At 70.3% G+C, this 54570-nt stretch carries 58 protein-coding genes and 1 riboswitch (2 of these 59 cut by a window edge); of the genes, 43 read left to right on the forward strand and 15 right to left on the reverse strand.

Annotated elements, in window-relative coordinates; all coding sequences use genetic code 11:
• The 3 genes in view from merT to merA are tightly spaced (at most 48 nt apart) and all read right to left on the reverse strand, a layout consistent with a single transcriptional unit that may run on beyond the window.
• A protein-coding gene (gene merT / locus AB0310_RS17055; RefSeq protein WP_522727344.1) for a mercuric ion transporter MerT crosses the window boundary here: on the reverse strand, positions 1–264 show its 5' portion. The gene continues 57 nt to the left of window position 1, outside the view; the window shows 264 of its 321 coding nt (coding positions 1–264); the start codon lies at positions 262–264; its stop codon lies off the left edge, out of view.
• A 28-nt stretch (positions 265–292) separates the two neighbouring features.
• A complete protein-coding gene (gene merB, locus AB0310_RS16725) occupies positions 293–955 on the reverse strand; it encodes an organomercurial lyase MerB (RefSeq protein ID WP_230114037.1) in 663 nt (220 codons plus the stop codon).
• 48 nt (positions 956–1003) lie between these two features.
• Positions 1004–2428 (reverse strand): mercury(II) reductase, encoded by a 1425-nt coding sequence (merA, locus tag AB0310_RS16730; RefSeq protein ID WP_230114038.1) that lies wholly within the window; start codon positions 2426–2428, stop codon positions 1004–1006.
• A 115-nt stretch (positions 2429–2543) separates the two neighbouring features.
• Between merA and AB0310_RS16735 the strand changes: the two genes are divergently transcribed.
• Positions 2544–2933, forward strand: a complete 390-nt coding sequence (locus AB0310_RS16735) for a heavy metal-responsive transcriptional regulator (RefSeq protein WP_230114039.1) — start codon at positions 2544–2546, stop codon at positions 2931–2933.
• Positions 2934–3007: 74 nt separating this feature from the next.
• Here AB0310_RS16735 and AB0310_RS16740 read toward each other — a convergent pair whose 3' ends face one another.
• The 3 genes from AB0310_RS16740 to AB0310_RS16750 form a co-directional block, all read right to left on the reverse strand.
• Positions 3008–4237 carry a hypothetical protein gene (locus tag AB0310_RS16740; RefSeq protein WP_257022287.1) on the reverse strand — a complete coding sequence of 410 codons (1230 nt, stop codon included), beginning with the start codon at positions 4235–4237 and terminating at the stop codon, positions 3008–3010.
• 732 nt (positions 4238–4969) lie between these two features.
• Complete coding sequence (locus AB0310_RS16745) at positions 4970–5305, reverse strand: helix-turn-helix domain-containing protein (protein WP_017828522.1); 336 nt, start codon at positions 5303–5305, stop codon at positions 4970–4972.
• Positions 5295–6350 (reverse strand): tyrosine-type recombinase/integrase, encoded by a 1056-nt coding sequence (locus AB0310_RS16750; protein ID WP_017828523.1) that lies wholly within the window; start codon positions 6348–6350, stop codon positions 5295–5297. Before AB0310_RS16750 ends, AB0310_RS16745 begins: the two co-directional genes overlap by 11 nt.
• 241 nt (positions 6351–6591) lie before the next feature.
• Here AB0310_RS16750 and AB0310_RS16755 point away from each other — a divergent pair, with 241 nt between their 5' ends.
• The 4 genes from AB0310_RS16755 to AB0310_RS16770 are packed head-to-tail and all read left to right on the forward strand — an operon-like array spanning position 6592 to position 9443.
• Entirely contained in the window at positions 6592–7302 is a 711-nt protein-coding gene (locus AB0310_RS16755) for an ATPase, T2SS/T4P/T4SS family (RefSeq protein WP_366237667.1), read from the forward strand.
• Positions 7299–8156 (forward strand): type II secretion system F family protein, encoded by an 858-nt coding sequence (locus AB0310_RS16760; RefSeq protein ID WP_366237668.1) that lies wholly within the window; start codon positions 7299–7301, stop codon positions 8154–8156. The genes AB0310_RS16755 and AB0310_RS16760 overlap by 4 nt, the downstream gene beginning before the upstream one ends.
• A complete protein-coding gene (locus tag AB0310_RS16765) occupies positions 8153–9091 on the forward strand; it encodes a type II secretion system F family protein (RefSeq protein ID WP_366237669.1) in 939 nt (312 codons plus the stop codon). The genes AB0310_RS16760 and AB0310_RS16765 overlap by 4 nt, the downstream gene beginning before the upstream one ends.
• 55 nt (positions 9092–9146) lie before the next feature.
• Positions 9147–9443 (forward strand): DUF7882 family protein, encoded by a 297-nt coding sequence (locus AB0310_RS16770; RefSeq protein ID WP_187661902.1) that lies wholly within the window; start codon positions 9147–9149, stop codon positions 9441–9443.
• 24 nt (positions 9444–9467) lie between these two features.
• On the opposite strand, the gene AB0310_RS16775 is transcribed toward AB0310_RS16770, so the two are convergent.
• From AB0310_RS16775 to AB0310_RS16790, 4 genes are all read right to left on the reverse strand, one after another.
• Positions 9468–9740 (reverse strand): hypothetical protein, encoded by a 273-nt coding sequence (locus AB0310_RS16775; RefSeq protein ID WP_187661901.1) that lies wholly within the window; start codon positions 9738–9740, stop codon positions 9468–9470.
• Between the two features lie 10 nt (positions 9741–9750).
• On the reverse strand, positions 9751–9930 hold the full coding sequence (locus tag AB0310_RS16780; RefSeq protein WP_187661900.1) for a hypothetical protein: 180 nt from the start codon (positions 9928–9930) through the stop codon (positions 9751–9753).
• Between the two features lie 82 nt (positions 9931–10012).
• A complete protein-coding gene (locus AB0310_RS16785; RefSeq protein ID WP_187661899.1) occupies positions 10013–10357 on the reverse strand; it encodes a hypothetical protein in 345 nt (114 codons plus the stop codon).
• A 15-nt stretch (positions 10358–10372) separates the two neighbouring features.
• Positions 10373–11017, reverse strand: coding sequence for a hypothetical protein (locus tag AB0310_RS16790; protein WP_366237670.1), 645 nt, complete (start codon positions 11015–11017; stop codon positions 10373–10375).
• A gap of 418 nt (positions 11018–11435) precedes the next feature.
• On the opposite strand from AB0310_RS16790, the gene AB0310_RS16795 reads away from it, so the two are divergent.
• The 4 genes from AB0310_RS16795 to AB0310_RS16810 are packed head-to-tail and all read left to right on the forward strand — an operon-like array spanning position 11436 to position 12879.
• A complete protein-coding gene (locus tag AB0310_RS16795; RefSeq protein WP_075245484.1) occupies positions 11436–11615 on the forward strand; it encodes a hypothetical protein in 180 nt (59 codons plus the stop codon).
• Positions 11616–11634: 19 nt separating this feature from the next.
• The gene (locus AB0310_RS16800) at positions 11635–12018 is read left to right on the forward strand and encodes a TadE/TadG family type IV pilus assembly protein (protein ID WP_366237671.1); all 384 of its coding nucleotides are present in this window, start codon (positions 11635–11637) and stop codon (positions 12016–12018) included.
• The gene (locus AB0310_RS16805) at positions 12008–12442 is read left to right on the forward strand and encodes a TadE family protein (RefSeq protein WP_292795634.1); all 435 of its coding nucleotides are present in this window, start codon (positions 12008–12010) and stop codon (positions 12440–12442) included. Before AB0310_RS16800 ends, AB0310_RS16805 begins: the two co-directional genes overlap by 11 nt.
• A complete protein-coding gene (locus tag AB0310_RS16810; protein WP_292795631.1) occupies positions 12439–12879 on the forward strand; it encodes a pilus assembly protein TadG-related protein in 441 nt (146 codons plus the stop codon). Before AB0310_RS16805 ends, AB0310_RS16810 begins: the two co-directional genes overlap by 4 nt.
• Before the next feature lie 11 nt (positions 12880–12890).
• Here the strand turns inward: AB0310_RS16810 and AB0310_RS16815 are convergent, their stop codons facing one another.
• Positions 12891–14132, reverse strand: coding sequence for an MFS transporter (locus AB0310_RS16815; RefSeq protein ID WP_268776887.1), 1242 nt, complete (start codon positions 14130–14132; stop codon positions 12891–12893).
• A 122-nt stretch (positions 14133–14254) separates the two neighbouring features.
• Here AB0310_RS16815 and prfB point away from each other — a divergent pair, with 122 nt between their 5' ends.
• Positions 14255–15364 (forward strand): peptide chain release factor 2, encoded by a 1110-nt coding sequence (gene prfB, locus AB0310_RS16820; protein WP_187661893.1) that lies wholly within the window; start codon positions 14255–14257, stop codon positions 15362–15364.
• A gap of 57 nt (positions 15365–15421) precedes the next feature.
• Here prfB and AB0310_RS16825 read toward each other — a convergent pair whose 3' ends face one another.
• Positions 15422–16765, reverse strand: coding sequence for a DUF2510 domain-containing protein (locus AB0310_RS16825; RefSeq protein ID WP_232089051.1), 1344 nt, complete (start codon positions 16763–16765; stop codon positions 15422–15424).
• 174 nt (positions 16766–16939) lie between these two features.
• Between AB0310_RS16825 and ftsE the strand changes: the two genes are divergently transcribed.
• From ftsE to smpB, 3 genes are all read left to right on the forward strand, one after another.
• Entirely contained in the window at positions 16940–18046 is a 1107-nt protein-coding gene (ftsE, locus tag AB0310_RS16830) for a cell division ATP-binding protein FtsE (RefSeq protein WP_280571718.1), read from the forward strand.
• Complete coding sequence (ftsX, locus tag AB0310_RS16835) at positions 18043–18957, forward strand: permease-like cell division protein FtsX (RefSeq protein WP_187661891.1); 915 nt, start codon at positions 18043–18045, stop codon at positions 18955–18957. Before ftsE ends, ftsX begins: the two co-directional genes overlap by 4 nt.
• Positions 18958–19025: 68 nt before the next feature.
• Complete coding sequence (smpB, locus tag AB0310_RS16840; RefSeq protein WP_050722832.1) at positions 19026–19502, forward strand: SsrA-binding protein SmpB; 477 nt, start codon at positions 19026–19028, stop codon at positions 19500–19502.
• A gap of 11 nt (positions 19503–19513) precedes the next feature.
• Here smpB and AB0310_RS16845 read toward each other — a convergent pair whose 3' ends face one another.
• Complete coding sequence (locus AB0310_RS16845; protein ID WP_366237672.1) at positions 19514–21376, reverse strand: S9 family peptidase; 1863 nt, start codon at positions 21374–21376, stop codon at positions 19514–19516.
• 184 nt (positions 21377–21560) lie between these two features.
• Here AB0310_RS16845 and AB0310_RS16850 point away from each other — a divergent pair, with 184 nt between their 5' ends.
• Positions 21561–22508, forward strand: a complete 948-nt coding sequence (locus AB0310_RS16850) for a methylenetetrahydrofolate reductase (RefSeq protein ID WP_259954189.1) — start codon at positions 21561–21563, stop codon at positions 22506–22508.
• A gap of 21 nt (positions 22509–22529) precedes the next feature.
• Positions 22530–24839 (forward strand): 5-methyltetrahydropteroyltriglutamate--homocysteine S-methyltransferase, encoded by a 2310-nt coding sequence (gene metE, locus AB0310_RS16855; RefSeq protein ID WP_366237673.1) that lies wholly within the window; start codon positions 22530–22532, stop codon positions 24837–24839.
• 64 nt (positions 24840–24903) lie between these two features.
• On the opposite strand, the gene lexA is transcribed toward metE, so the two are convergent.
• Positions 24904–25590 (reverse strand): transcriptional repressor LexA, encoded by a 687-nt coding sequence (lexA, locus tag AB0310_RS16860; RefSeq protein WP_259954186.1) that lies wholly within the window; start codon positions 25588–25590, stop codon positions 24904–24906.
• 283 nt (positions 25591–25873) lie between these two features.
• Here lexA and AB0310_RS16865 point away from each other — a divergent pair, with 283 nt between their 5' ends.
• The 6 genes from AB0310_RS16865 to AB0310_RS16890 all read left to right on the forward strand — a co-directional run bounded on the left by AB0310_RS16865 (position 25874) and on the right by AB0310_RS16890 (position 30287).
• Positions 25874–26242 carry a LysM peptidoglycan-binding domain-containing protein gene (locus AB0310_RS16865; RefSeq protein WP_366237674.1) on the forward strand — a complete coding sequence of 123 codons (369 nt, stop codon included), beginning with the start codon at positions 25874–25876 and terminating at the stop codon, positions 26240–26242.
• A 64-nt stretch (positions 26243–26306) separates the two neighbouring features.
• Positions 26307–27401 carry a histidinol-phosphate transaminase gene (locus AB0310_RS16870; protein ID WP_370428498.1) on the forward strand — a complete coding sequence of 365 codons (1095 nt, stop codon included), beginning with the start codon at positions 26307–26309 and terminating at the stop codon, positions 27399–27401.
• Positions 27398–28015, forward strand: a complete 618-nt coding sequence (gene hisB / locus AB0310_RS16875) for an imidazoleglycerol-phosphate dehydratase HisB (RefSeq protein WP_060922523.1) — start codon at positions 27398–27400, stop codon at positions 28013–28015. Before AB0310_RS16870 ends, hisB begins: the two co-directional genes overlap by 4 nt.
• On the forward strand, positions 28012–28647 hold the full coding sequence (gene hisH, locus AB0310_RS16880) for an imidazole glycerol phosphate synthase subunit HisH (RefSeq protein ID WP_259954184.1): 636 nt from the start codon (positions 28012–28014) through the stop codon (positions 28645–28647). The genes hisB and hisH overlap by 4 nt, the downstream gene beginning before the upstream one ends.
• Before the next feature lie 112 nt (positions 28648–28759).
• Positions 28760–29506, forward strand: a complete 747-nt coding sequence (gene priA / locus AB0310_RS16885) for a bifunctional 1-(5-phosphoribosyl)-5-((5-phosphoribosylamino)methylideneamino)imidazole-4-carboxamide isomerase/phosphoribosylanthranilate isomerase PriA (protein ID WP_025105284.1) — start codon at positions 28760–28762, stop codon at positions 29504–29506.
• Positions 29490–30287, forward strand: a complete 798-nt coding sequence (locus tag AB0310_RS16890; RefSeq protein WP_292795600.1) for an SseB family protein — start codon at positions 29490–29492, stop codon at positions 30285–30287. Before priA ends, AB0310_RS16890 begins: the two co-directional genes overlap by 17 nt.
• Before the next feature lie 18 nt (positions 30288–30305).
• Here AB0310_RS16890 and AB0310_RS16895 read toward each other — a convergent pair whose 3' ends face one another.
• Positions 30306–30704, reverse strand: a complete 399-nt coding sequence (locus tag AB0310_RS16895; protein WP_060922526.1) for a DUF1844 domain-containing protein — start codon at positions 30702–30704, stop codon at positions 30306–30308.
• Between the two features lie 233 nt (positions 30705–30937).
• On the opposite strand from AB0310_RS16895, the gene infC reads away from it, so the two are divergent.
• From infC to argH, 22 genes are all read left to right on the forward strand, one after another.
• A complete protein-coding gene (gene infC / locus AB0310_RS16900; RefSeq protein WP_370428515.1) occupies positions 30938–31576 on the forward strand; it encodes a translation initiation factor IF-3 in 639 nt (212 codons plus the stop codon).
• 72 nt (positions 31577–31648) lie between these two features.
• On the forward strand, positions 31649–31843 hold the full coding sequence (rpmI, locus tag AB0310_RS16905; RefSeq protein ID WP_025105280.1) for a 50S ribosomal protein L35: 195 nt from the start codon (positions 31649–31651) through the stop codon (positions 31841–31843).
• Between the two features lie 31 nt (positions 31844–31874).
• A complete protein-coding gene (rplT, locus tag AB0310_RS16910) occupies positions 31875–32261 on the forward strand; it encodes a 50S ribosomal protein L20 (protein ID WP_366237675.1) in 387 nt (128 codons plus the stop codon).
• 88 nt (positions 32262–32349) lie between these two features.
• Positions 32350–33162 carry a TrmH family RNA methyltransferase gene (locus tag AB0310_RS16915; RefSeq protein ID WP_363590127.1) on the forward strand — a complete coding sequence of 271 codons (813 nt, stop codon included), beginning with the start codon at positions 32350–32352 and terminating at the stop codon, positions 33160–33162.
• A gap of 22 nt (positions 33163–33184) precedes the next feature.
• On the forward strand, positions 33185–33856 hold the full coding sequence (locus AB0310_RS16920) for a response regulator transcription factor (protein WP_366237676.1): 672 nt from the start codon (positions 33185–33187) through the stop codon (positions 33854–33856).
• 3 nt (positions 33857–33859) lie between these two features.
• The gene (locus AB0310_RS16925) at positions 33860–35233 is read left to right on the forward strand and encodes an ATP-binding protein (protein WP_259954180.1); all 1374 of its coding nucleotides are present in this window, start codon (positions 33860–33862) and stop codon (positions 35231–35233) included.
• Positions 35230–36192 carry a TAXI family TRAP transporter solute-binding subunit gene (locus tag AB0310_RS16930; RefSeq protein WP_366237677.1) on the forward strand — a complete coding sequence of 321 codons (963 nt, stop codon included), beginning with the start codon at positions 35230–35232 and terminating at the stop codon, positions 36190–36192. The genes AB0310_RS16925 and AB0310_RS16930 overlap by 4 nt, the downstream gene beginning before the upstream one ends.
• A 262-nt stretch (positions 36193–36454) precedes the next feature.
• Positions 36455–37201 carry an amino acid ABC transporter ATP-binding protein gene (locus tag AB0310_RS16935; RefSeq protein ID WP_060922536.1) on the forward strand — a complete coding sequence of 249 codons (747 nt, stop codon included), beginning with the start codon at positions 36455–36457 and terminating at the stop codon, positions 37199–37201.
• A gap of 46 nt (positions 37202–37247) precedes the next feature.
• Positions 37248–38162 carry a glutamate ABC transporter substrate-binding protein gene (locus AB0310_RS16940; RefSeq protein WP_187661877.1) on the forward strand — a complete coding sequence of 305 codons (915 nt, stop codon included), beginning with the start codon at positions 37248–37250 and terminating at the stop codon, positions 38160–38162.
• Between the two features lie 84 nt (positions 38163–38246).
• Positions 38247–38894 (forward strand): amino acid ABC transporter permease, encoded by a 648-nt coding sequence (locus AB0310_RS16945; RefSeq protein ID WP_062636670.1) that lies wholly within the window; start codon positions 38247–38249, stop codon positions 38892–38894.
• Positions 38891–39817, forward strand: coding sequence for an amino acid ABC transporter permease (locus tag AB0310_RS16950; RefSeq protein WP_366237678.1), 927 nt, complete (start codon positions 38891–38893; stop codon positions 39815–39817). The genes AB0310_RS16945 and AB0310_RS16950 overlap by 4 nt, the downstream gene beginning before the upstream one ends.
• Before the next feature lie 49 nt (positions 39818–39866).
• Entirely contained in the window at positions 39867–40907 is a 1041-nt protein-coding gene (gene pheS / locus AB0310_RS16955) for a phenylalanine--tRNA ligase subunit alpha (RefSeq protein ID WP_259955181.1), read from the forward strand.
• Positions 40907–43453: a phenylalanine--tRNA ligase subunit beta gene (gene pheT / locus AB0310_RS16960; protein WP_366237679.1), complete on the forward strand. Its 2547-nt coding sequence runs from the start codon at positions 40907–40909 to the stop codon at positions 43451–43453. The genes pheS and pheT overlap by 1 nt, the downstream gene beginning before the upstream one ends.
• A 219-nt stretch (positions 43454–43672) precedes the next feature.
• A complete protein-coding gene (locus tag AB0310_RS16965; protein WP_366237680.1) occupies positions 43673–44644 on the forward strand; it encodes an NAD-dependent epimerase/dehydratase family protein in 972 nt (323 codons plus the stop codon).
• 7 nt (positions 44645–44651) lie between these two features.
• Positions 44652–44745: riboswitch (TPP riboswitch) on the forward strand.
• Entirely contained in the window at positions 44737–45585 is an 849-nt protein-coding gene (gene thiM / locus AB0310_RS16970; RefSeq protein ID WP_366237681.1) for a hydroxyethylthiazole kinase, read from the forward strand. It overlaps the preceding riboswitch by 9 nt.
• The gene (locus AB0310_RS16975; RefSeq protein ID WP_366237682.1) at positions 45582–47729 is read left to right on the forward strand and encodes a bifunctional hydroxymethylpyrimidine kinase/phosphomethylpyrimidine kinase; all 2148 of its coding nucleotides are present in this window, start codon (positions 45582–45584) and stop codon (positions 47727–47729) included. Before thiM ends, AB0310_RS16975 begins: the two co-directional genes overlap by 4 nt.
• A 239-nt stretch (positions 47730–47968) precedes the next feature.
• Positions 47969–49048, forward strand: coding sequence for an N-acetyl-gamma-glutamyl-phosphate reductase (gene argC, locus AB0310_RS16980; protein WP_366237683.1), 1080 nt, complete (start codon positions 47969–47971; stop codon positions 49046–49048).
• Positions 49045–50202, forward strand: a complete 1158-nt coding sequence (gene argJ, locus AB0310_RS16985; RefSeq protein ID WP_366237684.1) for a bifunctional glutamate N-acetyltransferase/amino-acid acetyltransferase ArgJ — start codon at positions 49045–49047, stop codon at positions 50200–50202. The genes argC and argJ overlap by 4 nt, the downstream gene beginning before the upstream one ends.
• The gene (gene argB / locus AB0310_RS16990) at positions 50199–51116 is read left to right on the forward strand and encodes an acetylglutamate kinase (RefSeq protein WP_268776873.1); all 918 of its coding nucleotides are present in this window, start codon (positions 50199–50201) and stop codon (positions 51114–51116) included. The genes argJ and argB overlap by 4 nt, the downstream gene beginning before the upstream one ends.
• A complete protein-coding gene (locus AB0310_RS16995; RefSeq protein WP_366237685.1) occupies positions 51113–52318 on the forward strand; it encodes an acetylornithine transaminase in 1206 nt (401 codons plus the stop codon). The genes argB and AB0310_RS16995 overlap by 4 nt, the downstream gene beginning before the upstream one ends.
• Positions 52315–53244 (forward strand): ornithine carbamoyltransferase, encoded by a 930-nt coding sequence (gene argF / locus AB0310_RS17000; protein WP_187661865.1) that lies wholly within the window; start codon positions 52315–52317, stop codon positions 53242–53244. Before AB0310_RS16995 ends, argF begins: the two co-directional genes overlap by 4 nt.
• A protein-coding gene (argH, locus tag AB0310_RS17005) for an argininosuccinate lyase (RefSeq protein ID WP_366237686.1) crosses the window boundary here: on the forward strand, positions 53244–54570 show its 5' portion. Its footprint extends 101 nt past the window's final position; only the first 1327 of its 1428 coding nucleotides appear in the window; the start codon lies at positions 53244–53246; its stop codon lies beyond the right edge, outside the window. Before argF ends, argH begins: the two co-directional genes overlap by 1 nt.

A 54570-nucleotide genomic window follows, 5' to 3' on the forward strand; every position in this document is an offset into this window, starting at 1 on the left:
GGGCGGGCAGCAGTCGGGGTCGTTCTCGCCACGGTGTCGCCTGGCACGCGCTGTCATCACGATGCTTGCAACCACCGCGAGGATCAGGAGTGCGGCACCGCCCGTGATCACCCACGGGTTGCGGAGGAGGGTGCCGATCCCTGTGATCGTGCCTCCGACGACGAGAAGTGGAAGGAGGGCGCAGCAGCCGGCCACGAGCAGTGCGGCGACGGCTCCGAGGAGCAGGCCACGGCCGCCTCGCTGGTCGTCCTGGTTGGGAGGCATTGGTGTTCTGTCCTCTCGTGGTGCCGTCTCAGCAGCAGGTCTCGGGACCGCAGCAGCTTCCAGACAGTTCGTCGGCACCGGTCCGGGGGCGCTCGAGCATTTCGGTGATCAGGGTGCTGCCAACCTCGAAGGCATCGGCGACCGTGAGGACTTGGGCCATGGGGTGTTCCGTGAGCCATCCGGCGGCGTCCTCGCGGGAAGCGAAGTAGTGGACCTGGTTGCAGAACGAGGAGCGAATCGAGTGCATGGCCTCGGGGCTGACCAAGGACACCACCGCGGTCGCCGGTTCCACGCTAGTGACACCGGCGGTCGGGTCGACGGTGACGCGGATCGTGTCGCCGCTGGCCGGGGAGATCGATTCGACCCGGGCGGGCCGATCGAGGAGGGTGGGGAAGATCAGGGTATCGAAGGCGCACCAGGTGTAGAGCTCCTCACCGGCGACGGTGAACCGGTGGGTGGTGGGGCGCAGGGTCAGGCCCTGACCGATAATCCGCCCCTGGTCGTCGTACTCGGTGTCCGGTGATGCGGCGAGGCGGGTGCGGACCTCGTCGGCGGTGAGAGCGGTGGCGGTCGCGAGCTGCTCGATGGTGACCGGGTCACCGGCGACAAGCAGCCGCAGGAGCGGAACCAGCAGGGCTGTCTCCTCGGACCGGGCGAGCCGATCGGTCAGGTCGGTAGTGAGGGGCGTCATGGCGAGGCTCCAGTTTCTGATGGGGTGGATCCGCTGTCTGGCGCGCGGTCAGGCGCAGCAGGACAGCATCGACACATCGGTGGTGAAGGCCTTGGCGACGATCCGGATGCCTTCGGCCATGGTCAGGTACGGGGCCCACGCGTCGGCGACCTCGGTGATGGTCTTGCCGAGGATGTGGACACCTGCGGCGGCGAGTTCGCCGGCGTCCTTGGCGACCGCGGTCAGGCCGAGGATCTCGCCGGTGTCCGCGTTGGCGACCATCTTGATGAATCCGCGGGTGTCCCGGTTCACCAGTGCGCGGGGCACGTACTCGAGTGGCAGGACACGGCAGTCGCAGCGGATCCCGGCCGCGATGACCTCCTTCTCGGTCATCCCGACCGCGCCGACGGCAGGGCTCGTGAACGTGACCCGCGGCATCCGCGTGTAGTCGACCGACGTGCTGGCGTCAGTGAAGGCGTTCTCGGCGACCAACGTGCCGTGCCGGGCTGCGACGTAGACGAACTCGGGGTGCCTGGTGACATCCCCAGCCGCCCAGACGCGAGGGTTGGAGGACTGCAACTGGTCGGTGACCACGATCTGTCCAGCCTCGCCACTGCTCACCCCCACCGCCTCGAGGTTGAGCCCGTCGGTGACCGGGGCGCGGCCGAGCGCGACGAGGATCTCGTCGGCACGGAACTCCTGCACGCCGCCCGAGACCTCGGCCGCGGCGACGATCTGGCCGGTGCCCGGGTCGCGGGTGACGCGGGTGGGAACAGCGCGGCGGACAACCCGGATGCCCTCGTCCGCGAAAACTCCCTGCAACGCTTTGGAGACCTCCGGCTCCTCCTTCGACGCCAGCCGGGACCGCACCAGCAGAGTCACCTTCGAGCCGAGCCGGGCGAACAGCTGGGCCATCTCCAGGGCCACATAGCCGCCGCCGAGCACCAGCAGCGAGCCCGGGACCTCGGACAGCTCCATCGCCGACGTCGACGTGAGGTAGCCGACGCCGTCCAGTCCCTCGATGAGCGGAGCCCACGGGCGGGAGCCGGTGGCGACGAGGTAGTGGGCGGCCTCGATGGTTTCGACGGTGCCGTCCGCGGCGGTGACCTCGACGACCGGCGCGTCCGGGGTTCCGGCGAACGCCGCCTCGCCCTGGCGAACCGGCCAGCCGTAGGCCTCGGCCACATCGATGTACTTCTCACTCCGCATCGCCTCGACCAGGTCCTGCTTGCCACCCACCAGCCCGTGCATGTCTACCGGGCCAGCGGTGGCGGCGATCCCCGGGAACCGGGAGCCCGCATCCGCGGCCACGTGGCGGGCCTCGGCGGCCGCGAGCAGCGCCTTGGACGGAACGCACCCCGTGTTCACGCACGTGCCGCCCAACGTGCCGCGCTCGATCATCACCACCGACTTTCCCAGTGTGGTGGCGCGGATCGCCGCGGCGAATGCCGCGCCACCCGACCCAATCACGGCCAGATCAAACCTCGATGGCATCCTTATTCCTCCCTGGACATCTTGGAACATCCCGCTGATACACTCATCATGAACCTTCCACCACAGGGGAAGGTCAAGCACGAAATTTGCGACCAGCGAAAAGGGGGGGCGGGGAATGCGGATCGGAGAGCTCGCCGACGCGGCCGGCACCACGGCGAAGACGTTGCGGTTCTACGAGGACCAGGGGCTCCTGCCGCCGGCCGGGCGCACGCCCAGCGGCTACCGCAACTACACCGCCGAGACCATCGCCCGAATCGACTTCATCCACCGCGGCCAAGCCGCTGGACTCACCCTCGCCCAGATCCAGCAGATCCTCCACATCCGCGACCACGGCCAAGCGCCCTGCAGCCACGTCCGCGACCTCCTCGACGCACGCCTCACCGATATCGACGAGCAGCTCAGGCAGCTCCACGACCTGCGCGACACCCTCGCCGGGCTCCGCGACCAGGCCGAGCACGTCGAGCCCGACACGTGCAGCTCGGATCAGGTCTGCCGCTATCTGTAGCCAAGCCCGGGGGTCTGTCCGATAATTCAGGCAGTCCCACTGGAGGCGCAAGCGTAGCGGGAGGCCATTGGTGCTCAGGTCGAGGTTGAGCGCAGCGCGGGATAGTCGGACCATTCGCCCCCGGAGAGGCGTGCCCAGGCGGCAGCTGATGACGCCGTGATGCCGAGCAGGTCGGACACGATTCGAGGATGCAGTTGTCGGGTGAGGTCCATCAGCGCGGTGACACGAGCGCTGCCGGCGAGGAGTCCTTCTTGACGGAGTCGACGGCTGAGCGGCCCGGGGGTGATCGGTCGGCCCGGGTTCCTGCCCGGGAAGAGCCAAGTGTCGGAGCGGTTGCCGTCGAGCAGCTGGACCATTGCTTCGGCGAGGACTTCGGGCAGCTCGATCGGTTCAGTTCCGACCGTCAGCGTCATGGGGCGCGCGGTCGTATCGACTTGTGCGCGGGTGATCGCTGCGATGCGGGTCAGGTGGAGCCCGTAGAACAGGACGAGCAATCCGCTGACTCGCGTCACGGGATCCATGTCGTCTCGCGTGATGAACGCGCGTGCCATCGTCCACCGATGGTCGGCGGCGTAGTCGCGCCCTTCGAGGCGATGGCTGCGGAACTCGACCCGGAGGCGGCTCAGGCGGTGCCGTCGCAGCCACCGGGTGAACGGCGCGAGGGCATCCCGTTGTGAGGGCGAACCGGTGAGGAAGCCGTCGAGAGATCGCTGCGGGTATGTCGTCAGCGTTTCGCCGCTCGCGCGGATCTGCTGCAGGAGGGCCGCGCACCGCTTCAGCGCCGCACGCACCTTCTGATAGGTGGAGCCGGATCGGACGGCCGTAGCTGGTCTGCCCCTGAGTGATCTGCCCGACGGCAGCAGCTCCCAGGTGCAGTACCGCCGTAGGAGGAGCCGGTCCTCGGGATGGGGGACGGTCGGAAGCCACCGTTGGAACCAGTGCTCGAACCTCGCCGCTTGGATGTCGAAATCGGGCAGTACGCCTGAGCGGATGAGGAGCGAGAGCAGGAATGCCACGGACTGGCCGGCGTGCGCTCTGGTCATGATCGCGTCCGCGGTGAGGGGCAGCGTGCCATCGGCGAGCTCACGGAGGACGACCGCACAGCGGCTCTTGTGCAGCCACCGCTCGAGGGAGATCGCACTGCCGTGGTGCGTCACCAGATACTCCGCGAGCGGGTGCAGCTCGGGGCGGATCTCTCCGCTGTCGTCAGCAAGCAGTTGCTGGATGGCGATAGGTCGCCGGCACTCTACGCATAGCCGGTGCTTGCGCACCTCTTCGATCGTCCCGCATCCCGGGCATGCCATCGTCACGGGAGCTCCTGCGCACTCGGCGCAGACCTTGTGCCCATTCATGAAGCCAGTGAGGAACACCTTCCGCCCGCACTCCGGGCACGGCTGGGGGCGTCGCATCGCGTAGTAGCAGCGGGCGCAGACCCGTCGGCCGTCCAGGTGCGTCGCTACGCGGCCCGGCTCCCCGCAGAGCTCGCACATCTTGACCGGCGCGGTGTAGCACGCGAGACAGACGAGCGCGGGGCGACGGACGATAATAGTGGCGTTCTGCCCGCATCGCGAGCAGTCGCCGAACGACCGCGGATCGGCTCGCCAGCAGTCCCGGCAGAACCGTTGCCCATCGACGGTGCGCTGCACGGGCTGAACTCGTCCGCATCTGGCACACGCGACCGATCGGGCATTCCGTTCACAGCGCGAGCAGTGGCGACCGCCGGTCGGCGTCTTGTGAGGCATCCGAACGGCACGTCCACAGGAATCGCATGTAGGCAAGACGACCCGCCCGGCACCCTCGTTCACGAGAGCGTGGGCCAGATCCTGCACCGTCACCGGTACGTTCCGGTGTCGCCCTTCGAGGACTCCAGGTTGTTTGAGGAGTGCGAGTTCGAGACGCCGTTGGGTGAGCGGCACGGGTGCGACTTCAGCCACGATCTCAACAAGGCGCTCCACCGGGGTCTCCGGCGCGATCGCGTGGACGAGCCCGGCGACCTCAGCAACCCTGGGCTCCTGCGGAGGCTTCGCCACCGCGGCCTACTTCGAGCGCGGGCGACGGATCGTGGCCCGCACGGGCCGCAGATCGCCGATCGCACCCCGCGTCGCCTCTTCACCCACCGCGACCGGGGCCGCAGCCTCCCGGCGGGTGACCTGCACGAGGTCGTCGAGCGAGCACTCCAACGCGTCGCACAGCGCGGCGAGCACGTCGATGCGAACCCGCTGCGGTGCTTGCGTCACCAGTCGGTACACCTGTTCCCGGGACAGGTCGACGCCCCGCTCCTCGAGCAACGGCTTCAGCTTGGAGGTCTGGAAGATCCCGCGCGAGGCCATCACGCTGCGGAGGTTCCATGCGGTCTCGAGCTCAACGGTCATCTGCTTCTCCTTCGATGAGGGCCTTCAATGCGTCCGCGAGTACCCGGTTCTTGAAGTCCGAGCTGACGGAGGCGTAGATCGAGGTCGTCGAAGCATGCATGTGCCCGACCTGCTCCTGGACGAATCGGTCGGCGTAGCCGAACTCGAGCAGGTGCGTCACGTACGAATGCCGGAGGCTGTGCAGAGTCAGGGCCTTTGACAAGCCGGCCTCGTCCCGCAGCTCCGCGAACCGCCGGTCGAGATAGCCGGCCGACAGTCGGGTGCGGCGTTCCGTCACCCACAGCGCGTCAAGATCACTGCCCGGGGCGAAACGATCGCGCGCCTGCTCCACCCACTGCTCCATGCCCGGCACCCACCAATCGAACTCCGGCACCAGCAGCACGGTACGTCGTCGTGGCGCGCCACCTCCCGCGGCCTTCGCCCACCGTACGTGGATCGCGCCATAGCGGCCCCACTGCCGCATCTTCGCGTTGTAGTGCAAGTCAACCGTGTCTAGCATCACCGCTTCTGTGCGCCGCAACCCGAACGCGTAGACCGTCTTCAACAGCTGCGCATCACGTAGCGCGCCGAGCGCCCCTTTGCGCCCGGACCCGACCAGTGTCTCCACGCGCGCATCAGCCGTGTCGAAGAGACGCTCCACCTCGTCATAGGCCAACGGGCGACGCTTTCCATCACCCTCGAACTCAAACCGATGCGCGACGGTGTTCCACGGCAAGCACACCTGCGACGGAATCTCCGCGAACTCTCGCTCGCAGATCTCCATCCAGTCATACAACGGGCTCGTCAAGTACTCGCAGAATCCATGGATTGAACCGTGGTTGTTCCGCAGCGTCGACAACGCTCGAACCCGGCCCATCGAATCGGCGGTGAACTCATCGACGTCTGCGACGGTCCACTTCCACGGCGGCTTGTCGACGAAGTCGCGAAACCGCGTGACCGTCGCCAGTCGATTCTGGATGGTCTGCTCACGCAGTCCGCGAGAACGCTGCTGGCTGCGCCACCCCTCCACCATCGCATCGAAGATCTGCTGCTCCGGGTTCGCCAACGCGATGTTCGACGTCGACGTGAGCAGTCGAAGTGACGCAGGGGAACCGCCAAACTCTTGCATTAGATGCAACAAAGTACGACAGGATGCATCACCGAGTCAAGCCGAACGGACAGGTTCCCGACATTCCGCTGATACGGTCAGAGCATCAAGGCCTGAGAAATCCCAGTAGTCCTCGCCAGCAGGTGTAGACAGTTGCATTCACTGCAACAGTCGATGGTTTGTCGTCCGCGGGTCGTGGATGGTCAACATCCGCAAGTTCCTTCCCGGGCACCGCTCGCTCGACGCGCTGACGGCGCAGGGCGCGCTGACTCCTGATGCCGCGCATGCCCTGGGTGAGGCGATGCGGGCAGGTGCGTCCGTGATCGTGTCCGGGGCGACCCACGCGGGAAAGACGACCATGCTCGGCGCGTTGCTGGCCGCCTGCGCGGCGGACCAGCGCATCATCACGGTCGAGGAGACATTCGAGCTCGCGGTGGACGGCCCCGATGTGGTCGCGCTGCAAGGGCGTCAGCCCAGCCTCGAAGGCACGGGTGAGATCACGCTGCGGCGGTTGGTGAAGGAAGCTCTGCGGATGCGACCGGACCGGCTCGTGGTCGGAGAGGTGCGCGATGCGGAGGCCCTCGACCTCGTGCTGGCACTCAACACCGGCGTCCCCGGCGCCTGCACTGTCCACGCCAACTCCGCTGTGGAGGCGCTCGACAAGCTGTGCCTGCTGCCGCTCCTCGCCGGGCGGAACATCGACCGCGGCTTCGTCGCTCCGGCGATCGCGTCGTCGGTCGATCTCGTCGTCCACTGCGCGCGCGATGCGGCAGGCCGACGATACGTCGAGGAGATCGTCGCCCCGACGGGTGAAGTGGTCCAGGGACGGGTGCTCAGCACTCTGGTCTTCGGCGCCGCCGCACACCGGCCGCTGCGGTCGACCTCGGTCGGTTCGGGGGTCCTCGCATGACGATCCTTCTCGGCGCGACGCTTGCGGCCGGCGTGCTCCTGACCCTGTCGCCATGGCTGTGGCCGAGGGGAGAGCGCTCCACCTCCACGGCGCACCGCGGACGCCTGGTGCGTCTGGCGGGTGAGGCGGGGTTCCCGTCTCTGCAGACCCGCTCCCTCGTGATCGGCATCGCCGGCGCCGCCCTCGGTGCGGCGTCCCTCGTCTGGCTCGTCACGGGGAGTGCCGCGCTCGCGGTCCTCGCCGGGATCGCCGGCGGGACCGCGCCGATCGCCTACCTGCGCGGCCGACGACTGCGGCTGCGGCGTCTGCGTCGGCAACTCTGGCCCGATGTCTGTGACCTGCTGATCGCCGCGATCCGCGTCGGCCTGTCGCTTCCGGATGCGGTGGCCACCCTCGCCGAGTCGGCGCCCCCGGCGCTCCGCCCCGCATTCGGCGTGTTCGCCCGAGACCTGCGGAGCAGTGGACGGTTCGACGCGAGTCTCGACCGGTTGAAGGTCGTCCTCGCCGATCCGCTCGGGGATCGGATCATCGAGACGCTGCGGATGGCGCGGCAGGTCGGCGGCACCGAGCTCATCGGCGTGCTGCGGGCGTTGTCCTCATCCGTCCGTGCTGACGCGGCGCTCCGCGGCGAGGTCGAGGCGCGGCAGTCGTGGATCCGGGGAGCCGCCGTCCTCGGAGCCGTGGCGCCGTGGATCATCCTCACCCTCCTGATCCTCCGTCCGGAGGGGGCGAAGGCGTACAGCACACCGGAGGGCATCGTCGTGATCGTCGTGGGCGCGGTCGTCTCGGTCGTCGCGTTCCGCCTCATGATCCGCATCGGTCGGCTGCCCGAGCCCCGTCGGTGGTTCGGGTGAGTGGGCTCTCCGCGCTGGCCGTGGCCGTGCTGCTCGGCGGGGGATTCGCCGCGGGTGTCCTCTCGCTTCTGGCGGGCCTCCCGCGGTGGCGGGCAGCGTCGCTCGCGTCGCGGATCGCGCCGTACGTGCGGGACGTCGTGGACGACGAGGTGTTGCCGCGCGACGCCTTCACCCGGCCCGGCACCCTGCCTGCCGGAGGGTTCCGCCTCGGTGCGCGCGGTGCGAAGACGCTCGACCGTCTGCTCGGCGGGACGGAAGCTCTCCGACGGCGGCTCGCTCAGGCGGGGTCGGCATTCGATCCCGTCGCCTTCCGCGGTCGTCAGCTCGCGGTGATCGTGGGCGGAATCGCTGCCGGAGCGCTCGCCGTCATCGTTCTCGTCGTGATCGGTCGGTGGTCGCTTCCGGTCGGGTCGATCCCGCTCCTCGCGGGAGCGGCGGCCGGTGTGGGGTACGACATGCGGCTGTCGGCGCGGGTGCGGGCACGGAAGGTGCGCCTCACCGAGGAGTTGCCGACGACCCTGGAGTTCCTGGCCCTCTGCCTCTCTGCGGGCGAGGGCTTCCTCGACGCTGTGAAGCGCGTGGCCGGCGTGGGGTCGGGGGAGCTCACGGTCGAGCTGCGTCGCGTGATCGTGGAGGTCGGGACGGGGTCGTCCCTCGCCGACGCGCTGGCCGCCATGGCGGGTCGGCTGGAGCTTCCGGGGCTGACCCGAGCCGCGGACCAGATCGTCGCCGCGATCGAGCACGGAGCACCCCTCGCCGCGGTGCTGCGCGCGCAGGCCGATGACACCAGGGAGGAGGCCAAGCGCACGCTCATCGAGCAGGCCGGACGGAAGGAGATCTTCATGCTCCTGCCGTTGGTCTTCCTCATCCTGCCGTTGTCCGTCGTGTTCGCGATCTACCCTGGCCTGTTCATCCTGCGGCTCGGCATCGGATGAGTGGTCGTCGGGGGAGTGGTCGTCGGGGGAGGCCGTGGCGGCTTACCTTTTGTCTATGGGAAGTCTCGAGTACAACAGCTCTCGTCCGCCGATCGAGGTCGACGACACCGTGCTGGCGCATCTGAAGATCGTGATCTCCACGAAGCTCCGTCGCCAGGAGAGCTTCATGATGACGTGGCCGTCGGGGAAGAAGAGCCCTGGCCGACTGTCCGCGTGGATGCACCCGGCGATCCCGCTGGTGCTCGAGTTCGACGCCGAGCCGCCGCCGGCGATCGATCCGGCCCGGGTCAGTCACATGATGGAGCGGCTGAACGCCCGCGGTGAGCTCGTCATCGACGAGTTCACCTCCTGATCCCGCGGCGGCGCTCCGCGACGCTCAGACGTCCCAATCCGGCAGTCCGCCGAGGTCTGAGGCGAGGCTCCCCTCGTCGGAGGCCTTGACCTGGAAGAGGAAAACCCGCGAGGTCGGGTGGACGAGCACGCTCGCCAGGCCGTCCGACGTGGCGAACGAGACGAAGGTGGGTTCAGCGCGCGCGGCGGCCTCGATCCTCTCTCGGAGGGCGGCGACATCGGTGCCGCGAGGCAGGGGATAGGTGAGCCCGTCGATCTCGACTCTGGCCCGCATCTCATCGTCAGGTCCAGGGCGCATGCGTGACAGGCTATCCCTCGTCGGGATGACCGGACCCGGGGTTGTGCGATTCGCGTGACGGGAGTACAGGGCCTCGCCGCTTCGCCCTCCGCGCGCCGATGACGATGACGATGACGGCGACGAGGATCACCACGCCGACGACGATCGCGATCAGCACCGGAATCGACGGCAGCAGGGGGTTGGGCTCCATAGGCGGGAGCCTATTGCGTTCCGGCGGTTCCGATAGGCAGTGACGCACTCCGCCCGGATGCACCGTCTCGGCATGAGCGGCCTTACCTCGAGATCCACCTCACACCGTCGATGTCGGGCGGTAACCGAGTTGCAGCGTTCGTCTCGAGCTCTTCTACCAGGGGAATGAGGACTTCCCAGAGCGCCCAATGCTGCGGTGTACCCGTTTCTCCTGGTGTCTTGTTCTTACTGCGCATATGGGCCGGAAGTGGCGTACGCCAACCGAAGCGCGACCCGGCGGAGTCTGTAACGTGCAGCGTCAACGACTCGCCGTCGGCTTCCAGATGCGTCAACTCGAGTTCCGCCGGCACCACGATCGTCCCGTGCGCCTTATCCCATTCTTCGCGGACCGCTGAGAGAAAGGTCTCTGCATTCACGTCGCTACCCATGCGTAATGCTGCCCTTCATCCCGCAACGTTAATGACCCACTGGGGGCACACCGTGACGCCCATACAGTATGCCGTGATAAGTCCCTTTTGCTTGCCGTCGCTCATGCGGGCGTTCTCGATCACCACTTTCACTGTCATCGAGCGCTTCGGCTTGCAGGAACCGATCCAGCACTCCCATTCGATCGCGTCCGTCAAGTAAATGATGGAGGTGCCTTGAGTGACGCGGCCGCCGGTCGGCCTCGGGAACTTTGTGGTCTTCTTGATCATGTTGAGGTTGACATGATGCTTGTTCTGAACCTTGGTGAGACCCCACGTGGTTCCGTTGCCCGCGCGAGCAACGATCGGCTTTGCAATGTTATCGGTCCACGTCGAGACGATCCGATAGGCCGTGTCACCCGCGGCCATCGCTGCGCGGTCTTTTGCTGACCCACTCGGCATCTTGCTCGAGTCGTAAGGGGCAGCCAATGGAGTGTCCGAGGCCTCGAGGGATTCCACCTCGGCGATCTGGACTTCTACGTCGGTTTGCGCGGCCGTGCCAGCGCTGTCTGTCGGCACGAAGCCGAATGTAGTGATCGTCGTCCGCTCGGACTCGTCGGGTGCTTTAGCCGCTGCCGGCGCGACGCCTGTTCCCAGCATCGCGACGATAGCAACCAACGCCATCCCTGCACGCCATCCCCACATCTCCGAACCCCCATCATCGTTATATGGCTCGCACCTGCGGGCCAGCGTCACAGTAACCTCGGAGCGATGAGGTGTCTGTCCCCTTTTTGGGGGACACAAGACAAAAGACACAAGATGAGCCACTATGTGGCAGTCCATGAGGATCTGTCGGCGAGCACGTCATCGCGTCCGGCCGCGGACGTGTGGCACCTCCGTGGCTAGGCGAGCTTCGGCATGGCGCGGGATGCGCGCGAACAACACGGGTGCGCTCGGTGACTTCTGGCACGATCTGGCAAGCCGGCTCCGGCTCGGACAAAGACCGCCTCGAACTGGTGTCGCCGCGTGAGGGCGCGGGTCACCCGCACGGCCCTGTGGATAATGTCCGCGCCGCGGCAGGTCTTCGATGCACACTGGCGGCATGATCTCTCGTGCGCGCTCGATGCTCCGTGCCTTCCACGACGACGAACGGGGAGATGTCCCCGGCTGGGTCCTCGTCACCCTGATGACCGCGGGGCTCGTCGTGCTCATCTGGGCGGTCGCCGGGCCTGCGCTCACCTCCCTCTTCGAGCAGGCCATCCAGCGGGTCTCGGGGCTCTGACATGCGTGCGTCTGCGGGGATGACGGATGACCGCGGATCGAACCCGGTGGAGTTCGTGCTCGTCGGCACCCTGCTCACCGCGCTGACCCTCGCTGTGCTGCAGCTGGCGTTCGCGATCTACGTGCGCAACGTCGTCCACGATGCGGCCGTCGAAGGCGCGTACTACGCGGCGCTCGCCGACACGACCGCCAAGGAGGGGGAGGAACGGGCGCGCGAGGTCATCCGTCGCGCGATCGGCCCCTCCTACGCCGACGACATCACGGTCGCCTCGACGCGGCGGGAGGGACAGGAGACCGTGGAGGTCCGGGTCCGGACGACCCTCCCGGTGGTCGACCTCATCGGTGTCCCGGCAGCCCTGCAGGTCGAAGCCTCCGCACCGGCGGAGTCGTTCGATGCGCGATGACGCAGGATCGAGCTCGCTGGAGTTCATCACGGTCGGGGTGATCCTGCTCGTGCCGCTGCTGTACCTCGTGATCGCTGTGGGTTCGGTGCAGGAGCAGTCGCTCGGCGTCGAGGCCGCGGCGCGGCAGGCCGCACGTGCCATCGCCTCGACACCTGACGTCGCAGGGGCCGCAGTCCGCGGGGAGCAGGTGCTGGACGGGATCGTCGCGGAGTACGGCATCGATCGCGGAGCGGTCGACGTCGCGGTGTCGTGTCGCCCCCGGGCATCGGCCTGTCCGGCGGCGGGAGCGACGGTGGTCGTCACGGTCTCGACGCGCGTGCCGCTGCCGCTCGTGCCGGGAGTGCTCGGACTCGACCAGGCGACGTCCGTCCCTGTGGAAGCCGTGTCGGTGCAGAAGGTCTCGCGACGCTGGAGCGGCGGATGAGCCGGCGCAGGCGCGACGGGGACAAGGACGGAAGGGGCGACGACGAGGGGAGCGTGCTGCTCCTCGTCCTCGGCTACCTGATCCTCGCGCTCGCCGTGCTGTTCGTGTGTGTCTGCGCCACCGACCTCTACCTCACCCAGAAGCGCCTGGACGGGCTCGCGGATGCGGCCGCGCTCGCCGGGGCGGACGGCTTCACGCTGCAGGTGGAGGGGGAGGTGCCGCGTGCGACGCTCACCGACGCGGGGGTGGCCGAGCAGGCGATGCCGCTCGTCCGTGACGCGGGGCTCGAGGCGACCGTCGTCGACGCGGGCACCCCGGACGGCGTGAGCGCGCGCGTCACCGTCGCGGCGATCTGGCATCCGCCGCTGCTCTCGCCGTTCGTGCCCGAGGGGGTGCCGCTGCAGGCGACGGCGACGAGCCGCACGGCGCTGCGCTAGCGACCGGGCGCTCAGTCCTCGGACGGGTCCGGCGTGCTCGGCGGCGTCCGGGGGACGAACCGGGGGATCCAGCGGAGGAACCCGGCGGCGCCGACGAGTCCGATCAGACCCATGGCCCCGGCCGCGAACGACAGGGAGGCGACCGCGGTGATGCCCGAGACGAGGAGCGGAGCGACCGCGCCACCGGCATCGGTCAGCGTGCGCCACGACCCGAGGAACGCGGCGGGGTCGTGCTTCGGGGCGACATCCGCTCCGAGGGTGAGGAGGATGCCGCTGGACAGCCCGTTGCCGACGCCGAGGACCGCGGCGAACATACCGAACCAGAGCACCGCGGAGTCGACGTCGTGCGTGACCGACAGGGCGAGGAACCCGGCACCCATCAGCACCATCGCGGGCATCGCCGCCCAGAGCCGGCCGAAGCGGTCCATCACCTGGCCGCTGGCGTAGAAGAGGGCGAAGTCGATGGCTCCGGAAACGCCGACGACAAGGGCGATGGTCGAGGCGTCGAGGCCCAGCGAGAGTCCCCACAGCGGGAGGACGACCTGTCGCGCCGACCGCACCGCCGAGAGCGAGGCCGCGGCGAGCCCGAGCCGACCGAGCACTCCGCGCTGGCGCCACATCGTCTGGAAGATCCCGACCCGCTCGATGGTCGGGATCGACCCGCTCACGGCCTCGCCGCTGTCCTCCGCGAAGCGGACGGTGGTCCGCAGTGGGGCGACGGTCTTCTCCGGATCCGGTCCGAAGAGCACGAGCACGACCATCACCACGAGGCAGGCGAGGAAGAACCAGATCGCGGCAGCCTCCGTGCCGAAGAGCTGCAGGAGGCCGGCGGAGACGAACGGGCCGATGAAGATGCCCAGGCGGAAGCTGCCGCCCAGCAGGGAGAGCGAGCGGGCGCGGAACGCCAGCGGCACCCGCGTGGTCATGAACGCGTGCCGGGCCAGCCCGAAGGCGGCTGCGCACAGGCCGAGGAGGAACACCGACGCCGCGAGGACCCCGAGTGACGGCGCGAAGACCATGCCGACGGCGGCGAGGATGGCGATGACGCCCGCGATGACCATCGTGAACCGCTCGCCGATGCGCCCCACGGCCCACCCGGCCGGGAGGTTGCCGCAGAGCTGGCCGACCACGAGCGCCGAGGCGACGAGGGCCGCGAAGGCGACGTCGGCACCCATCGACGCAGCGATGACCGGGATGAGCGGGATGACCGCACCTTCGCCGAGGGAGAAGAGGACGGTCGGCAGGTACACCATCGGCCCGAACTGGCGGAGGACCGTGGATGCGCTGCTCACGTCCCTCACGCTACTCCGGTCGGCGCGAAGGGCCGGACACGCCCGTCCCCGCGCGCGCGGGCGGCACGTTAGGCTGAGGTGTCATGCTCGAACTAGATCTCTCCGCCGAAATCCAGGCGCTCAGGCACACCTTCGGCGACATCAGCGAGGTCGTCGATGTCAACCGTCTCCGCGAGGACATCGCGCGTCTCAGCGAGGAGGCCGGCGCGCCCGACCTCTGGGACGACACCGAGAACGCCCAGAAGGTCACCAGCGCCCTGAGCCACCGCCAGTCGGAGCTCGCCCGCATCACCGGCATCGCCCAGCGCCTCGACGACCTCGAGGTGCTCGTCGACCTGGCGAACGAGATGGGCGACGAGGAGTCGGCGATCGAGGCGCGCAAGGAGCTGCAGACGCTCACCGACCTCATCAACCAGCTCGAGGTGCAGACGCTGCTCGACGGCGAGTACGACGAGCGCAGCGCGATCGTCACCATCCGCTCTGGCGCCGGCGGCGACGACGCCACCGACTTCGCCGAGATGCTCATGCGCATGTACCTGCGCTGGGCGGAGCGTCACAAGTACCCCGTCAAGGTGATGGACACCTCGTACGCGGAGGGCGCCGGTATCAAGTCGGCGACCTTCGAGATCGACGCGCCCTACGCCTTCGGCACGATCTCGGTCGAGGCCGGCACGCACCGCCTCGCGCGCATCAGCCCGTTCGGATCCGCGGACAAGCGCCAGACGTCTTTCGCCGCCGTCGAGGTCATCCCGCTCATGGAGGAGGCGACCGAGGTCGACATCCCCGAGAACGACATCCGGGTCGACGTCTTCCGCTCCTCCGGCCCCGGTGGACAGTCCGTCAACACGACCGACTCCGCCGTGCGCATCACCCACCTCCCGACCGGCATCGTCGTGTCGATGCAGAACGAGAAGTCGCAGATCCAGAACCGCGCCGCGGCCATGCGGGTGCTGCAGAACCGTCTCCTGCTGCTGCAGAAGGAGCAGGAGGCCGCCAAGAAGAAGGAGCTCGCCGGCAACATCACCGCGAGCTGGGGCGACCAGATGCGCTCCTACTTCCTCTACGGCCAGCAGCTCGTCAAGGACCTCCGCACGGGCCAGGAGTCCGGCAACCCCGCCGCCGTGTTCGACGGCGACCTCGACGACTTCATCTCGGCGGGCATCCGCTGGCGCAAGCGCAAAGACGAGGACTGACCCACACGACGAAGGCCCCGGGAGCTCCCGGGGCCTTCGTCGTGTGGTGCGGAAGGATCAGCGTGCCGACGCCTCGACGGTCACGCGGGCGACCTCCTGCAGCATCTCGTCCGTGATGACGATCACGTAGGACGGGCTTTCGGCGACGTCGAACGAGACGGTGCCCTCCGCCGTCGTCCCGGCGTTCTGCTCCGTGGACTCGAGCGTCGCGTCGCCGAAGATGTCGTAGTCGCCCTCGACGCCGTCGGCCGTCTCGACGGAGAAGTAGAGCGGGTTGACGTAGGTCGTCCCGTCGAGCGTCTCCCAGGCCACGTCGATCAACAGATAGCCGCCGTTGGCGGCCTCGAAGTCCGTGCCGTTGGTCGGTCCGAACGTGGCGGAACGGATGGTGACCTCGGCCGTGCCCTCGAGCTGCGGCACGGCGACCGGCTCGCCCAGCGTGCCCTCGGCGACCTCACCCGTACCCGCGTCGCCGGTGTCGTCGGTCTCCGGCGCCGGGCTCTGGCTCGTGCCGTCGTCGTAGTCGGGAAGCGTGACCGGGCGCACGGTGTTCGCGACGGCCAGCACGAAGAAGATGCTCACGACGATCGCGACGATGCCGCCGAGCACCGACACCCCGAGGCCGGTGATCCCCGGCCACTTGGTGCCCTTCAGGAACAGGGAGATGAGCGAGACGATGAACCCGGCCGCCAGGAGGAACCAGGCGAACGGGAGCGTCAGGGGGATGAACGCGAGGATGAGGCCGAGCGCGGCGATCCCGAGACCGACGAGGCCGAGCACCGACATCTTCTTCGGGCCGTCGGTGGCCGGTGCCTGGCCCGGATAGGCGGCCTGTCCGGGGTACGCGCCCTGTCCGGGGTACGCGCCCTGTCCGCCCGGTACCTGTCCCGGGTAACCGCCGCCACTCTGCGAGCCCGGGTACGCACCCTGCGCCGGGTATCCGCCCTGGCCCTGATACGCGTTCTGGTCGGGGGAGAACGGTGCCGCGGGGGGATAGGCCGCCGTGCCGCCGTCGGTACCGGCCGGAGGGACGATCGGTGCCGCGCCGGGGAGGTCGTGCGCACCGCTGGCGGGCGCCGTCCAGTCCTGCGCGGGCTCGGGAGCGACGATGAAGTCGGTCGCGGGCTCGTCCGGGGCGATCTCCCGTTCGGCGGCGACGGGTTCGGGTGTGGAGGGCTCCGCTGCGGCGGTCGGTCCCTCCGCCGGGGGAGCGCCGTCGGAAGTCGCCGCGGAGGCGCTCTCCGCGGAAGTGCTGTCCGCGCCCGCGTCCTCAGCCGCCGCAGCGGTCGTGTCCTCGGGCGTCGCGGTGGTCTCCGGCGCGAAGTGTTCGGTCCACTGCTGGCCGTCCCACCAGCGCAGGCGTCCGGAACCGTCGTCGTACCAGCCGGCAGGTGTCGTCATGGGGGTCCCCTCCGTGTGTGCGCTCGCGTGGTGGACGCGAATCGACACTCCATGTATAGCAGCGGGCGCGGACCTCGGTGGGCCGACGGGGGAGGAGGAAGAGCGGCACGCGTGCCGCGCGGCGGGGTGTCGTGCCGGGGCGACGCCCCGTACCGCGCTTAGGCTCGAATCGCCATGATTCGGTTCGAGAACGTCACGAAACGCTACCGCGGGACGTCGAAGCCCGCCCTGTCCGGTGTCGACTTCGAGGTGCAGCGCGGGGAGTTCGTCTTCCTGGTCGGCGCCTCCGGGTCCGGCAAGTCCTCCTGTCTGCGCCTCATCCTCCGCGAGGACGTGCCGACGACGGGCCGTGTCGCCGTCCTCGGCCGCGACCTGCGGGCTCTGGCGAACCGGAAGGTGCCCTACTTCCGTCGGCACATCGGCTCGGTGTTCCAGGACTTCCGCCTGCTCCCGTCCAAAACCGTCCATCAGAACGTCGCCTTCACGCTGCAGGTCACCGGCTCGTCCCGGGGCTTCATCCAGCAGGCGGTTCCCGAGGCGCTCGCCCTCGTCGGGCTCGACGGCAAGGAGAAGCGCATGCCGCACGAGCTCTCCGGCGGCGAGCAGCAGCGCGTCGCGATCGCCAGGGCGCTCGTCAACCGTCCTCAGGTGCTGCTCGCCGACGAGCCCACCGGAAACCTCGACCCGGCGACCTCCGTCGACATCATGCAGCTGCTCGCCCGGATCAACGCGGGTGGCACGACGGTGCTCATGGCCACCCACGAGGCCGGGTTCGTCGACCAGATGCGCCGCCGCGTGATCGAGCTCCGCGACGGCGAGATGGTCCGCGACGAGGTGCACGGCGGATACGGCGACACCTCGAACATCCCGCGCCTGGTGCCGGAGGAGGTCCGCGGTGCTGCGGCCGCCGCAGCCCTCACGGCCGTGCAGGAGGTGCAACGCCAGACCGCCGACCTCTCCGTGGTCCGCGCGGCCCTGGCGGAGGAGCTGGACGCCCAGCGCCGTGCCGCCGCCGCGTCTCCCGCGGTCACCAAGCCCGCCGCCGAACCCGCTCCGCAGGTGGTCGAGCCGCCGGAGCCCTCGCGGGAGCCCGGCGTGGTCGAACCGCCGGACGTCGTGCAGCCACCGGCCGCGCCGCAGCCCGCTGCCGAGCGTCCCGCGCCCGCAGGTCCGCGCACGCATCCGATCGTGATCCCGGAGGTGGACGTCGCCGAGCTCGGCGTCGCCGACCGCCTCGGGCTGTCCGACCAGGACGACGAGGAAGTGGGCCCGACCTCATGAGAATCGGCCTGATCCTGACCGAGGCCCTCGTCGGCCTGCGGCGCAACATCTCGATGGTCATCTCCGTCGTGCTCGTCACCTTCGTGTCGCTGACGTTCGTCGGCGCTGCGATCCTCATGCAGTCCCAGATTGGCGTCATGCGCGGCTACTGGGCCGAGCGCGCCCAGGTGGCCGTCTACATGTGCTCCGCGGTGTCGGAGTCGGACACCTGCGTCGACGGCGCGGCGAGCGAGGAGCAGGTCGCCGCCGTGCGCGCCCAGCTCGAGGGCGACGCGTTGTCGCCGCTCATCAGCTCCATGACCTTCGACACGAAGGAGGAGACCTACGCCAAGCTCGTCGAGCAGGTCGGGGAGGAGCAGGCCAGCGTGCTCTCGCCCGATCAGGCGTTCGAGGTCTTCTTCGTCACGATGAAGGACCCGGGCCAGTCGCAGGTCCTCGCCGAGGCCTTCAACGGCCAAGCCGGAGTGGAACAGGTCCAGGACCAGCTCCAATACCTCGAACCGCTGTTCTCCGCGCTCACCGTGGCGACGTACATCGCCGTCGGTATCGCGGTCCTCATGCTCATCGCCGCGACGCTTCTGATCGCCACCACCATCCGCTTGTCCGCCTATGCGCGGCGGAAGGAGATCGGGATCATGCGCCTGGTCGGCGCCTCGAACCGCTTCATCCAGACGCCGTTCGTGCTGGAGGGCGTCTTCGCCGCGTTGCTGGGCTCGGCTCTCGCGAGCGCGGCGGTCGTCGCCGGCATGCACTTCGGCGTGAACGGCTATCTCCGCGGACGGGTGCCGTTCATCACGACGTGGGTGACCATGCAGGACGCGATCCTCGTGGTCCCGGTCCTCGTCGGGATCGGCGTCGTGCTCGCGGCGCTCTCGGCCGGCTTCGCGATCCGGCGTTGGCTGCGCACCTGATACCCTGAAAGGCTGCTCGACCGATCCGCTGTCGAGCCGTCCACAGCACCACAGCACAGGAGATCATCATGCCCAGGGAACGCGGGGAGAAGGTCATCGCGACCAATCGTCGCGCGCGTCACGACTACAACATCGAGAAGTCGTACGAGGCGGGGATGGTGCTCACCGGCACCGAGGTGAAGTCGCTCCGTCAGGGGCGCGCGAACCTCAGCGACGGGTACGCGTTCGTGAAGGGCAACGAGGTCTTCCTCGATGCCGTGCACATCCCGGAGTACTCGCAGGGGCACTGGACGAACCACTCGGCCAAGCGCATCCGCAAGCTGCTCCTGCACCGGGAGGAGATCGCGAAGCTCGCCCACGCCGTCTCCGCGGGCGGGTACACGCTCATCCCGCTCAAGCTGTACTTCTCGGACGGTCGCGCCAAGGTCGAGATCGCCCTCGCGAAGGGCAAGCGCGAGTACGACAAGCGCCAGACCCTCCGTGAGCGTCAGGACACCCGCGAGGCCGAGCGCGCGATGCGCCTGCGCAACAGGGTCGGCGAGTAGCCCGAGCCGGCTCAGAGGCTCGGCGTGAAGCCGAACACCCGGCCGAGGAACGCGAGCTCCCGCTCCAGCGCGTCGACGATGGTCTCCGCGCTGCGGAACCCGTGGCCCTCGCCCGGGTACAGCACGTAGTCGTGGTCGATGCCGTTCGCCGCCAGAGCGTCGCGGATGGCCTCGGACTGGGACGGCGGCACGACGCGGTCCTCCCCGCCCTGCAGCAGCAGCACCGGAACGTCGATGCGGTCGGCGTGCGTCAGGGGCGAGCGCTCGATGTAGACGTCCTCGGCCGCGGGGAGCGGACCCACGAGGCCGTCGAGGTACGACGCCTCGAAGTCGTGGGTCTCGGCGGCGAGCAGCCGGAGATCCGCGACACCGTAGCGGCTGATGCCGGCCGCGAACGTGCCGCCCCGGACGAGTGCGGAGAGCACCGTCCAGCCGCCGGCCGAGCCTCCGCGGATGGCGATGCGGGTGGGGTCTGCCAGCCCGGCGTCCGCGAGGCCGCGGGCCGCCGCGATCACGTCGTCCACGTCGACGATGCCCCACTGTCCCTGCAGACGGTCGCGGTAGGCGCGTCCATATCCCGTCGATCCGCCGTAGTTGACGTCGAGGACCCCGATGCCCCGGCTCGTGAAGAACGCGATGGAGGCGGAGGCCGCACCGGTGACATGGGCGGTCGGACCGCCGTGCACGAGCACGATGTAGGGCGGCAGCTCCCCGTCGGCGCCGCGGGGGTCTCCGGGCGCGGCGGGCGGATACGCGAACGCGTGCACGGGGCCGTGTGCCCCTTCCACGACGATCTGCTGCGCCCCCGGCATCCAGTCCTCGTCGACCGGAGCGCCACCGGTGATGGTCTCGACGGTCCCACTGTCGACATCGACGCACCAGATGCCTGAGGTCACGCGCGAGCCGTCTCCGCTGAGCAGCACGCGGGAGCCGGCGACGTCGTCCACGCTGAGGTGCCCGTCGCCCGGCACCGTGATCGCCCGGGTCTCGCCGTCCGCGGACACGAGCTGCACCTCGTCGCGTCCATTCGTGCGCACCGCCACGAGGCGCCCGTCGGCCAGGACCTGGAACCAGCGGTTGCCGAGCACCCAGAGGCCGTATCCGGTATCCGCGTCCGACGAGGTCAGCGCGCGCGAGGCGCCGAGCCGGAGGCCGTCCAGTGCGAGGTGCTGGAGCTGCCAGCGCCCTGAAGCGTCGTCGGCGAACACGAGCGCGTCGTCGCCGCTCCACTCCGGCTGCAGGGCCGCGGAGGTGGGGACGCGGGTGACGGTCCCGCCGTCCACCGCCCCGATGGCGAGGACGGCACTCTCCCACGGCATGCTGTCCGCCTGCCACTCGACCCAGGCCACCCGGCTGCCGTCCGGCGAGAGAGCGGGGTGGGCGAAGAACCCGGTGCCCTCCGCGATCACGCGCACCGCAGCCGCTTCGTCGGCGGCCGAGCCGTCCACGGGGATCTCCACGATCGCGCGGCCGTGCGGGGCGGCCGAGAGGTCTTCGCGGACCGCAAGCAGGCGGCCGCTCTGCACGCGCAGCCCGCCGTACGACGGGCCGGCGGCGGTGAGGGGGCGCGGCTCCGCGCCGCGGTCCATGCGGTGCACACGCTGGTCGGCGCCGGAGACGAAGTACAGGGTGTCGCCGTCGACGGTCCAGGCACCGCCCCCGTACTCGTGCACGCGGGAGCGGGCGCTCCAGGGTGCCGGGAGGATCTCCGCCCCCGTCGAGCTGCGCACCGTGACGCGTCCGCCCTCGGCGGGCACGGACTCGGCCCACCACACCTCATCGCCGACGAAGCGTGCTCCGTCGATACGGGGAGCCGCTCCGGCGACGGCGGCGGCGGTGAAGGGGGAGGCCCAGGAGCCGAACGGTGAGGACATGCGTCGAGCCTACGGGCGGTGACACACGACGTCACACTCGTGCGGCGGGCCGAGGGCGTGTTCTAGGTTTCTGGAAACGCCCGGTTGATCCCGGACGTGGAGCGACAGCCGAGCCCGGCACCCGCCCGCGAGCGACGTGCTCTTCGTCGTGCGCGGACCCCGGCCCCTGTCCCCTGGAGAGAAGATGTCTTCCCCGTTCGACGCCTCCCGCGCCTCCCGAGTGCCGTTCTCCTTCGAGCTGTATCCGCCCCGCTCGGAGTCGAGCCAGGAGGCGCTGCACGAGACCGTCCGTCACCTCGCCGCGGCCGGGCCCGCGTTCCTCTCGGTGACCTATGGCGCCGGCGGCTCGACCGGGGGACGCTCGCTCGACGTGCTGCGGTTCATCCGCGAGCACACCGACGTCGAGCCCCTCGCCCATCTCACGTGCGTCGGCAACACCTATGCCGGGGCCACGGCGCTCATCCGGGAGTTCCTCGACGCCGGGATCCTCCGCTTCCTCGCCCTCCGCGGCGATCCGCCCGCGGGCCGGACGGAGCCCTTCCTCGGCGACCTGGAGAGCGCGGCTCAGCTCGTGCAGCTCATCGATCGCGTCCAGGCCGAACGTGCTCCGTACCAGGAGTCCCCGGTCCCCGGCCTTCCCGGAGCCGCGCTGGTGGCCCCCCGGCAGAAGGTCGACATCGCGGTCGCGGCCTTCCCGAAGGGGCACCCGCGGGCCACGCACCGCACCCAGGACGTGGAGGCTCTGCTCGCCAAGCAGGCGGCGGGGGCGACCTTCGCCATCACCCAGCTCTTCTTCCACCCGGACGACTACCTCGCCTTCGTGGAGCGAGCTCGAGCGGGCGGCGTCACCATCCCGATCCTTCCCGGCATCATGCCGATCACCTCACCTGCCCGGCTGGCCCGGGTGCTGGAGCTCACGGGGGAGGACCTGCCGAGCGAACTCTCGGTCGCCCTCGACGTCGAGCCCACCGCCGAGGGGCGCCGGGAGATCGGGATCTCGTGGGCCGCGCGCCTCGCCGCCGACGTCGTCGCCGGCGGCGCCCCCGGCGTCCACCTGTACGCCTTCAACCAGCACGAGACCGTCCTGACCGTCCTCGCCGAAGCCGGCATCGTCCCGGCGCTCCGGCACTAGTCCCCGCCGAAAGGAACCACCATGACCGCATTCCCCGAGGGCACCATCCTCGGCTATCCCCGCATCGGCCGCCGCCGCGAGCTCAAGAAGGCCGTCGAGGCGTTCTGGGCGGGCCGCATCGACGAGCAGGAGCTGGAGCGGACGGCAGCGGACCTGCGCGCGGCGACCCGTGAACGCCTGGCCGCCCTCGGCCTCGGTCGCACGGACTCGTCGATCCCGGAGTCCTTCTCGTTCTACGACCAGGTGCTCGATGCCGCCGCCACGGTCGGCGCCATCCCCGCGCGCTTCGACGACCTGCGGGAGGCGGACGGGACGATCGGACTCTCCGCACTGTTCACCGTCGCCCGCGGCGAGGGGGAGCGCGCGCCGCTGGAGATGACGAAGTGGTTCGATTCGAACTACCACTACCTCGTGCCGGAGATCGGCCCGGAGACGGCGTTCTCCCTCGCCAGCGACCGGCTGGTGCGCGAGGTCGCCGAGGCCGCAGCCGCCGGATTCGTCACGCGTCCCGTGGTCGTCGGACCGGTCACGCTGCTGGCGCTCGCGAAGGCGTCGGACGACGCGCCGGAGGGCTTCGAGCCGCTCTCGCGTCTGGAGGACGTGCTGCCGGTCTACGTCGATCTGCTCGCCCGCCTGCGCGCCGCGGGTGCCGAGTGGGTGCAGCTCGACGAGCCCGCGCTCGTCAGCGAGTCGCTGCCGGCCACGACCGCCCAGCTCGCCTCGGCGGCGGAGCGCGCGCTCGCGGTGCTGGGCAGCGCCGAGGAACGTCCCTCGCTCCTCGTCGCGGCCCCGTATGCGAGCCTCGGCGAGACGTTCGGGACCGTGGCCGCGGCCCCCATCGAGGCGATCGCCGTCGACCTCGTGCGCGGTGCCGTCCCGGAGGTGGTGCCTGGCCTCGAGGGCAAGACCCTCGTCGGCGGTGTGATCGACGGTCACAACATCTGGCGTGGCGACCTCTCCGCGGCGTTCGACTCCCTGGAGGCGCTCCGCGCGCTCGGTGCTCCGGTGTCCGCGGCCACCTCGACCTCGCTGCTGCACGTGCCGCACGACGTGGAGGACGAGACCGCGCTCGACGAGCGCCTGGTGTCCTGGCTGGCGTTCGCGGACCAGAAGGTGCAGCAGGTCGTGACCCTCGCCCGCGGTCTGTCCGAAGGGCGCACGGCGATCGCGACCGAGCTGGACGCCGCGACCGCTGCGCTGCAGGATCGCCTGAGCGCTCCCGGCGTGCGCGACGGTGCGGTGCGTTCCCGTGCGCTGACCGACGCCGACTTCGCCCGTGCTCCGTACGCGGAGCGGGAAGAGGCGCAGAATGTCCTCGGCCTGCCGGTGCTGCCCCTGACGACGATCGGCTCCTTCCCGCAGACCGGAGACATCCGCCGCGCACGCGCGCAGTTCCTCCGCGGCGAGATCCCCGAGGACGACTACGAGGAGTTCCTCCGCCGTGAGGTCGCCGCGGTCGTCTCCCTGCAGGAGGACCTCGGCCTCGACGTCCTCGTGCACGGCGAACCCGAGCGGAACGACATGGTGCAGTACTTCGCCGAGCACCTCGACGGCTTCGCGGTCACGCAGCACGGCTGGGTGCAGTCGTACGGCTCGCGAGCCACGCGTCCGTCGATCCTCTGGGGCGATGTCTCCCGCCCGGCGCCCATCACGGTCGCCTGGTCGGCATACGCCCAGTCGCTCACCGCGAAGCACATGAAGGGGATGCTCACAGGGCCGGTCACCATCCTCGCGTGGTCCTTCGTCCGCGACGACCAGCCTCTGGGGGAGACCGCGAACCAGGTCGCGCTCGCCCTCCGCGACGAGATCGCCGATCTGGAGGCCGCGGGCATCCAGGTGATCCAGGTCGACGAGCCGGCGCTGCGCGAGCTGCTGCCGCTGAAGCAGACCGACCAGCCCGCGTACCTGGACTGGTCCGTCGCCTCGTTCCGTCTGGCGACGGGCGGTGCCGCGGCGGCCACGCAGGTGCACACCCACCTCTGTTACTCGGAGTTCGGCGTCGTGATCGACGCGATCCGTGCGCTCGGCGCCGACGTGACGTCGATCGAGGCGGCCCGCAGCCGCATGGAGGTCGTCGCGGACATCGCCGAGGTCGGCTTCGACCACGGCATCGGCCCCGGTGTCTATGACATCCACTCGCCGCGTGTGCCGACGGTCGAGGAGGTCGAGTCCCTGCTGCGTCGCGCGGTCGAGGAGATCCCACTCCGTCAGCTCTGGGTGAACCCGGACTGCGGCCTGAAGACCCGCGGCTACGCCGAGACCACGGCATCGCTGCGGAACATCGTCGAGGCCACCCGCCGGGTGCGCGAGGACGTGGTGGTCACCGCCTGACACTCCTGCTCAGCGAAACGACGAAGGCCCTCCCGGTGCACCGGGAGGGCCTTCGTCGTGTGTCTCAGACGGCGCGCATGACCGCGACGACCTTGCCGAGCACGACGGCTTCGTCGCCCAGGATCGGCTCGAACGCGGAGTTGCGGGGGAGCAGCCAGGTGTGGCCGTCGCGACGACGAAGCACCTTGACGGTGGCCTCGCCGTCGAGCATGGCGGCGACGATCTCACCGTTCTCCGCGGTGTTCTGCGACCGGACCACGACCCAGTCCCCGTCGCAGATCGCGGCGTCGATCATCGACTCGCCGGAGACCTTGAGCATGAAGAGGTCGCCTTTGCCGACGAGCTGCCGGGGGAGCGGGAAGATCTCCTCCACCTGCTGATCGGCGGTGATGGGCACGCCGGCGGCGATGCGGCCGACCAGCGGGACCAGGGCGGCGTCGCCGACCGGGGTCGCCACATCCGCGGGGTTCTCCGCACCGGTGCCGGGAAGGTCGATGAGGACCTCCATGGCGCGCGTCTTGCCCGGGTCGCGCCGCAGGTAGCCGCTGAGCTCGAGCTGACCGAGCTGGTGCGTGACGCTGGACAGCGACTTGAGTCCGACGGCATCGCCGATCTCGCGCATGCTCGGCGGGTAGCCGTTCTGTGCGATGGAGCCCTGGATGACCTCGAGGATCGCCATCTGCTTCGGACTGAGGCTCTTGCGACGGCGGGTGCGCGGCGCCTCGGACTCGAGGGCTGAGGTGTCGCTCATGGTGCTCCTTCACTGCGTGATCCGACGTGCCGCTTCGAATGTCGGTGGCCCGTGGTGTGGTGTCCTTATCGAAACCGTATCCGAGAAAAGCGCGGATCTGGAAGATCTGTTCGAGCGTGTCGGGCGATTCGCGGGCCGCGGTTTCGAAGACAGCTTGACAGATGTTCGAACTCGAAGATATCTTCGGAACGTAGCTTCGCATCCACGGCTCCCGGCCGAGGCGCGGATGCGAAAGCTACGCCAACCTCCCCGGGCTCCGGCGCCGGGACAGTAAGGAGCAGACATGAGCAGCATCAGCCTCAGCACCGCGACCGCCTTCCCGGCATCGGCCCGTCCGGCCACCCGGCTGCGGATCACGGCACGCGGTCGCCGCGCTCTGCTCGCGCTCGCCTCGGTCCCGCTCGCGGCGGGCATCGCCTTCGCCGCCATCAGCGGGGGCAGTGCGATCGCCTCCGGCGCGGACGCACCGGCCGTCTCCGTCGAGACCGTCACGGTCATGCCCGGCGACACCCTCTGGTCGATCGCGAGCAGCATCGCCCCCGAGGCCGACCCCCGCGAGGTCATCGGTGAGATCAGCCGCATGAATCTCCTGCGCGGCGGCGAGCTGCAGGTCGGTCAGGAGCTCGCGCTCCCGGCCGGCTACACCGACTGACGCGGAGCCCGAGTCTTCCGATCCGGTCGTCACGATGACCTCGGCTCTCCGTGCTCCTCTTAAGATGGGAAGGGTGACCTTCTCCCTCAACGATCTCCCGCTCCGCGACGATCTGCGCGGACTCACCCCGTACGGCGCGCCCCAGGCCCCGCTGCCGGTGGCTCTGAACGTGAACGAGAACACGCATCCCGTTCCCGACGAGGTCGCGAGCGACATCCTCGATGACATCGCCGTGGCGATCCGGGACGTGAACCGGTACCCGGATCGTGAGTTCACGACGCTGCGGGAGGCCTTCGCCGACTACCTGGGTCACGGCCTCACGCCGGAGCAGATCTGGGCGGGAAACGGCTCCAACGAGGTGCTGCAGCACATCTTCCAGGCTTTCGGCGGTCCGGACCGCACGGCATTCGGCTTCGGCCCGACGTACTCGATGTACCCGCTCATCGCGAAGGGCACAGGGGCGTCGTGGATCGCCGGCACCCGGCAGCCGGACTACACCGTCACCGCGGAGGAGGCGGCGGAGCAGGTCCGTGCGGCCGACCCGGACATCGTGATCCTCTGCTCGCCGAACAATCCGACGGGCACGCCGCTGGGGCTCGACGTGGTGGAGGCCGTCTACGACGCCGCCCGTGGCGTGGTGATCGTCGACGAGGCCTATCAGGAGTTCGCGCCGCGCGATGCCCCGTCTGCACTGACTCTGCTGGAGGGCCGGCCGCGGCTGGCGGTCTCCCGCACCATGAGCAAGGCCTTCGCCTTCGCCGGTGCCCGCGTCGGCTACCTCGCCGCCGACCCCGCGTTCATCGACGCGCTGCGTCTGGTGCGCCTGCCCTACCACCTGAGCGCCCTGACGCAGGCGGCGGCCGTCGCCGCGCTCCGCAATGCCGACGTCATGCTCGGGATGGTGCAGGAGATCGTGGAGCAGCGCGACCGGATCACGGCCACGCTGGAGGCCCTCGGCTACACGCCCCACCTCTCGTGGTCCAACTTCGTGCTGTTCGGCGGCGTCGCGGACCCGCAGGCCACCTGGCAGCAGCTCTACGATCGCGGCGTGCTCGTCCGTGACGTCGGCATCCCCGGTCACCTGCGGGTGAGTGCCGGTACGGAGGCGGAGACCACGGCGTTCCTGGACGCCCTGGCCTCGATAGGATCGGCATCATGACCATCCCCGCGCCCACCGCACGCACCGCGAGCCGCGTGCGCAGCACGTCGGAGTCCACCGTCGAGGTCGAGCTCAACCTGGACGGTACCGGCGCGAGCCGCATCGACACCTCGGTGCCGTTCTTCGACCACATGCTCACGGCGTTCGCGAAGCACTCGCTGACGGATCTCACCGTGCGGGCGTCCGGCGACACCCACATCGACGCGCACCACACCGTGGAAGACGTCTCGATCGTGCTCGGTCAGGCGATCCTCGCCGCGCTCGGGGACAAGTCCGGCATCTCCCGCTACGGCGACGCCCTCGTCCCCCTGGACGAGGCGCTCGCGCAGGCGGTCGTCGACATCTCCGGTCGCCCGTACCTCGTGCACGAGGGTGAACCCGCGGGCTTCGAGCACCACCTGATCGGCGGGCACTTCACCGGATCGCTCGTCCGGCACGTCTTCGAAGCCATCACCTTCAACGCCGCCCTCACCGTGCACGTCCGGGTCCTGGGCGGGCGCGACCCGCACCACATCGCCGAGGCCGAGTTCAAGGCGTTCGCGCGGGCGTTCCGTCAGGCGAAGGCGCTGGATCCCCTCGTCGACGGCATCCCGTCCACCAAGGGAGCCTTGTGAGCGCCGCGCCCCGGGTCGCCGTCTTCGACTACGAATCCGGCAACGTCCACTCCGCGGTCAAGGCGCTCGTCGCCGCGGGAGCCGACGCCGTCCTCACGCGCGACCGCACCGAGGCGCTCGAGGCCGACGGGTTCGTCGTGCCCGGCGTCGGAGCCTTCCAGGCCGTGCGGGACGCCCTGCAGGCTCACGGCGGCGACGAGATCATCGGCCGTCGTCTCGCGGGCGGTCGACCGGTGCTGGGTATCTGCGTCGGCATGCAGGTGCTCTTCGAGCACGGCGTCGAGCGCGGGCACGACGCCGCGGGCCTCGGCGAGTGGCCGGGCGCCGTGACGGAGCTCAACGCCCCTGTCCTGCCGCACATGGGCTGGAACACCGTGGAACCGGGGGAGGACACCGTCCTGTTCCGCGGGATCGAGCAGGAGCGCTTCTACTTCGTGCACTCCTATGCGGCGCAGTCCTGGGAGCTCGATGTGATCCCGCCGTTCCCCCAGCCCGTGCTCACCTGGGCGACCTACGGCGGTCCCTTCCTCGCGGCCGTGGAGAACGGCCCGCTCTCGGCGACGCAGTTCCACCCCGAGAAGTCCGGAGACGCCGGCATCCAGCTGCTCCGGAACTGGGTGCAGAGCCTCTGATCCGGGGCCGCGTCGGCGCCGGGCGTCATGCGGTTTGTCCCGCGCCCCGCGGCGGACTACCCTCGTCTCTCGTGCCCTCTCGGGCCGCAGACCCACCCGAACCAAGGACCCCATGAACGACTTCGCGCAGTCCCCCTCGCTCACGCTCCTCCCCGCGGTCGACGTCGCCGGCGGCAAGGCGGTCCGTCTGACCCAGGGGGAGGCGGGCACGGAGACGAGCTACGGCGACCCGCTCGACGCCGCGGGGGAGTGGGTCTCGCAGGGGGCCTCCTGGATCCACCTCGTCGACCTCGACGCGGCGTTCGGACGCGGCAGCAACGCCCCGATCCTGCGCAAGGTCATCAAGCAGTTCAAGAACGTCAACGTCGAGCTCTCCGGCGGCATCCGGGACGACGCGAGCCTGGAGGCGGCTCTGGAGAGCGGCGCCGCCCGCATCAACCTCGGCACCGCCGCCCTGGAGAACCCGGAGTGGGCCGCCGACGTGATCAGCCGCTTCGGCGAGGCGATCGCCGTCGGCCTCGACGTGCGCGGCACGACGCTCGCGGCGCGGGGCTGGACGAAGGAGGGCGGCGACCTCTGGGAGGTGCTCGAGCGCCTCGAGGACGCCGGCTGCAGCCGCTACGTCGTCACCGACGTGACCAAGGACGGTACGCTGCGCGGTCCGAACCTGGAGCTCCTGCGCGAGGTCACCTCGCGCACCCCGAAGCCGGTCGTCGCGTCGGGCGGCATCTCGAACCTCGACGACATCGCCGCCCTGCGCGACCTGGTGCCGCTGGGCGTCGAGGGCGCCATCGTCGGCAAGGCCCTGTACGCGGGCGCCTTCACGCTGGCGGAGGCCCTGGATGTCGCCGGAGACTGACCCCCACGCCTGCGGGCCGGAGTCGCACAACCGGGCCGACTCGGCCGGGGTCCCCTGGGAGGGGCGCAGCTTCGAGTCGAATCCGCACGCCGCGGACGACGGCTCGGCGGACCCTGCTCTTCTCGCCGCCCTGCTCCGCTTCCGCGCGGGGGAGGGGAGTCAGACGGAGGTCGTCGACGCGTTCCGCTCCGCGCGGGTGCTCATCCCGCTGATCGCCGAGAAGGGTGAGGAGGGGGTGGCCCCCAGCGGCCTCGCGGTGGACAAGACGCAGGAGCTGTCGATCGTCACCGTCGCCGCACCGGACGGGCGCCGCGTCCAGCCGGTGTTCTCATCGGTCGAGACGATGCAGCGCTGGGACCCGTCGGCGCGACCCATCCCGGTCGAGGCCGTCCGCGCCGCGCTGGCCGCATCGTCGGAGGATACCGACCTGATCGTGCTCGACCCGACCTCGGACACGGAGTTCGTGATCCGGCGACCCGCCGTCTGGGCCGTGGCGCAGGGGCACGCGTGGGAACCGAGCTTCCTCTCGCCCGAGGTGGTCACCGCGCTCCGGGAGAGCATCGCCCACGAACTCGCCGTGATCGACGTCGCGGTCGCGCCCGGTGACCCGGATGCGCGGCTGCGCGGGCCAGAGCTCATCGTGGTGCTGGAGCTCGTCGACGGCCTGGAGCGCGAGGTCCTGGATGCGGTGCTCGCGCGCCTCGCCCAGCGGTGGGCGGCGGATGACCGCATCGCCGTCCTCGCCGACTCGCTGACGGTCAAGCTCCGCCGCAGCGTCTGAGGCGGAGCTCCGACCGGATCAGGTGACGGGGCCGGTCCACTTCTCGCCGGGGCCCTTGCCGATCGGGTCCGGGATGGTCGAGGCCTCGCGGAAGGCGAGCTGCAGCGAACGGAGGCCGTCACGCAACGAGCGGGCGTGCATGTCGCTGATCTCGGGGGCGCCGGCGGTGATGAGTCCCGCCAGCGCGTTGATGAGCTTGCGCGCCTCGTCCAGGTCGAGCTGAGCCGCGGCCTCCGGGTCGTCCGCCAGGCCGAGCTTGACGGCGGCAGCACTCATGAGGTGCACGGCGGCGGTGGTGATCACCTCGACGGCCGGAACGTCGGCGATGTCGCGGACGGCCGAGGAGGCCGCTTCTTCCTGCCGAGCCCATCGCTCCTCGCGCTCGCGGGCCGCCTCGTCCGATGCCTGGTTCGTCACTTCGCCTTGCTTTCTGTTAGACTTTGGCGGGCTCCGGAGCGTCATGCTCCGGAACGAAAGAGGATTCACTTCCCACCCGCGCTTGCCGTTCCAGGCTACCGGGTCTTGCGCTCCGCCGGCTCCGCTCGTCACGAGGGGACCGGTAGACAGGGTGCGGAGCCGGCGTCTGAGAGCCGGCGGGTGGGGGACGACTCCGATTTCGCCCGAGATGCAGACAGCATCACGGTGGCCGAATCACATCGTCTAAGGAGCTCCGCATCAGCGATCCCCGTACCAATGAGCGCATCCGCGTCCCCGAGGTCCGCCTCGTCGGCCCCGCGGGTGAGCAGATCGGCGTTGTCCGCATCGAGGCAGCGCTGCGTCTCGCACAGGAAGCCGATCTCGACCTCGTCGAGGTCGCCCCGAACTCGAAGCCGCCCGTCGTCAAGATCATGGACTACGGCAAGTTCAAGTACGAGGCCGCGCAGAAGGAAAAGGAAGCGCGTCGCAACCAGGCGAACACGATCCTCAAGGAAGTCCGCTTCCGTCTGAAGATCGAGGCGCACGACTACACGACGAAGCTCAAGCGCGCCGAGGGCTTCCTCAAGGCCGGTGACAAGGTCAAGGCCATGATCCTCTTCCGCGGTCGCGAGCAGTCGCGTCCCGAGCAGGGTGTGCGTCTGCTGCGCAAGTTCGCCGAGGACGTCGCCGAGTTCGGCACCGTCGAGTCGAACCCGACCATCGACGGCCGCAACATGGTCATGGTCGTCGCGCCGCACAAGAGCAAGTCCGAGGCGAAGCAGGAGCAGAACGCCGTGCGCGCCGCGAACAAGCAGGCCGCGCGCGATGCGAAGAACGACGCGGACGCTTCCGCGGACGCCCCGGCGGAGTAGATCCGCCCCCAGAACTCCCGCACCGCGGGTTGACACCGTCGCCTGAGAAGGCGCCATACGAAGGAAGAGAAGATGCCGAAGCAGAAGACCCACTCGGGTGCTAAGAAGCGCTTCAAGATCACCGGCAGCGGCAAGCTGAAGAAGCAGCAGGCCGGGATGCGCCACAACCTCGAGCACAAGTCGAGCCGTCGCACCCGCCGTCTGAACCAGGACCAGGTGCTCGCGAAGGCGGACTTCAAGGTCGCGAAGAAGCTTCTCGGTCGCTGACGCGCCGAACGCACGATAGGAACACAGGAAAATGGCAAGAGTCAAGCGGGCGGTCAACGCCCACAAGAAGCGTCGGGTCATCCTCGAGCGCGCCTCCGGCTACCGCGGTCAGCGTTCGCGCCTCTACCGGAAGGCCAAGGAGCAGGTCATCCACTCCCTGGTCTACTCGTACCGGGACCGTCGCAAGCGCAAGGGCGACTTCCGTCGTCTCTGGATCCAGCGCATCAACGCCGCTGCCCGCCAGAACGACATGACGTACAACCGCTTCATCCAGGGCCTCAACCTCGCGGGTGTCACGGTCGACCGTCGCATGCTCGCCGACCTCGCGGTGAACGATGCCGCGACGTTCACGACGCTGGTCGAGACGGCGAAGAAGGCTCTGCCCTCCGACGTCAACGCGCCGAAGTCGGTCGCGTAAGCATCTCGCTTCCGAACGGGCGTCTTCCTCCGGGAAGGCGCCCGTTCCGCGTATCCGGGCGGTGGCGGGCTGACCGTAGACTGAGTCCGTGCTGGAGAACCCCCGTTCCCCCCGAGTCCGAGCCGTCGCCAAGCTGACCAAGCGCAGCGCGCGTACCGAGACCGGGCTGTTCCTGTTGGAAGGTCCGCAGTCCGTCCGTGAGGCGCTGACGTACCGTCCGGAGGCGATCATCGAGCTGTTCGCGACCCCTCACGGGTGGGAGAGGCACGCGGACATCCGTGCCGCGGCGGCGGAGGCGGACGTCGAGGTCGAGTACGTGAGCGAGGACGTGCTCAACGCGATGGCCGACACGGTGACGCCGCAGGGGCTGGTAGCCGTCGTCCGGCAGACGCCGACCTCCGTGCGCGACATCTTCGATGCCGCACCGCGTCTGGTCGCCATCTGCGAGGAGGTGCGCGACCCCGGCAACCTCGGCACCATCATCCGGGCCGCCGACGCCGCCGGCGCCGACGCCGTCGTGCTCACGGGCCGCACGGTCGATCCCTACAACCCCAAGGTCGTGCGGGCGACGACGGGCTCGCTCTTCCACCTTCCGGTCTCCGTGGGCGGGGACCTCGACGAGGTCGTGCGACGTGCGCACGATGCGGGCCTGCAGATCCTCGCGGCCGACGTGAAGGGGGATGACCTCCTCGCAGCCCGCGCCGACGGTGTGCTCGGCGAGCCGACCGCCTGGCTGTTCGGCAATGAGGCGCGCGGACTCGAGGACGATGCGCTGACACGGGCCGACCGGGTCCTGCGGCTGCCGATCTTCGGACGTGCGGAGTCGCTCAACCTGGCCACCGCGGCGAGCGTGTGCCTATACGAGAGCGCGTTCGCCCAACGCGCCGCCGCCACCGGCTGACCGGCGACGGACGGAACGCAGGATGCGGATTCTCATCGTCGAGGACGACGAGCGGGTGGCGGGGGCCTTGCAGGCCTTCCTCGCGCGCTCGGGCTATGCCACCGTGCACGCCGCCGACGGGGCGACCGCGCTGGAGCACCTCGACGCCGACACCGAGGTGGTGCTGCTGGACCTCGGGCTGCCGGACGTCGACGGGATCGACCTCTGCCGTCGCATCCGGGGGCGGTCCGACGTCCCGATCGTGATCGTCACCGCGCGCAACCAGGTCGCCGAGCGCATCAAGGGGCTGCGGGCCGGGGCCGATGACTTCGTGGTGAAGCCGTACGACGTGCACGAACTCCTGGCGCGGATCGAGGCGGTCACCCGGCGATCACGGCCGCTGCGCACGGAACCGGATATCGGGGTGCTGCTGCACGACGGGGCGGTGCAGATCGACCTCGTGGCGCGGGAGGTGCAGGTCGGCGGGGTGCCGCTGGCGCTCACCCGCAAGGAGTTCGACATCGTGGGCGTGCTCGCCCGGTATCCGGGTGTGGCGGTGCCGAAGGAGCGCCTCATCCGCGAGGTCTGGAACACCGATTGGCGCGGCTTCGGCCACTCGCTCGAGGTGCACGTGGCGGCCATCCGGAAGAAGAGCGGGGACCGCGCGTTCATCGAGACGGTGCGCGGCGTCGGCTATCGGCTCGCGGGGTCCTGACGCGTGCGCCGCCGCCTGACCGTGGTCTTCCTCGTGCCGTTGATCGTCGTGCTCGTCGCGCTGGGCGGCGTGACCGGGTGGAGCGCGGCGCGCAGCGTCCAGCAGTCGTTCTACGCGGAGCAGCTCGGCGACCTCGGCTACTTCGCGACGAGCGCCAGGCAGGCGCTCCGCTCCGGGAGCCCGGCGGTGATGGACGCCGAAGTCCGCCGCTTCCAGGAGGTGTACGGGATCGAGGTGACCGTGTTCGATCTCACCGGCAGCCCGTGGGCGGCGGGGGATCACGGCGACACGGTCCTGTCGGAGGAGGACGCGCAGCGGGTGCGGCTGGCGCTCTCCGGACGCCGCGCCGAACAGCCGACCTCCTCCGCATGGGTCGTGTCCGACGCGGCGCTCGTGGAGCCGGTGTTCGACGACGGCGACGTGATCGGCGCCGTGCTCGTGAGCGGAGGAACGGAGACGCCGCAGACCGTCATCCTGCGCCAGACGCTCGTGCTCGGCGTGATCGTCGTGCTGCTGTGCGCGCTCGGCATCCTCCTGGTCGCCGGGCTGGCGCGCTGGGTGCTCTCCCCGGTGCGCCGCCTCGACGAGACGATGGCGGCGATCGAGCGGGGGGAGATGGACGCCCGGGTGGCCGAGGGCACCGGGCCGCCCGAGCTGCGGCGCATGACGCGGGTGTTCAACGGCATGGCCGATGAGATCGAGCGCGTCATGACCCGGCAGCAGGAGTTCGCGCTGAACGCCTCGCACGAGCTGCGGAATCCGCTCAACGCGCTGCTGCTGCGCGTCGAGCACCTCGCGACGGGTCTGGGACGCGAGTGGGACCACGACGTCGAGGAGACGAGGGAGGAGGGCCGGCGGATGACCCGCATCCTGGAGACCCTCCTCGGACTCGCCCGCGGCGGTCGCACCGACTCCACGATGTCCGCGGTCGATCTGGCCGCTGTCGCAGCCCGCCGGGTGGAGGCCTGGCAGGAGGTGGCGGCGCAGCGGGCCATCGGGCTGCGCCCCACGGGGGAGCCGTCGGTCATGACGATCACCGACCGCACCATCGTGGAGAGCGCGCTCGATGCCGCGATCGACAACGCGGTGAAGTACTCGCCGGAGGGCTCGTCCATCGAGGTCGGCGCGCGGCGCGTGGGCGGCGAATGCCACCTCACCGTGCGCGACCACGGCCCTGGTCTGTCTCCGGAGGACGCCTCGTCGGCGGCGGACCGCTTCTGGCGGAGCGCGGACAGCGGCGACATGCCGGGGACCGGGCTCGGGCTCGCGATCGCGACCGACCTCCTCGCGACGGTCGGGGGCGAGCTGCGGGTGTGCGGCGCCGATGGCGGCGGGCTCCTCGTGGCCCTCGTCCTCCCCGCGGAGGCGGCGGCATGAGCGGGCGGGGACGGCGTGTCATGGCCGGGATGCTCGCGCTCGTGACGGCGGTCGCGTTGAGCGCGTGCAGTCCGCGTTCCGAGGGATGGACGGACACCGTCGCCGTGATCGCCGCGGGCAGCCCCACCGGGGTCTACCACGACTACGGGAGTCGCCTGGCGGTCGAGCTGTCGCGCGAGCTGGACGTCGATCTCACGGCGGAGGAGAGCGCCGGATCGGTCGACAACCTGCTGCGGGTGAGTGCGGGGGAGGCGCTCCTCGGCTTCGCGCAGGGCGATGCCGCGGCCGACGCCGTGGCCGGAACGGGAGCCTTCGCCGAGCCGCTGGACGTGCAGGCGGTCGCCCGCCTGTACGACGAGTACCTGCAGATCGTCGTGCGCGACGACTCGGCCCTGGACGATCTCGCGGATCTCGCCGGGGGGACGATATCCCTCGGGGCCGAGAACTCGGGGGTGAACGTGATCGCGACCCGGGTGCTGCACGCCGCCGGCGTGGCCGCGGATACGATCGACGATCCGCAGCTCGACCTCGGCGGGTCCATCGCCGCCATGGAGCGCGGCGAGATCGACGGCTTCTTCTGGGTGGGCGGGCTGCCGACGCCCGGCATCGCGGACCTCGCGGAGACCGTCGACGTCCGTCTGCTCCCGGTCGAGCAGGACTGGGTCAATGCGGTCAACGAGCGGTACTCCCATGCGTATCGGCCCGCCGACGTGCCCGCGGGCACCTACGGCCTCGATGCCTCCGTGATGACGTTGGCGGTGCCGAACTACCTCGTCACCGCCGGAAGTACCCCGCCCGGCGTCGTCCATGATCTCGTCGCGGGCCTGTTCGCGGCGCGCACCATGTTGGCCGCCGACGTCCCGGCGGCAGCGTTGCTGGACCGGCGGTCCGCGATCTTCACCGGGCCGGTGCCCCTGCACCCCGGTGCGGAGGAGTACTACCGCGGCCTGCGCCGGTGACGGGCGTCCCCTCAAGAAATCCTCAAGATCCCTGACAGGCGTCGGCGCGCTCTGCCAGGGTGAGGTCGATCGCACACGATCGGACACCTGCTGCCTGCTGTCGCTGGGAGCGTGGCAGCAGGGCGATCCCGCGGCCCGAGGGGGCGGGCCGTGGGGCGCCCCTGCGAGGATGCATTGGCGCTGCGATCAGGTGATTACGAACGTGTAAACCTCACCGTGGTGCCTGGAACCGCGCGCATCGCGTGGCTAGTTTGGAGAAATGATGACCTCTGAAACCCCGCTCGTCGTCGTCGAGAACGTCCAGAAGCACTACGGCGAGTTCCAGGCGCTCAGCGACATCGACCTGACCGTCAACGCGGGGGAGGTCGTCGTCGTGATCGGCCCCTCCGGCTCGGGCAAGTCGACGCTCTGCCGCACGATCAACCGCCTGGAGACCATCACCAGCGGCTCCATCCGCATCGACGGCAAGGAGCTGCCCGCGGAGGGCAAGGCTCTCGCGCACCTGCGGGCCGACGTCGGCATGGTCTTCCAGTCCTTCAACCTCTTCGCGCACCTCACGATCCTCGAGAACGTGACGCTCGGCCCGATCAAGGTCCGTGGCCTGAAGAAGTCCGACGCCGAGGCCGAGGCGATGATGCTCCTCAAGCGGGTCGGCGTCGCGCAGCAGGCGAACAAGCTCCCCGCGCAGCTCTCGGGCGGCCAGCAGCAGCGCGTCGCGATCGCGCGGGCCCTGGCCATGCAGCCGAAGGTCATGCTCTTCGACGAGCCCACGAGCGCGCTCGACCCCGAGATGATCAACGAGGTCCTCGACGTCATGGTCGAGCTCGCCCAGGAGGGCATGACGATGATCGTCGTCACCCACGAGATGGGCTTCGCCCGCAAGGCGGCCGACCGCGTCGTCTTCATGGCGGACGGCCGGATCGTCGAGGAGGCCACGCCCGAGGAGTTCTTCACGAACCCGAAGAGCGACCGCGCCAAGGACTTCCTCTCGAAGCTCCTCACGCACTGACTTCCCAGACCCAGCACCCACAGCACAGCACACGAAGGAGACGCACATGCGACGCACACGGACACTGGCCGGATTCGGGATCGCCACGGTGGCGCTGCTCGCGCTCACGGCCTGCAACAGCGGCACGCCGTCGAGCACCGGCACGTCGGGCAGCGACGAGGGCGACGCCTCGAGCAGCACGCCCTGGACCATCGAGGAGGACGTCACGATCGAGGGGAGCCCCACGTTCGACCGCATCTCCTCGTCGGGCACCGTCAAGGTGGGCGTCAAGGAGGACCAGCCCGGTCTCGGATACCTCGACCCCGTGACGGGCGAGCGCACCGGCTTCGACGTCGACATCGCCCGCTGGATGGCGGCATCCCTCGGTGTCGACCCGGAGAAGATCGAGTTCCAGGCGATCGCCTCCGCGAACCGCGAGCAGGCCATCGTCAACGGCGACATCGACTACTACGTCGGCACCTACTCGATTACCGACAAGCGCAAGGAGCAGATCGCCTTCGCCGGTCCCTACTTCGTCACCGGCCAGGGCCTCCTCGTCGCGGCCGACAGCGACATCGCGAGCGTCGACGACCTCGACTCCTCCACGACGGTCTGCTCGGCGACGGGTTCGACGCCGATCCAGAACATCAAGGAGAACTACCCCGAGGTGAAGACGAAGGAGTACGACACGTACTCCAAGTGCGTCGAGGACCTCAAGAACGGCCAGGTCGACGCCGTCACGACCGACGAGGCGATCCTCATCGGCTACGCGGCCCAGGACCCCGACAACCTCAAGGTCGTCGGCGAGCCGTTCAGCGAGGAGCGCTACGGCATCGGTGTGGCGAAGGGCGACGACGCGCTCGTCGAGTACTTCAACACCCAGCTCACCGACGGTGGTGACATCTGGCAGCAGATCTTCGACAACAACCTCGGCGCCTCCGGTGTGAAGGCCGAGCAGCCCGAGGTCGACCCGGTCGGTTGATCTCGCGGGGGCGGTCGGTCCGACCGGCCGCCCCCGTCCTCCTCGGCGTCGACCTGACGCGGAAACGAACCGAAAGGCACAGCAGTGGGAGTGATCTCGGACCACCTCGACCTCTGGGGTGAAGCGCTGTGGGGAACCATCGCGCTGTTCCTCGGCGGTGGCCTCATCGCCGTGGTGCTCGGACTCATCGTCGGAGCGGCCCGCGTGTCCCCGGTCCCGATCGCGCGCGGCGTCGGCGCCGTGTACGTGAACTGGATCCGGAACACCCCGCTCACGCTGGTGATGTTCTTCTTCGCGTTCTGCCTTCCGATCCTGCTCGGGGAGCGGGTCAACTCCCTGCTGCTCGCCACGATCGCGCTCGGCATCTACACCGCCACCTACGTCGCTGAGGCGATCCGCGCCGGCATCAACACGGTGCCGGTCGGACAGGCGGAGGCGGCACGGGCCATCGGCCTCAACTTCGGCCAGGTCATGCGCTTCGTCGTGCTGCCCCAGGCCACGCGGTCCGTGGTCCCGCCGCTCATGAGCGTGCTCATCGCCCTCATGAAGAACACCACGGTGGCCGCCGGCTTCTCGGTGGTCAACCTCGGTACGATCCGAGCGGCACTCAGCGAGCGGGGCGAGAACGCCCTCGTCGTGCTGCTCTGGGTCATGGTCATCTTCGTCGTGCTCGTGCTGCTCCTGAGCTGGGTGCAGCGCGTACTCGAGAACAAGTGGAGGATCGCGCGATGAGTTCCGTCCTGTTCGACGTCCCCGGGCCTCGCGCCGTCGCCCGCAACCGGATCATCGGCGCCGTCACGATCCTCGTCGTCCTCGCCGTGCTCGGCTGGGTGGTCTGGCGCCTGTACGCCACCGGCCAGTTCTCCGCGGAGAAGTGGAACATCTTCACGTACTCGGCGGTCTGGGTGCGCTTCGGGGAGGGGCTGCTCAGCACGCTCTCCGCCTTCGCGGTCGCCGGTGTCGGTTCGATCGTGCTGGGCTTCGTCCTCGGCATCGGCCGCCTCTCCGAGCACGCCTGGGTGCGGGAACCGGTGCGGTGGATCATCGAGATCATGCGGGCGATCCCCGTCCTGATCCTCATGATGCTGCTGTACTACGGCCTCCCGGTGATCGGTATCCGGATGCCCCCGTACTACGCGGTCGTCATCGCGCTCATCGTCTACAACGGCTCCGTGCTGGCGGAGGTGCTCCGCGCCGGGATCGAGTCGCTGCCGCGCGGGCAGAAGGAAGCCGGCTACGCGATCGGCCTGCGCAAGACGGGGGTCATGTACTTCATCCTCGTCCCGCAGGCCGTCCGGGCGATGATGCCCGTGATCATCGCGCAGCTCGTGGTGGCCCTGAAGGACACCGCGCTCGGCTTCATCATCACGTACCAGGAGCTGCTCTACGTCATCAACCAGATCGGCAACCAGGCGCCCTACGGGTCGCCGCTGATCCCCGCCGCGATGGTCGGCGGCTCGATGTACGTCGCGGTCTGTCTCGTGCTCTCCTACGTCGCCTACCGCCTGCAGCGCCGGGCCAAGCGCTCGGCCAAGGCCGGTCCCGTGGAGCCGGACCCCCGCCAGCACGACGGCGAGACGAACACGTCGCTCATCGTGATGCAGCGGGGTCTCGGTAAGCACGACAGCAACAACTCCGGCGGACTGGCGGTGTGAGCCACGACCGGCGCGGGACGCCTGTCCCGCGCCGGTAGACTCGACTCCCGTGTCAGAGTCTCCGGAAATCACCCCCGAAGCGGTCGAAGCCGCTGTCGCCGACGCCCTCGCGGCGATCGAGGCGGCCGCCGACACCGCCGCGCTGAAAGCCGCCCGTGCGGCGCACGTCGCGGAGGGATCGCCGCTCGCGGTCCTGAACGCCTCGATGCGCCAGGTCGCCCCCGAGAACAAGGCCGCGTTCGGTAAGCTCGTCGGTCAGGGCCGCGGTCGTGTGAACCAGGCGCTCGCGGCGAAGGAGGCCGAGCTGGCCGCCGCCGAGGTCGCCGCGCGTCTGGAGGCCGAGCGCGTCGACATCACCGCCGTCCCGTCGCGGACGCGCGTGGGCGCCCGCCACCCGCTGGCCCTCCTGCAGGACCACGTCGAGGACATCTTCGTCGGCATGGGGTGGGAGATCGCGGAGGGGCCGGAGCTCGAGCACGAGTGGTTCAACTTCGACGCCCTGAACTTCGACGTCGATCACCCCGCCCGTCAGGAGCAGGACACCTTCTACGTCGACCCGACGTCGCGCCACCTCGTCATGCGTACGCACACGAGCCCCGTGCAGGTTCGATCCATGCTCGACCGCGAGGTCCCCATCTACGTGCTGTGCCCGGGCCGCGTGTACCGTACCGACGAGTTCGACGCCACGCACCTCCCGGTCTTCACGCAGTTCGAGGGCCTGGTCGTCGACAAGGGCATCACGATGGCGCACCTCAAGGGCACACTCGACCACTTCGCGAAGCAGCTCTTCGGCCCGGAGGCCAAGACCCGCTTCCGCACGAACTACTTCCCCTTCACCGAGCCGTCCGCCGAGCTCGACCTGTGGCACCCGACCTTCAAGGGTGGCGCGCGCTGGATCGAGTGGGGCGGCTGCGGCATGGTCAACCCGAACGTGCTGCGCGCGGCCGGGATCGACCCGGAGGTGTACAGCGGCTTCGCGTTCGGCATGGGCATCGAGCGGGGCCTGATGTTCCGCAGCGATGTGCAGGACATGCGCGACATGGCCGAGGGCGATGTCCGTTTCAGCGAGCAGTTCGGGATGGTGGTGTGATGCGCGTCCCGCTTTCGTGGCTGCGTGAGTACGTCGATCTGGCAGCGGATGCCACGCCCGAGGACGTCCTCGCGGCACTGGTGACCGTCGGCTTCGAAGAGGAGGACGTGCACCGGTTCGACATCACGGGTCCCGTGGTGGTCGGCCAGGTCGTCTCCCTCGAGCCGGAACCCCAGTCGAACGGCAAGACGATCAACTGGTGCCAGGTGGACGTCGGCCCCGAGCACGGCGGCGTCCGTGGGATCGTCTGCGGCGCGCACAACTTCGTCGTCGGAGACAAGGTCGTCGTGACCCTGCCCGGCGCTGTCCTCCCCGGCCCGTTCCCCATCGCCGCCCGCAAGACCTACGGCCACGTGTCCGACGGCATGATCGCCTCGGCGCGCGAGCTGGGGCTCGGCGACGAGCACAACGGCATCGTCGTGCTGAGCGACCTCGGCATCGATGCGCCCGTGGGCACGGACGCGATCGCGCTGCTGGGCCTCGACGACGTCGCGGTGGAGATCAATGTCACGCCGGACCGCGGCTACGCGTTCTCGGTGCGCGGTGTCGCCCGTGAGTACTCCCACGCCACGGGGGCGGCGTTCCGCGACCCGGCCGAGCGTGACTTCGCCGAGCTGCAGCCCGGCTCCGGACACACCGCCGTGGTGGACGACCAGGCGCCGGTGCGGGGCAAGGTCGGCGCGAGCGAGTTCGTCACCCGGGTCGTGCGCGACGTCGATCCGTCGCGGCCGACTCCGCAGTGGATGATCGCGCGCCTCAGCCTCGCCGGCATGCGGTCGCTGGGTGTGCTCATCGACATCACGAACTACGTCATGCTCGAGCTCGGGCAGCCGCTGCACGGCTACGACCTGGACAAGCTCACGGGCGGCATCACCGTCCGGCGCGCGACGCCGGGGGAGACGATGACCACGCTCGACGGCGTGGAGCGGAAGCTGCACGTCGAAGACCTCCTCATCACCGACGACTCTGGTCCCATCGGCCTCGCGGGCGTCATGGGCGGCGGCACCACCGAGATGAGCGACACCACGCGGAACGTCCTCATCGAGGCGGCGACCTTCGACGCGACGACCATCGCCCGCACGGCCCGTCGGCACAAGCTCCCGAGCGAGGCGTCCAAGCGCTTCGAGCGCGGCGTCGACCCGCTGATCCCCTTCGTCGCGGCCCGCCGCGCAGCCGACCTCATGGTCGAGCTCGCCGGCGGCACGCTCACGGAGGAGGGCGGAGCGCTCTTCGCCGAGGTGTTCGTCGCCGAGATCGAGCTCCCGCGCGGCTTCGTGCAGGGGCTGATCGGCGTCGACTACACCGACGACGAGATCACCGGCGCGCTGACGACGATCGGGGCCGAGGTCAGCCCTTCGACAGGCTCAGGGACCCAGGCCGAAGGCTCAGGGACCCAGGGTGGCTCCGGGTGGACGGTCATCCCGCCGACCTGGCGCCCCGACCTCACCGACAAGTGGACACTCGCCGAGGAGGTCGCCCGCATCCACGGACTCGACCGCATCCCCTCCGTGCTGCCGACGCCGCCGTCCGGCCGCGGTCTCACGGCACATCAGCAGGGGCGTCGCCGCGTGGTGAACGCTCTCGCCGCCGCAGGATTCGTCGAGACCCCGGCGTTCCCGTTCACGACCGAGGCGCAGAACGATCTGCACGGCTCCGCGTCCGGTGAGCACCTGCCCAGCATCCGCCTCGCGAACCCGCTCGACGGGCAGGTGCCGTTCCTACGGCGCTCACTCATCCCCGGTCTGCTGCAGACCGCGCACCGCAACATCTCGCGCGGGCTCACCGACCTCGCGCTGTTCGAGACGGGCGCCGTGTTCGTCCCGGAGCCGGGCGTGGAGTACGGCACCGCCGAGGTCCCGCCGCTCGGCGTCCGGCCGTCGGATGAGGTGCTCGCCGCGCTCGACGCCTCCATCCCGCCGCAGGAGCGCCACGTCGCGGTGCTGCTGACCGGCAACGTGTCGCCGCGCCAGCCGGGTCGTGCCGCCGAGGCCGCCGGGCTCGTCGAGGCGCTCGACGCGGTCCGCGTGATCGGGGCCGCGGCGGGCATCGAGATCGACGTCGTGCAGACGCAGCGCGCCGCGCTCCACCCCGGACGCACCGGTGCGCTCGTCGCCGCCGGCGAGGAGGTCGGCTACGTCGGCGAGCTGCATCCCGCCGTCGCCGAGGAGGCTGACCTGCCGGGTCGCGCCACCGTGCTGGAGCTCGACCTCGACCGGCTGCTCACGCTCGCCGGCGGACGCATCGTGGCGGCATCGCTCTCCACGTTCCCGGCCGCGACGCAGGACGTCTCGCTCACGCTCCCGGCCGAGGTGCCGGCGGGCGAGGTCCGCGCGGCTCTCGCGGAGGGCGCGGGTGCACTGCTGGAGTCCGTCCGGCTCGTGGACGACTACCGCGGCGAGGGCGTGCCCGAGGGATCGAAGTCGCTGACGTTCGCCCTGCGCTTCCGCGCCGACGACCGCACGCTGACCGCCGCGGAGGCCTCCGCGGCGAAGATGGCGGGCGTCGCCGTGGCCGCGGAGCGCTTCGGCGCCGCCCTCCGCGACTGACCGCGATGCCGCGCGGCTTCCTCGGGAGGCCGCGCGGCATCAGGCGCTCGCGCGGCATCAGGCGACAGCAGTGCCGGTGGCCTGTGCTTGCGTGATGGCCTGTGCTCGCGTGGTGGGCTGCGCTCGCGTGACGCCTGTACTCGCGTGACGGCCTGTCCTGCCGCTCCGCTCTGAGCGGAGGCCCTTCCCCCGAGTCGTCGATCCTGATGACATGGGCACATGACGGATGTGCTGATCCTCGGGGGAACCGGATGGCTGTCGGGGCGCATCGCCGCGCATGCGCTCGGGGCAGGGGCGACCGTGACCTGCCTGGCCCGCGGCGGACGCCCGGCGCCGCCGGGAGCGACCCTCGTTCTCGCGGACCGCGATGAGGATGACGCCTACGACGTCGTGTCGCGCACGGACTGGGACCACGTCGTCGACGTCTCCTCCCGCGCCGATCATGTCTCCGGGGCGGTCCGTGCGCTCGGCGACCGTGCCGCTCGGTGGACGTACATCTCGTCGATGTCGGTGTACCGCGACGACGAGACGGTCGGGACCGACGAGTCGGCATCGCGGCACCCGGCGGCGCAGGCCGGTGAGGACGACGACTACGCGCGACAGAAGGTCGCGGCGGAGGATGCCGTGCAGGCGGGCGTCGGCGATCGCGCACTCCTCGTCCGGCCCGGCCTCATCGTCGGCGACGGCGACCCGAGCGATCGCTTCGGCTACTGGGCGGCGGCGTTCCTCCGGGCCCTGGATGAGCCGGTGCTGCTTCCCCCGCTCGAAGGGCGCACGACGCAGGTCATCGACGTCGAGGACGTCGCTGCGTTCGTCGTGTCCGCCACCGTCACCGGTGCCGTGAACGCGATCGGCGACGTGCGCGACCTGGAGGACGTGCTCCGGACGGTGCGCGCGGCCACGGGGCACGCTGGGCCGGTCGTCGTCGGCACGGAGGAGCGCCTCGTCGCCGAAGGCGTTGCGTACTGGGCGGGGCCGCGCTCGCTGCCGCTGTGGCTGCCGCCCGAGATGCGCGGATTCATGACCCGCTCGAATGCGCGGTACCGGCGCAGCGGGGGCCCGCTCCGCCCCCTCGACGAGACGGTGGAGCATGTCGTAGCGGACGAGCGCGAACGGGGCGTGGACCGGGAGCGCCGCGCCGGACTCACGCGGACGGAGGAGCGGGCGCTGCTCGACGCCCTCGCTCGCTAGACTGCGATGCAGTGACACGGGGTGCCGCATCCGCGGCTGAGATCACACCCGTCGAACCTGATCTAGTTCGTACTAGCGAAGGGATGTCGCCGATGAGCGATCCTGTGCGTCCGCAATCCGTCCTCGACCTCGCCGTCACGGCGGGGAGGCTGCGGGAGGAGGTCCGGGCCACGCCGCCGTTGACGCACTGCATCACGAACGCCGTCGTGACGGGGTTCACCGCCAACGTGCTGCTGGCGCTCGGGGCGGCGCCGGCCATGGTCGACATCGTCGGCGAGGCCGAGCCGTTCGCCGCTGCCGCGTCGGGGCTTCTCATCAACCTCGGGACGCCGACCCCGGAGCAGCGGGCGGCGAGCAGGGAGGCCGTGGCGGGAGCGCTCGCCGCCGGCACGCCGTGGGTACTCGATCCCGTTGCGATCGGCACCCTCCCGGTGCGGACGGCGCTCGCGCACGAGCTCGCCGCGCTGCGCCCCACCGCCATCCGCGGCAACGCGTCGGAGATCCTCGCGCTGGCCGGACACAGCAGTGGCGGCCGCGGTGTCGACGCGACGGACGGGACCGAGGCGGCGGCTGCGGCGGCCCGCGAGGTCGCCCACCGGCACGGCTCCCTGGTCGCCGTCTCGGGCCCCATCGACCTCCTCACCGACGGGGAGCGGGTGATCCGCATCGCCAACGGGCATGAGCTCCTCACACGGGTGACCGGCGGCGGGTGTGCCCTGGGCGCGGTGATGGCGGCGTTCCTCGGGGTGGCCCGTGGCTCCGCGACAGATGCGCTGACGGCGGTGGCCGCGGCGACCCTCGTCTACACGGTCGCAGCCGAGCAGGCAGCGGAACTCTCCCGCGGACCGGGCAGCTTCCCCGTCGCACTGCTCGACGCCCTGTCCGCCGTGACTCCGGCGGACCTCCGCGCCCGCGCCCGCGTCGAGGAGGAGGCCCGATGACCGTCGACCTGTCCCTCTACCTCGTCACCGATCGGTCGCTGTGTGGCACACGCGGGGTGGTCGCGACCGTGCGAGAGGCCGTCGCCGGCGGCGTCCGGATCGTGCAGCTGCGCGACAAGAAGGCGACGGACGAGGAGACCGTCGTGCAGCTCCTCGCCCTGTCCGCGGCCATCGACGGTCGCGCGCTGCTCGTCGTGAACGATCGCCTCGATGCGGCCGTCGAGGCCCGTCGTCGCGGTGCCAGGGTGGACGGGGTGCACCTCGGCCAGGCGGATGCCTCGGTGCTCCGCGCGCGCGAGCTTCTCGGCCCGGAGGCGTTGATCGGGCTCACGGCGAACACCTCCGCGCACCTCGACGAGGTCGCCGCCCTGCCGCCGGGCACGGTGGACTACCTCGGGGTCGGAGTCATCCGCCCCACGCGCACGAAGCCCGACCATCCGGCGCCGCTCGGCATCGACGGCTTCGCCGCATTCGTCGCGCGCAGTCCGCTGCCGTGCGTCGCGATCGGTGGGGTGGACCTGGAGGACACGGCGGCGTTGCGTGAGGCCGGCGCGTCCGGGATCGCGGTGGTCTCGGCGCTGTGCGCGGCAGAGGACCCCCGGGCCGCCGCCGCGGCCTTCCGGCGACACTGGTTCGCACGGGCGGTGCCGCACGTGCTCAGCATCGCCGGCAGCGATCCGTCCGGAGGTGCGGGCATCCAGGCCGATCTCAAGGCGATCGCCGCGAACGGGGGCTACGGCATGGCAGCCCTCACAGCCCTGACCGCGCAGAACACGCAGGGCGTCCGCGCCGTGCATGTCCCTCCCGCGGAGTTCCTGCGGGCGCAGCTCGACGCTGTCGCCGACGACATCCGCATCGACGCCGTGAAGATCGGCATGCTCGCGGACGGGGAGGTGATCCGCACGGTCGCCGCCTGGCTCCGGACGACGCAGCCCCCGATCGTCGTGCTGGACCCCGTCATGATCGCCACCTCGGGAGACCGACTGCTCGACCCCGACGCAGAGCGCGAGCTGCGGGGCCTGCTCTCCCTGGCGACCGTGGTCACCCCGAACCTCGCCGAACTCGCCGTCCTCGCGGGGCGCGAGGTGGCGGGCTGGGCGGACGCGCTCGCCGCGGCGCGAGAGCTGTCGGCCGATACGGGGACCGCGGTGCTGGTGAAGGGCGGGCATCTGCCCGGGGACGAGGCACCGGACGCCCTGATCGACACGGCAGCCGGTACGCACGCGGAGTTCCCCGGGGCGCGCATCATGACGGAGAACACCCACGGCACCGGCTGCTCGCTGTCCACGGCTCTGGCCACACGACTGGCGCGGGGCGACGATCCCGCGACCGCGGTCCGCGCCGCGCGCGCCTGGTTGCGGGAGTCCCTCCGCGCGGCGGACGACCTGGAGATCGGGCGAGGACACGGCCCGATCCATCCCTTCGCGGGACTCTGGGCACGCGGCGGGGTCGAGACCCGGTCGACGCCGGAGGAGGTGGCCGTGGCCTGGTGGGATGAGACTGCCGCGATCCGCCGCGACATCGATGCGCTGCCCTTTGTGCGTGCGCTCGCCGACGGGACGCTCGACCGCGATGCCTTCGTCTTCTACCTCGCGCAGGACGCCCTGTACCTTCGCGAGTACGCCAGGGTGCTCGCGGAGGCGTCGCGCCTCGCCCCGGCCCCCGACGAGCAGGCGTTCTGGGCCGAGGCAGCGCACGGCGCGATCCGCGGCGAGCTGGAGCTGCACGCGTCGTGGCTGACACCGGAGACCGGCGTGAGCGGCGCCACCTTCGCCACCGAGCCCGCCCCGGCGACGATCGCCTACCTCGACCATCTGCGCTCGGTCGCGTTCGGCGGCGACTACGCCGCACTGATCGCGGCAGTGCTGCCGTGCTTCTGGCTCTACACCGACCTGGGGGAGCGACTCCATGCCGGAGCGTTCGGCGCGGCGCCCCGCGACCCCCGGCATCCCTACGCGTCGTGGCTCGCGACCTACGCGGATCCGGCCTTCGCGGAGGCCACGCGGCAGGCCGTCGCGCATGTCGCCGCTGCGGCCGCGAGGACCGACGACATCGGCCGGGAACGGATGCGGCGCGCCTTCCTCACCTCGAGCGCACACGAACGCGCCTTCTTCGCCGCACCGGTCGCGCGCGCTGTCGTATGACGCCCGGGATTTGCGGTGCCGGACGCGCCCGCGCTATCGTCGCCGCATGCCTTCGGTCGCCACCGCTCCTTCGACGCTCGTCCCGAGCGTCATCGCCGTGCGCCGACGTCGCGGCCGCCGATTCTAGGCGACCCCGCCCTTCTGTCTGCGTCCGCGCGGCGGTCGAGTGCCGGTGTCGCCGCCTCCGGCCCCGCCCCCGGTCCCGAGATCGTCGAGGACCCGACCGTTAAGGTAGAAGCATGACGTATTCCGTCGCCGTCTCCGGCGCCTCCGGCTACGCAGGCGGCGAGATCCTGCGCCTCCTGGCCGCACATCCCGACGTCGAGATCCGCACCGTCACGGCGCACTCGAACGCCGGACAGCCCCTCGTCGCCCATCAGCCGCACCTCCGCTCGCTCGCCCACCTCACGCTGCAGGACACCACGCCGGAGATCCTCGCCGGACACGACATCGTGTTCCTCGCCCTCCCGCACGGCCAGTCCGGACAGTACACGGACGCCCTCGGCGACACCCCGCTCGTGATCGACGCGGGGGCCGACCACCGGCTCACCTCCTCGACGGAGTGGGACGCCTTCTACGGCGGGGCGTTCCACGAGCCCTGGACGTACGGCGTGCCCGAGCTCCTCGTCGGAGGGGGCAAGCAGCGCGAGGCGCTCCGCGGCGCGACCCGGATCGCCGCACCCGGCTGCAACGCCTCCACGGTGAGCCTCAGCCTCGCCCCCGGTGTCGCAGCCGGCGTGATCGACCCGGGCGACATCGTCTCCGTCCTGGCCGTCGGCCCGTCCGGGGCGGGCAAGAGCCTGAAGACGAACCTCCTCGCCTCCGAGATCCTCGGCTCCGCCAACCCGTATGCGGTGGGCGGCACGCACCGCCACATCCCGGAGATCCGACAGGCGCTCGCCGCCGCCCGCTCTTCGACAGGCTCAGGCCCTTCGACAGGCTCAGGGACCCAGGACATCCGGATCTCCTTCACCCCGGTCCTCGTGCCGATGTCGCGCGGCATCCTCGCCACCTCCACGGCGCCGATCGTCGACGGCGTGAGCGACGCCGAGATCCGCCAGGCGTGGGAGAGCGCCTACGGCGACGAGACCTTCGTGCAGTTGCTCCCGGAGGGCAGCTTCCCGCGCACCGCCGACGTGCTCGGGGCGAACACAGCCCTCGTCGGCCTCGCGATCGACCGCGCCGCGAACCGCGTGACGGTGGTCACCGCTGTCGACAACCTCGTCAAGGGCACCGCCGGAGCTGCCGTCCAGTCCATGAACATCGCGCTGGGGCTTCCCGAGACCCGCGCCCTCTCAGTGAACGGAGTCGCCCCGTGAGCGTCACCGCCCCCGCAGGATTCGAGGCGGCCGGAGTCGCCGCCGGACTCAAGTCCACCGGCAAGCCCGATGTCGCCGTCGTGGTCAACCGCGGCCCCCGGAAGGTCGGCGCTGCCGTCTTCACGAGCAACCGCGCCAAGGCCAACCCCATCATCTGGTCCCAGCAGGCCGTCGCGGACCGCGTGGTCGAGGCCGTCGTCCTCAACTCCGGCGGGGCGAACTGCTTCACCGGCAGCTTCGGGTTCCAGACGACCCACCAGACCGCGGAGAAGGCGGCCGAGCTGCTCGGCATCAGCGCGGGCGACGTGCTCGTCTGCTCCACGGGGCTCATCGGGACGGGCGACGAGGTCTTCCGCGAGAAGGTCCTGGCCGGCACCGCGCAGGCGATCGCCGAGCTGAGCTCGGACGGCGGGGAGAGCGCCGCGCACGCCATCATGACCACGGACACCGTCGCGAAGACGGCCGTCGTGACCCGCGACGGCTGGACGATCGGTGGCATGGCGAAGGGCGCGGGCATGCTCGCCCCCGGTCTGGCGACGATGCTCGTGGTGCTCACCACCGACGCCGTGCTCGAACCGCTCCAGGCCGACGAGGCCCTGCGTCGGGCGACGGGACGTACGTTCGACCGCCTCGACTCGGACGGCTGCATGTCGACCAACGACCAGGTGACGCTGCTCGCCAACGGCGCCTCCGAGGTCGTCCCCGATCTCGACGACTTCGCCGAGGCGCTCACCACGCTCTGCCAGGGGCTCGCGGTCAAGCTGCAGGGCGACGCGGAGGGCGCGAGCCACGACATCACGATCGAGGTGCAGCACGCCGTCTCCGAGCAGGATGCCGTCGAGGTCGGCCGCTCGGTGGCCCGCAACAACCTGTTCAAGGCCGCCATCTTCGGCAACGACCCGAACTGGGGACGCGTGCTCGCGGCGATCGGCACCACGGCCGCGCAGTTCGACCCGTACGACGTCGACGTGTGGATGAACCGCGTCCGCGTGTGCACCGCCGGTGGCCCGGACCGCCCGCGCGAGGAGGTCGACCTGACGCCGCGAGCGACGCACCTGATGATCGACCTCAAGGTCGGGGAGGCCACCGCCACGGTCCTCACGAACGACCTCACCCACGACTACGTGCACGAGAACAGCGCCTACGCCTCATGACCGACATCCAGGACACCACGCCGGACATCGCGGCCCAGAAGGCGACCACCCTCATCGAGTCGCTGCCGTGGCTGAGGAAGTTCCGCGACCAGATCGTCGTCGTCAAGTACGGCGGCAACGCGATGGTCTCGGACGAGCTGCAGGAGGCCTTCGCTCAGGACATCGCGTACCTCCGCTACGTCGGCGTGCAGCCGGTGGTCGTGCACGGCGGTGGGCCGCAGATCTCCGACATGCTCCAGCGCCTGGAGATCCCCAGCGAGTTCAAGGGCGGATATCGCGTCACCAACACCGAGGCCATCGGCGTCGTGCGGATGGTGCTCACGGGCCAGGTGAACCCGCAGCTCGTGTCGAAGATCAACTCGCACGGCCCCATCGCCACCGGCCTCAGCGGTGAGGACGCCGGGCTCTTCGGCGGCCGCCGCCGCGGTGTGATGATCGACGGCGAGGAGGTGGACCTCGGCCGCGTGGGCGACGTGGTCCAGGTCGACCCGACGCCGGTGCTCGATCATCTCGCCGCAGGGCGGATCCCGGTCGTGTCGAGCATCGCGCCCGACCTCGACCACCCGGGGCAGTCGCTCAACGTCAACGCGGATGCCGCGGCTGCCGCGCTCGCCGTGGCCCTCGGTGCGCGCAAGCTCGTCATCCTCACCGACGTGCCGGGACTGTACGCCGACTGGCCCAACCGGGACTCGCTCGTGTCGCATCTGACGTCGGGCGCTCTCGTGGAGATGCTGCCGCGCCTGGAGTCGGGCATGATCCCGAAGATGCGCGCATGCCTCGATGCGGTCGAGGGTGGCGTCGACGCGGCCGCGATCATCGACGGACGGGTCCCGCACTCGGTGCTCGTCGAACTGTTCACCAGCAAGGGAATCGGGACCGAAGTGGTCCTGGGAGAGAAAGGGGCGACGGCATGACCGTCTGGCAGGACGACGCGGCACGTGATCTCGTGCTCAACGCGGGGGAGCGCCTCGCGCTGCTGACCCGCGGTGAGGGCTCGTACCTGTGGGACGCCGAAGACCGACGCTACCTCGACTTCCTCGCCGGCATCGCGGTGACCTCGCTCGGGCACGCGCACCCGGTGTTCGTCGATGCGGTGTCGCGGCAGGCCGCCACCCTCGCGCACGTCTCCAACTACTTCGCGACCCCACCGCAGCTCGCGCTCGCGGCCCGGCTCAAGCGCCTCGCCGGCGCGGGGATCGACGGTCGGGTCTTCTTCTCGAACTCGGGTGCCGAGGCCAACGAGGCCGCGTTCAAGCTCGCCCGTCTGCACGGCGGCGCGGAGCGTCCCCGCATCCTGGCGCTGGAGAACGGCTTCCACGGCCGCACGATGGGCTCGCTCGCGCTCACGGCCAAGGAGTCCATGCGCGCGCCGTTCGCTCCGATGCCCGGAGGGGTCGAGCACATCCCGGCCACGATCGATGCGCTGGAGGCCGCGATGGATGACCGGGTCGCCGCCGTCATCGTGGAGCCGATCCAGGGTGAGGCCGGCGTCGTCGAGCTCCCGGAGGGCTACCTCGCCGCCGCGCGCTCGCTGACCCTCGCACACGGAGCCCTGCTCATCATCGACGAGATCCAGACAGGGGCAGGACGGACCGGCGCCTGGTTCGGGTTCAGCCACGAGGGCATCACGCCCGACGCCATCACGCTCGCGAAGGGCATCGGCGGCGGGTTCCCGATCGGCGCCCTCGTCACCTACGGCGCCGCGAGTGCCCTGTTCACGCCCGGCTCGCACGGCTCCACCTTCGGCGGGAACCCGCTCGCGACGGCCGTGGCGGACGCGGTGCTGGCCGAGATCGAGCGCGCCGACCTCGTCGACAACGCCGCGCGCCGCGGAGCCGAGCTGCGGGAGATCATCCTGGGCATCGACTCCCCGCTGATCGAGGGCGTCCGCGGCCGCGGACTCCTCGTCGGCGTCGCGCTCACCCAGCCCGTGGCGGGTGCGGTGGTCGCCGCCGCCCAGGACCGCGGTCTCATCGTCAACGCCGCCAACCCCGAGACCGTGCGCGTCGCGCCGGCACTCACCATCGGCGACGCGGAGCTGGCGGAGTTCCGCGAGCTGTTCACCGCCGCTCTCTCCGACGTCCACTCCTCCGCCACCGGAAAGGTCCCCGCATGACCCGCCACCTGCTGCGCGACGACGATCTGACGCCCGCCGAGCAGGCGGAGATCCTCGATCTCGCCCTCGAGCTCAAGAAGGACCGCTGGGCGGACAAGAGCCTCGCCGGCCCGCAGACCGTCGCCGTGATCTTCGACAAGTCGTCCACCCGGACGCGCGTCTCGTTCGCCGTGGGCATCGCCGACCTCGGCGGCACCCCGCTCATCATCTCCACCGCGAGCAGCCAGCTCGGCGGGAAGGAGACGCCGTCCGACACGGCGCGCGTCCTCGAGCGCCAGGTCGCCGCGATCGTGTGGCGCACGTACGCGCAATCGGGCCTGGAGGAGATGGCCGCCGGCACGCGGGTCCCCGTGGTCAACGCACTGTCCGACGACTTCCACCCGTGCCAGCTCCTCGCCGACCTGCTGACGATCCGCGAGCACAAGGGCGATCTGAAGGGCCTCACGCTGACGTTCTTCGGCGACGGCCAGAGCAATATGGCGCACTCCTACGCGCTCGCCGGCGTCACGGCGGGCATGCACGTGCGCATCGCGTCGCCGGAGGACTACGCGCCGCGCGCCGACGTGATCGAAGCGGCCGACCGCCGCGCCGGGGAGACCGGCGGATCGATCACGCTCTTCACCGATCCGGTCGAGGCGGCCGCGGGCGCTGACGTCGTCGTCACCGACACCTGGGTGTCGATGGGCAAGGAGGAGGAGAAGCTCGCGCGGATCCGCGACCTCGGCGGCTACAAGGTCACGCCGGAGACGATGGAGCTCGCGCACGACGACGCGATCTTCATCCACTGCCTCCCCGCCGACCGCGGCTACGAGGTCGACTCCGCCGTCATCGACGGTCCGCAGAGCGTGGTCTGGGACGAGGCGGAGAACCGTCTGCACGCCCAGAAGGCCCTGCTGGTCTGGCTCCTCGGGAAGAAGGACGCGTGATGGCCGGCTCGCACGAAGGCACCAACGAGGGCGCGCTCTGGGGCGCGCGGTTCGCCACCGGTCCGTCGCCGGAGCTCGTCGAGCTGAGCCGTTCGACGCACTTCGACTGGATCCTCGCGCCGTACGACATCGCGGGTTCCCACGCGCATGCCACGGCGCTGGCCGCGGCGGGGTACCTCGAACCGGATGAGGCCGCCCGCATGCACGAGGGCCTCGACGCCGTAGCGCGCAAGGTCGCCGACGGCACCCTGCAGCCGCTGCCCACCGACGAGGACGTGCACGGTGCGCTCGAGCAGGCGCTGATCGCCGAGCTCGGTCCGGAGTTGGGCGGACGCCTCCGCGCCGGACGCAGCCGGAACGACCAGATCGCCACTCTCGTGCGGATGTACCTGATCGATCACGCCCGGGTGATCGCCCGTGACCTGCTGCGCGTGATCGATGCGCTCGTGGCGCAGGCCGAGGCACACCCCGACGCGATCCTGCCCGGACGCACGCACCTTCAGCACGCGCAGCCGGTGCTGCTCGCCCATCACCTCCAGGCTCACGCGTGGCCGCTGGTGCGCGAGCTCGAACGTCTCGTCGACTGGCGCCGGCGTGCCGGTGTCTCCCCGTACGGCGGGGGAGCGCTGGCGGGATCGACGCTGGGCCTCGACCCCGCTCTCGTGGCGACGGAGCTCGGTCTCGACCGGCCGGCGGAGAACTCCCTCGACGGGACCGCCGCGCGGGACGTCGTCGCGGAGTTCGCGTTCATCGCGGCGATGACGGGCGTCGACCTCTCCCGACTCTCCGAGGAGATCATCCTCTGGAACACCCGCGAGTTCGGCTTCGTCACCCTCGACGACGGCTACTCCACCGGATCCAGCATCATGCCGCAGAAGAAGAACCCGGACATCGCCGAGCTCGCGCGCGGCAAGTCCGGGCGTCTCATCGGTAACCTGTCCGGCCTGCTGGCGACGCTCAAGGGGCTGCCGCTCGCCTACAACCGCGATCTGCAGGAGGACAAGGAGCCGGTCTTCGACTCCGTGCAGACGCTCGAGGTCGTGCTGCCGGCGTTCGCGGGGATGGTCGCGACGCTGCGCTTCCACACGGAGCGCATGGCCGAGCTCGCCCCCCAGGGGTTCTCGCTGGCGACCGACGTCGCCGAGTGGCTGGTGAAGCGGCGGGTGCCGTTCCGCGATGCCCACGAGATCTCCGGAGCACTCGTGCGCGCCTGCGAGGAACAGGGGATCGGGCTGGAGGACGCCTCCGACGAGCTGCTGCTGTCGGTGTCGCCCCACCTCGTCCCCGCGGTGCGCGAGGTGCTCACGATCGAGGGATCCGTCGCGT

Origin of the sequence: Microbacterium meiriae, assembly GCF_040702565.1 — a bacterium.
Taxonomy (GTDB): domain Bacteria; phylum Actinomycetota; class Actinomycetes; order Actinomycetales; family Microbacteriaceae; genus Microbacterium; species Microbacterium meiriae.

Excerpts from the sequence above, each read along its gene's own strand:
- merB (WP_230114037.1), bottom strand. The coding sequence starts at position 955 with ATGACGCCCCTCACTACCGACCTGACCGATCGGCTCGCCCGGTCCGAG.
- merA (WP_230114038.1), bottom strand. The coding sequence starts at position 2,428 with ATGCCATCGAGGTTTGATCTGGCCGTGATTGGGTCGGGTGGCGCGGCA.
- AB0310_RS16735 (WP_230114039.1), top strand. The coding sequence starts at position 2,544 with ATGCGGATCGGAGAGCTCGCCGACGCGGCCGGCACCACGGCGAAGACG.
- AB0310_RS16740 (WP_257022287.1), bottom strand. The coding sequence starts at position 4,237 with ATGGCATGCCCGGGATGCGGGACGATCGAAGAGGTGCGCAAGCACCGG.
- AB0310_RS16745 (WP_017828522.1), bottom strand. The coding sequence starts at position 5,305 with ATGACCGTTGAGCTCGAGACCGCATGGAACCTCCGCAGCGTGATGGCC.
- AB0310_RS16755 (WP_366237667.1), top strand. The coding sequence starts at position 6,592 with ATGGTCAACATCCGCAAGTTCCTTCCCGGGCACCGCTCGCTCGACGCG.
- AB0310_RS16760 (WP_366237668.1), top strand. The coding sequence starts at position 7,299 with ATGACGATCCTTCTCGGCGCGACGCTTGCGGCCGGCGTGCTCCTGACC.
- AB0310_RS16770 (WP_187661902.1), top strand. The coding sequence starts at position 9,147 with ATGGGAAGTCTCGAGTACAACAGCTCTCGTCCGCCGATCGAGGTCGAC.
- AB0310_RS16775 (WP_187661901.1), bottom strand. The coding sequence starts at position 9,740 with ATGCGCCCTGGACCTGACGATGAGATGCGGGCCAGAGTCGAGATCGAC.
- AB0310_RS16780 (WP_187661900.1), bottom strand. The coding sequence starts at position 9,930 with ATGGAGCCCAACCCCCTGCTGCCGTCGATTCCGGTGCTGATCGCGATC.
- AB0310_RS16785 (WP_187661899.1), bottom strand. The coding sequence starts at position 10,357 with ATGGGTAGCGACGTGAATGCAGAGACCTTTCTCTCAGCGGTCCGCGAA.
- AB0310_RS16790 (WP_366237670.1), bottom strand. The coding sequence starts at position 11,017 with ATGGCGTTGGTTGCTATCGTCGCGATGCTGGGAACAGGCGTCGCGCCG.
- AB0310_RS16795 (WP_075245484.1), top strand. The coding sequence starts at position 11,436 with ATGATCTCTCGTGCGCGCTCGATGCTCCGTGCCTTCCACGACGACGAA.
- AB0310_RS16800 (WP_366237671.1), top strand. The coding sequence starts at position 11,635 with ATGACGGATGACCGCGGATCGAACCCGGTGGAGTTCGTGCTCGTCGGC.
- AB0310_RS16805 (WP_292795634.1), top strand. The coding sequence starts at position 12,008 with ATGCGCGATGACGCAGGATCGAGCTCGCTGGAGTTCATCACGGTCGGG.
- AB0310_RS16810 (WP_292795631.1), top strand. The coding sequence starts at position 12,439 with ATGAGCCGGCGCAGGCGCGACGGGGACAAGGACGGAAGGGGCGACGAC.
- AB0310_RS16815 (WP_268776887.1), bottom strand. The coding sequence starts at position 14,132 with ATGGTGTACCTGCCGACCGTCCTCTTCTCCCTCGGCGAAGGTGCGGTC.
- prfB (WP_187661893.1), top strand. The coding sequence starts at position 14,255 with ATGCTCGAACTAGATCTCTCCGCCGAAATCCAGGCGCTCAGGCACACC.
- AB0310_RS16825 (WP_232089051.1), bottom strand. The coding sequence starts at position 16,765 with ATGACGACACCTGCCGGCTGGTACGACGACGGTTCCGGACGCCTGCGC.
- ftsE (WP_280571718.1), top strand. The coding sequence starts at position 16,940 with ATGATTCGGTTCGAGAACGTCACGAAACGCTACCGCGGGACGTCGAAG.
- ftsX (WP_187661891.1), top strand. The coding sequence starts at position 18,043 with ATGAGAATCGGCCTGATCCTGACCGAGGCCCTCGTCGGCCTGCGGCGC.
- smpB (WP_050722832.1), top strand. The coding sequence starts at position 19,026 with ATGCCCAGGGAACGCGGGGAGAAGGTCATCGCGACCAATCGTCGCGCG.
- AB0310_RS16845 (WP_366237672.1), bottom strand. The coding sequence starts at position 21,376 with ATGTCCTCACCGTTCGGCTCCTGGGCCTCCCCCTTCACCGCCGCCGCC.
- AB0310_RS16850 (WP_259954189.1), top strand. The coding sequence starts at position 21,561 with ATGTCTTCCCCGTTCGACGCCTCCCGCGCCTCCCGAGTGCCGTTCTCC.
- metE (WP_366237673.1), top strand. The coding sequence starts at position 22,530 with ATGACCGCATTCCCCGAGGGCACCATCCTCGGCTATCCCCGCATCGGC.
- lexA (WP_259954186.1), bottom strand. The coding sequence starts at position 25,590 with ATGAGCGACACCTCAGCCCTCGAGTCCGAGGCGCCGCGCACCCGCCGT.
- AB0310_RS16865 (WP_366237674.1), top strand. The coding sequence starts at position 25,874 with ATGAGCAGCATCAGCCTCAGCACCGCGACCGCCTTCCCGGCATCGGCC.
- AB0310_RS16870 (WP_370428498.1), top strand. The coding sequence starts at position 26,307 with ATGGGAAGGGTGACCTTCTCCCTCAACGATCTCCCGCTCCGCGACGAT.
- hisB (WP_060922523.1), top strand. The coding sequence starts at position 27,398 with ATGACCATCCCCGCGCCCACCGCACGCACCGCGAGCCGCGTGCGCAGC.
- priA (WP_025105284.1), top strand. The coding sequence starts at position 28,760 with ATGAACGACTTCGCGCAGTCCCCCTCGCTCACGCTCCTCCCCGCGGTC.
- AB0310_RS16890 (WP_292795600.1), top strand. The coding sequence starts at position 29,490 with ATGTCGCCGGAGACTGACCCCCACGCCTGCGGGCCGGAGTCGCACAAC.
- rpmI (WP_025105280.1), top strand. The coding sequence starts at position 31,649 with ATGCCGAAGCAGAAGACCCACTCGGGTGCTAAGAAGCGCTTCAAGATC.
- rplT (WP_366237675.1), top strand. The coding sequence starts at position 31,875 with ATGGCAAGAGTCAAGCGGGCGGTCAACGCCCACAAGAAGCGTCGGGTC.
- AB0310_RS16920 (WP_366237676.1), top strand. The coding sequence starts at position 33,185 with ATGCGGATTCTCATCGTCGAGGACGACGAGCGGGTGGCGGGGGCCTTG.
- AB0310_RS16930 (WP_366237677.1), top strand. The coding sequence starts at position 35,230 with ATGAGCGGGCGGGGACGGCGTGTCATGGCCGGGATGCTCGCGCTCGTG.
- AB0310_RS16935 (WP_060922536.1), top strand. The coding sequence starts at position 36,455 with ATGACCTCTGAAACCCCGCTCGTCGTCGTCGAGAACGTCCAGAAGCAC.
- AB0310_RS16940 (WP_187661877.1), top strand. The coding sequence starts at position 37,248 with ATGCGACGCACACGGACACTGGCCGGATTCGGGATCGCCACGGTGGCG.
- AB0310_RS16950 (WP_366237678.1), top strand. The coding sequence starts at position 38,891 with ATGAGTTCCGTCCTGTTCGACGTCCCCGGGCCTCGCGCCGTCGCCCGC.
- pheT (WP_366237679.1), top strand. The coding sequence starts at position 40,907 with ATGCGCGTCCCGCTTTCGTGGCTGCGTGAGTACGTCGATCTGGCAGCG.
- AB0310_RS16965 (WP_366237680.1), top strand. The coding sequence starts at position 43,673 with ATGACGGATGTGCTGATCCTCGGGGGAACCGGATGGCTGTCGGGGCGC.
- thiM (WP_366237681.1), top strand. The coding sequence starts at position 44,737 with ATGAGCGATCCTGTGCGTCCGCAATCCGTCCTCGACCTCGCCGTCACG.
- AB0310_RS16975 (WP_366237682.1), top strand. The coding sequence starts at position 45,582 with ATGACCGTCGACCTGTCCCTCTACCTCGTCACCGATCGGTCGCTGTGT.
- argC (WP_366237683.1), top strand. The coding sequence starts at position 47,969 with ATGACGTATTCCGTCGCCGTCTCCGGCGCCTCCGGCTACGCAGGCGGC.
- argB (WP_268776873.1), top strand. The coding sequence starts at position 50,199 with ATGACCGACATCCAGGACACCACGCCGGACATCGCGGCCCAGAAGGCG.
- AB0310_RS16995 (WP_366237685.1), top strand. The coding sequence starts at position 51,113 with ATGACCGTCTGGCAGGACGACGCGGCACGTGATCTCGTGCTCAACGCG.
- argF (WP_187661865.1), top strand. The coding sequence starts at position 52,315 with ATGACCCGCCACCTGCTGCGCGACGACGATCTGACGCCCGCCGAGCAG.